Below are 49,358 nucleotides of genomic sequence, written 5' to 3'. Positions count from 1 at the left end.
CCTTCTTTTGCCAAGTCAAAGACATCTTTGGCGGTCACCTCTTGACCATCATCAATCATTTGTTTGAGCTTGGCATCACCAGCGTACTCCTCAGCATAACGGCGGGTCAAATTGACGGTACCAGTTGCGGAAGCAACGGTCTCCAAACAGCCTTTTTTTCCACAGGTGCAAGCAAATGGCGCCTCAAAATCAACAGTGATATGACCTAGCTCACCACCTGCTCCCTTGACACCGCGAATCAGATTGCCAGCAGCGATTACGCCTCCACCAACACCTGTTCCCAGGGTCATGAAGACCACGTCAGGATTATTCTCGCCAGCTCCAACCCACTGCTCACCGAGGGCTGCAACATTGGCATCGTTGTCGATAAAGAAAGGCAAACCAAGTTCAGCCTCAAACTGTTGCTTAACCAACTGCAAGGTCTTCCAGTTAAGGTTGTAAGCTCCAATAACCGTACCCGCTGTGCTATCAACCACACCTGGAGAGCCCATGCCGATACCTAGAAAATCCTCCTTGGCCAAACCATGCGTTTCAAAACGATGCTTGATACTTTCGATAATATCAGGCACAATATGACTGCCTTCATCTAAAATGTTTGTCTTGATAGACCATTTTTCCTGGATGTCACCTGCTGTGGTCAAAATCGCCAACTTGACAGATGTACCACCCAAATCAATACCAATAATTTTTTTTGACATAAGAATCTCCAATGCAAAGTGTTTTTTCTATTATACCATATTGAAAAGGTTTGCAAAGCAATTTTTTAGTATTTCGATTGTTTTACCTGAAATAGTACAGGAAAAATAGCAACTGCAGATGGATAACCAAGCGAATCATGCTGAGCGTGAACACTGTCGTAAACTTACTCGAGGTATCTCGGACACCATTGTAGAAAAAAATGCTAGAAATCACTGTAAAGGCTAGTGCAAAGCCAACCATTTGTAGAGGATGGTAAGATTGCGCATAATAAATCAAACTGAGAAGTACTACTGTCAAGCAAAGCAGACTCAAGATAAAGCCTAGCAAGTTCATGCGTTTGCTCTTAAAATAGCTATAAATGGTGGCCCCCAAAACTGTTAGAATATAAATACCTAGATAAACAATCATTAGATTTCGCAACATCATTCCTCCTATCTAGGCTTCTAATTCACTCAAATATTCGTAGCGCTCATACTTCTCAAGCAGCAGGTTATTCTGCATCTCAAAATCCTTTTGTAGGCTCGACAGGCTCGCAAAATCACTGCCACATTCCTGCATAGCTGACTCGATTTCGGCTATTTTTGCTTCAATGATGGCTATGTCTTCCTCGATTTTGGCCCATTCTTGTTTCTCTAGGTAACTCATACGCTGCTTATCTTTGTTGACTGACTGACGTTCTTCTGGTATTTTTTTATCTCTGGATTGAGTTTGCATTTCTGCCAAAAACTTCTTCTCATCTAGATAATCAGTATAATTTCCAAAGAAAATCCGAACTTCTTCATCCTCAAAAGCAATGATTTTTGTAGCTACCTTGTCCAAGAAATAGCGATCATGACTGACTGTAATAACTGGTCCAGCAAAGTTTTGAAGGAAATTTTCTAGCACCGTCAAGGTTGCAATGTCCAGATCATTGGTCGGCTCATCCAGCAGGAGAACATTGGGACGCTCCAAGAGAATCTTGAGCAAGTAAAGGCGTTTTTTCTCGCCACCAGACAATTTTTCAATCAGTGTGCCGTGCATATTACGAGGGAAAAGAAACTGCTCTAGGAGTTCTGCGATAGATACCATTCCTGATGTCGTTTGAGCCTCTTCTGCCACTTCCTGCAGAAAGTTGATAACTCGCTTACTCTCATCTAAACCCTTGATTTGTTGGGAAAAATAGCCGATTCGGATGGTTTCTCCAACGGAAATTTCTCCTGCATCAGGTAGCAAATCTCCTGCAATCAGATTGAGTAAGGTAGATTTTCCTTTACCATTATCCCCAACTATGCCAATCCGATCAGCATTCTGTATCAATAGATGAAAGTTGCTCAAAATAGGCTTATCAGGATAGGAAAAATTCACATTTTCAAACGAAATGACCTTTTTACCAATTCGGCTCGTTTCAAAATTCATTTCGAGTTGACTGTCTTCCACCTTATTCGAAAGGTCTTTTTTCAAATCGTGAAACCGGTGAATCCGCGCTTCTTGCTTGGTGGCTCTGGCCTGGGGCTGCCTGCGCATCCAAGAAAGCTCTTGCTTGAAAAGCTGCTCTTTCTTATGGCGAAGGGCCGCATCTCGCTCATCCTGCTCTGCTTTGAGGCGGATATAATCTTGGTAGTTACCTTGGTATTCGGTCAAAGAAGCCCTATCCAATTCAAAAATCCGTGTAGCTAAACTATCCAAAAAATAGCGGTCGTGAGTGATAAACAAAACCGTTCTCTTAGCATTTTTGAGGAACGTTTGCAGCCATTCGATGGTGTCGATGTCCAAATGGTTGGTTGGCTCATCCAATAGGAGCAAATCTGCATCTCCAAGAAGTGCTTGAGCCAGTTGAACACGGCGACGAAGACCACCTGACAAATCACCGACCTGTTGATGGAGGTTGGTCAATCCTAACTTGGATAGAACAGTCTTTACTTGACTTTCAACTTCCCAGGCGTGCAGGGCATCCATTTCAGCCACGACTTTTTCAAGCTTATCCTGACTAGCCTCATCATAGTTCCCCATTAAGTTTTCATAGGTCCGTATCAGCTGCATTTCGCGCAGGTCATCTGACAAGACGGTATCTAAAATGGTCTTTTTTTCATCAAAGGTAGGGTCCTGAGTCAGATAGGCAATCCGATAGTCGTTTTTCGCAGAAAAAGGCGACCGGTCACCATCAAAGCCCAGTTTTCCCGAAATCACATCCAAAAGAGTGGTTTTTCCTGTCCCGTTGACCCCTATAATGCCAATCCGATCCTGCTCATGAATGATGAAAGAAATATCTTGAAAAACCGTCTTATCACCGACAGATTTACTCAAATGTTCTACGATAAAATCGCTCATATCATTCCTTTCTCTCTCAAGAAGTCAAAGATAGCCTCTTTTTCATTGATCAAATCACCATCGACAATGGCTGTTTCGATTTCATTAAGAATATGACCAAGATTTGGACCAGGTTGGAGGCCCAATTCAGTCATGAGGATACCACCATTTACCACGATCTCGTGTTTAGCATGGATAAGGAGGGCTGCATCCAAAGCCTTGATTTGTTCATTTTCAACTGGTAACCCTTGAGCCTTACGCAGATTCTCCACCAGCAGCAAGTTCTCAAGGCCATACTGATAGACCAAGAATCTATCTGTTGAAGCCACTTCTCTTTTTCGATAGGCCGCAACCAGATTAGATACTGATTTTTGGAAATCATTTGAAGTCTTCCAGTTTTTGAGGAAGGTTTTCGGCTCATTAATATCCAAAGCAATCAAGAGCATGGCCCAAGCCTGTTCCGAAGATTGAAAACAAAAAGCAGGATCCAATCGGTCCAATAAAAGCTGCAAACAGCTTCCTTTGTCGCCCAATTCAGGGAGGTATTGGTAGGCCTTTGTATCAATTAGCTTCTCTAGTCCTTTACGCCAAAAATCAGCGGTCAGGAGCTTATCAAATTCAATAAAAATACGCTCAACAGAGATTTTTTTCAAAAGCGGAGCTGTTTCTTGCATGGCCTTGAAGGTTTTTTCTTCAATGTCAAAGTCTAGGCTTGCTGCAAAGCGAAATCCCCGCATAATCCGAAGCGCATCTTCGTTAAAGCGTTCTTGGGCTACACCGACCGCACGCAAAACCTTACCCTCCAAATCCTTGAGTCCTGCAAAAAGGTCAATAATCTGTGCTTCGTCACTGAGTGCAAAAGCATTGACTGTGAAATCACGGCGCTTGAGATCCTCCTCTAAAGACCGCACAAAAGAAACGTGACTAGGCCGGCGGTAATCAACATAGACATCTTCAGTCCGAAAGGTCGTAATTTCATATTCTTGATTGCCATGGAGCACCAGAACTGTACCATGTTCAATCCCTATATCAATCGTTCTGGTAAAGACCTTTTTAGTCTCCTCTGGATAGGCGCTGGTTGCAATGTCTACATCATGGATGGAGCGACCAAGGATGGCATCTCGGACAGAGCCACCTACAAAATAAGCCTCATAACCAGCGGCTTTTAATTTTTCTACAATCGGCAAAGCCTCCTGAAATTCAGAAGGCAACTGTTTTAATTTCATAGCAAATGTTCCAAACCATATACAAGTTTTTCGCGTTTGACCACTTCCTTAATGCCCAAGTTGACACCGGACATAAAAGAAACTCGGTCATAAGAATCATGGCGAATGGTCAAGCCCTCCCCTTGAGCACCAAAAATCACTTCTTGATGAGCAACGAGACCAGGTAAGCGGACACTATGGATACGGAAACCATCAAATTCGGCTCCTCGTGCACCAGCCATCAGCTCTTCCTCGTCCACTGCTCCTTGATGGAGGCTAGTCCGTACTTGAGAAATCAATTCGGCTGTCTTAACCGCTGTACCACTCGGTGCGTCTTTCTTTTTGTCGTGATGCAATTCGATAATTTCCAGATGCGGGAAATATTTAGCAGCCTGAGCAGCAAATTGCATGAGCAAAATCGCTCCGATAGCAAAATTCGGCGCAATCAAGCCACCTAATTTTTTTTCTGCCGACAGTTCTGTCAATTCCTCAATTTGCTCAGGTGTAAAACCAGTCGTTCCTACCACAGGCGCAAATCCATTTTCCAGTGCAAAGCGGGTATTTTCATAGGCAAATTTTGGAGTCGTAAAGTCCACCCAAACATCGGCATCGAAACCAATCAACTCTTCCTTGCTTTTAAAAACAGGGACACCGTCCACATATTCTTCTGCTGCAAAGGGATCCAAGACTGCAGTCAGGGTCAAATCTTTATCTTCTTTAACCATCTGAACGGCTGTTGAGCCCATTTTACCTTTAAACCCTGCAATAATAACCTTAATTGACATATTATTCCTCCCTAAACAAGTGGTATAAAGCCAAATGCGACTGCACCCTTTCCTAAGTGAGTTGCAATGACACCATCAAAATCTACAATACTGATTTTCTTGGCATTCCCTCTCTCTGTTAGCAATTTATAAAACTCTTGGGCTTTTTCTTCGGCTCGAGAATGAATGATATAGAGTGCATAATCACCATTAGCAGTCTTTTCTTCCAAAACTTCTACCAGACGGCGGATAGCCTTTTTCTCTGTCCGAACTTTTTCATACACCACTATCTTGCCATCTTGGTCAAAATATAAAATCGGTTTGATACTCAATAAATTTCCCAAAATAGCAGAGCCGTTGGACAAACGTCCTCCCTTGACCAAATGATTAAGGTCGTCCACCATGATAAAGGCGCTAGTGCCCTCAATTTGGACTGTCAACTTTTCAAGAATGGTTTCAAAGTCATCCCCTTGATGTTCCCAGTCAAAGACACTTTCAACCATTTTCCCCAGGGGAGCTGAAGTAATTTTAGTATCTGGAAAAGCAACTGCCATTTGAGAGAATTCATCTTTTAAAAATTGGATATTTTGCCAAAAACCAGAAATACCGGATGACAAGAAAAGGCCGATAACATGTGTATAATTCTCTTGGACTAGGCGCTCTAAAATGTCAGTCAGTTCAGCTAAACTTGGTTGGCTGGTTTTGGGTAATTCAGCTGAGTCGGCCATTTTTTCGTAAAATTCGTCTAAAGAAAGGTTTTTTCCTTCAACGTAAGACTGACCGTTGATGCTAATTGGAATATCCAGCACAAATAAATGTTCAATGCTTTTTAGGTTTTCAGACAGCACTGCTGTTGAATCTGTAATAACTGCTAGTTTCATCGTACCTCTCCAAGATTGATACCAGGGGCATCAAAAGCCACTTCTGTCACTTCATAAGTCAGACGATTGACCATATCAAAGAGGGGTTGAGCCAGAGCATGCTTATCCTCATTTGAAATATCTGATGGCTCGTTCACAATACCATCTGTTACTTTAACCTGCTGGGAAATCACACCAGATACCACGAACTTCTCTTGCACATTCATAAAGTGCATGACCAAGATGATGGTTGTTGATTGTTCCGCTTCATTTTTTTCCACCAAATGGAACTCAACATTATATTGTGTCTTTGGCGTACCATGTTCTTCTTCCATTTTGAAATTACGCATATCAAAATGGAAGCTATTGACATATTCTCTATCACGAATAACTTTCATGCTTATCTCCTAAGTACAATAATAATCACTATTATACCATATTTTAAAATAAAATCATGATTTCCATTTTTAGCTATAGCATTTTTTCAACAAAAGAATTCCTACAGGAGTTCATAAGAGTGATGCTCTACATCAAGATGAGTTGAGTCAGAGCGCTAATAAAAAAGGCCAAAAAATAGAAAAAATGCAGCGGAAAATTCCATTTCAAATAAATTGAGCGATGCAGGTCATCTATTGGAAGTCCAGAATGAATATGCTCCTCACTCTTTCCAAAACCGGTCAGCCAATGACAGATAAATAATAGTAAAAAGGGAACCAGAGCAATCACTTTTGGAAAGAGAGTCTGTGAACTAAATAAACATGAGAGAATAGCCAAAACAATCTGAGTACCACAAACCAGTTTATACCAGAAAACCGCCTTTTTGGACTTTCGAAAGGGGGCATAATAGCTCGAAAATCCCTCATCTTTCCTTGTTTGCAAAAGATGATTAAAATAGGCCCCTAAGGTGATACAGTAGGATAACATAAAACCTGCAATTACGGCTGTTAAGATGATGGTGAGACTATACAACATTTACTTCTCCTTTTTCCATTTTAGAAAACCTAACGAAAAAGTCGAGAGTATCTCGACTTTTACTAGCTTATTTTGCCTTGCGAAGGTAGCCGAAGATGACACCTGATACAAGAGCACCAATCAGTACAAAAACAATGTAAAGCAATGGATTGGTTGTAAGGGCAATAACGAAGATACCACCGTGCGGAGCCATCAGTTTGATGCCTGACAATCCAACCAGAGCACCTGCCAAGGCAGAACCAGTGATAAAGCTTGGAATGGCACGAGCTGGGTCAGCAGCGGCAAATGGAATGGCACCTTCTGTGATGAAGGACAGACCCATGATGATATTGGTCAAGCCAGCATCGCGTTCTTCTTGGGTGAATTTATTCTTGTAAAGGAGGGTTGCGATGAAGACTGCCAATGGTGGAACCATACCACCAGCCATAACAGCTGCCATTACGATAGAACCACCGCTGGTCATGGAAGCTGCCAGAGTACCTGTACCAAAGACATAGGCTGCCTTGTTGATTGGGCCACCCATATCCACTGCCATCATACCACCTACAAGGAGACCTAGAAGGACAGCAGAGCTTCCAGACAAGCTATTCAAGAAATCATTGAGGGCTGTGTTGATGGCTGACATTGGAATGTTGACGGCCAGCATCAAGAGACCTGTAATAATAACTCCGAAGAGTGGCAAAATCAGAATTGACTTGGCACCCTCCAAAGAACGTGGAACTTTGACATATTTTTTAAGAGCCAATACGATAAAACCAGCCAGGAAACCACCAACCAGGGCACCGAGGAAACCAGAAGGTACTCCAGCAAGACTTTCGGTCGCTTCACCACCTGCTGCATAAGAGATTTTACCATAGGCCAATCCGCTTGAAGCAATGGCGCCCGCTACGAAACCAGATACCAAACCTGGTTTTTCAGCAATGGAGTAGGCCACATAACCTGCAAAGACTGGAATCATGAAGCCAAAAGCAGCTTGACCAATCTTCATAAAGATAGATGAAATCTCATGGTAGGAACCAAGGTTCTCAAGGCTGTCTTGAGGAACACCCAAGATGTTATCAAAGAGGAAGGCTAGGGCAATCATGATACCGCCACCAATAACGAATGGAAGCATCTGAGAAACACCTGACATCAAGTGTTTGTAGAAGGCTTGGCCGACTGACAATTTTTCTTCTGCCTGCACGCTCGCTTCTCCTTCTTTTGCTACATAAGTATCCGCTTGTCCTGACAAGACAAGATTAATCAACTCTTCTGATTTCTTGATTCCATCAGCGACTGGACGGTTGACAAGGGGTTTGCCATTAAAACGAGCCATATCAACTGCCTTGTCCGCAGCGATGATTACACCTTTGGCATTGGCAATATCAGCTGCTGTCAATTTGTTTCCAATACCAGAAGCACCGTTGGTTTCCACCTTGATGGCTACACCCAGCTCAGCTGCTGTTTTCTTAAGGGATTCTTCTGCCATGTAGGTGTGGGCAATCCCTGTTGTACATGCGGTAACTGCGACGATAAAGTCTTGGTCTGCTGCTGGTGCAACTGGCTCAGCTGCTGCTTTATTGCTAGCTTCTTCTGCGTCGAAAGCTGCAATCACCTCTTCAGCAGAAGTCACCTTGCGCAATTTGTCCGCAAAACCATCTTTCAAGAGATACTTAGACAATTCAGCCAAGGCTGCCAGGTGAGTGTCGTTGGCCCCATCTGGAGCTGCAATCATAAAGAAGAGATCCGTTGGCTGACCATCCAGAGACTCATAGTCCACACCAGTTGCTGACTTAGCAAAGAGAACCGTTGCTTCTTTTACAGCAGCATTCTTGCTGTGGGGCATAGCAATCCCATCACCCAAACCAGTTGTGGTTTGTGCCTCACGGTTCATAATCCCTGTTTTGAAGGTTTCAAAGTCTGTTACCACACCCTTATCCACCAGGCTGCTAATCATTTCATCGATGGCTGCCTCCTTGGAAGTGGCCTTCAAATCCAAAATCATGACTTCTTTGTTGAGAAGGTCTTGAATTTTCATAGTTTTTCTACCTCTACTTTTTCATAAATTTCTTTGATAAATGCTGCGGTTGCCAGATCATCAGAGAAGGTTGTGGCAGTGCCACAAGCCACTCCCCATTTGAGGGCTTCAACTGGGTCAGCAGACGAGACGTATTCACCTGTAAAACCTGCAACCATGGAGTCTCCAGCTCCAACAGAGTTTTTAACATTTCCCTTGATAGGTTTGGCAAAATAAGCGGCCTCTGGCGTCACCAGAAGGGCTCCATCGCCTGCCATGGAAATGATGACATTTTGTGCACCCTTGGCCAAGATTTGGCGGGCATATTTTTCGATATCAGCCAGGCCATTTAATTCAACTCCAAAGATGTCAGCCAATTCATGGTTATTTGGTTTGACCAGAAGAGGTTGGTAGTCTAAAGAGTCCAGAAGAGTTTGGCCTTCAAAATCACAGACCACCTGGGCACCAGCCTGTCTGGCCAATGGAATCAGCTTGCGGTAGATTTGATTGCCAAGACTGCTTGGGGCAGAACCTGCAAAAACGACCGTATCTTGCTCTGTCAAATTGGACAAGATAACTTCTAGCTCCGTCAATTTTTCCTGAGAAATCCTTGGGCCAGGTCCATTGATTTCAGTCTCCAAACCTGCCTTGACTTTAACGTTAATTCGCGTATCTTCTGCCACCTGAACAAAGTTTGTGGTGATGCCTTCTTCCACCAAACTTTCCTCAATGAAACGACCTGTGAAACCTCCGATAAATCCTGTTGCAGTATTTTCGATGTCCAGTCGTTTTAAGATACGAGAAACGTTAATCCCCTTCCCGCCAGCGTACTTATCATCACTGTCCATCCGGTTGACAGAGCCAAGCTCCAGATTTTCCAGGCGGACGATGTAGTCGATGGAAGGATTGAGGGTAACAGTATAAATCATACTTCGATTACCTCCGTTTTCTCCTTTATTTTGTTGAAAAGGACACTTTCGGAATGATTGGTAATCAACGTCACCCTTTCAATCCGAGCTACCTTAGCAAAGGAAACCTGGCCAATCTTGGAAGCATCCAAGAGAACATAGGTTTTCTGCGCATTTTCTATAATGGTTTTTTTGATGGCAGCCTCCTCCATATCAGGTGTGGTCAGAAAATGCTCGTCCACACCATTCATACCGATGAAGGCCTTATCAAAATTCAGTTGGCTAATCTGCTCTACTGCCGCCCTGCCAATACTGGCATCTGTTGATTGCTTGACAAAGCCACCGATAATGATGGTCTTGAAATGCTTATCAACCAACTTGGCCGCATGGTGGATAGAATCTGTTACCACTGTCAGATTCTTGCGATCCAGCAACTCGACCAATAATTCAGTCGTTGTCCCTGCATCGATAAAAATCACATCGCCATCCTCAATCAAAGACAGAGCTTTTTGAGCAATCTCCATCTTTTCTTGAACGTTTTTGATAGATTTTTCCTGAATGGATTCTTCCGTCTGTAATTTGGAAACAACCTCTGCACCACCATGTACGCGCCGCAGGTGTCCTTCCAATTCCAGCTCATCCAAATCCCTTCTGACAGTTGATTCTGAGCTATCCAGCAGTTGCACCATTTCTTCCAGCTGAAGAAACTTTTTTTCCTTGATTTCATCTAAAATCAATTGTTTTCGTTCAGATTTTAAAATGGAACTCACCTCCTGTAACCGATTACAGTTTTTATTATACACGATATTTTAGTTTTGTCAATCAATTTCTATCAATTTTTATCAAAAACTATCATTTTCTTCCTTTTCATACCTAAAAACCGAATGATTTGAATGAAAAAAAGGAGCTTTTGCTCCTCACTTAGATTGTTGTTGCCGTCTGACGGATGAAATAATCTCTTTCATGATCTTCATCTCATCTGGTCGGCCGATGCCCATGCGGATATAGCCTTTCATGGGGCCGTCCGTATAATATTTAAAATTAAAATCCTGGGCTAGGCCCGCTTCAAAAATCTCCTTGGCATATGGTGCCGTGAAGGCGACAAAGTTAGCCTGGCTTGGCAAGACCATCATCTGCGGCTGCTGTTTCAAGAAGTCCAGAAAATCCTGACGGATTTCCTTGATGGCTGCGACAGATTTCTCCACCTTATCCCTATGTTTCAGGGCTTGGACACCAATTTTGGCCGTAATATTGGGCATGCTGTAAGGGGCCAAAACCTTGTCTATCTCCACTGCCAAGCGTTCACAGCTTAAGGCAAATCCCAGCCGTAATCCTGCCAATCCAAAGGCCTTGGACAGGGTTCTGAGCACAATCAGGTTATCGTATTGGTTGATTTTTCCAACCAAAGATTCCACATCCGCAAAATCAATATAGGCCTCATCCACTACCACTATTCCTTCAAATCCTGCCACAATTTTTTCCAACTCTCTGGCTTCATAGGCAATGGAAGCTGGATTGTTGGGGTTGGACAGGATGATGAGTTTGGCCTTCTTTTCTTGGGCAAAGTCCAGAACCTTATCAGCTGACAGACTTGGCTGCCCATCCTGCCAGTCCAAAGGATAGGAAAGGATGTTTGCCCCATGAACCTGGCTGAAAACCCTATACATGAAGAAATCAGGCTCCAGAGTCAAGATGGCATCCCCAGCCTGCAAAAATGTGGTCACGATGGTGTGTATCATCTGATCGGACCCAACCCCTTGCACGACATGACAGGGTTTGACACCAAAGTAATCTGCATAGGCTTCGATTAGTTCCCTGTATTGATTGTCCCCATAATAGAGCAAGTCCGACAAGGGAATCTCTTTTACAGCCTCTTCCAAAAGCCCTGACCAGTCAATAAGGCGGTTTTCATTGTCACCCAGATTGTGACTGGCCACCTTCTCAATCTTATAGGTCTCGAAATCTTCTAAATCCTTACGAAATTGAACCATTTTTCTTTCCTTTTAAAAGAAGAAGCACCTCTTAGCAGTGCTTCTGAACTTTCTTATTTACTACTTGTCTTGTGCCAAAAATCCTCGAACCAAATGGGCCAAGGCCTCAGGTGCATCATCCGTCAGGAGATGGCCGACAGATGGAATCATCTGAAATTGGGCCTTTGGTATAAGATTTGCTGCCGCTTTTGAGGTCTTGAGATTAAAGAAATCCTTCTGGCCGCAGACGACCAAGGCAGGCAACTGACTCTTGCTGACTACCTCTGTCAAATCCAAGCCCATCATGGACTCATAAAAGCCAATCAAGTTGGCCTTATCAAAGCCTTCTTTGGCAAAGGCAGATCCCGGCATGACTTTGAAAATGAAGCCTTGCAGCTGGTAAGGAAGATTTCCCTTTAGCTTATACTGCCCTGCACAAGCTACAATCCCCTTGAGATGGGCCGGTGGCTGATCCAAAAGGCTATAAATCAAACTGGCCCCCAAAGACAACCCAAGCAAGACAAAGTCTTCTTGTTCAGCTTCCAAAAGGCTTCGCACCTTGGCCACCAGATGCTGGTAATCTTCTGGCAGACGGCCATTTTCAAATAATTCAAGGGCCACAAGATCATGCTCTGGCAAGAATTCCATCACTCGCTTCCAGGCTTTTCCTGTTTGGCCGATGCCATGCAGACAGAGAATTTTCATTGCAATTCTTCCTTAATCTGGTCCAAGATGGCCTTTTCTTCATCGGTAAAGGCATAGTTCTCCAACAAATCAGGCCTGCGTTGGTAGGTTTTTTTCAAACTTTCATAGAGGCGCCACTTGCGGATATTCTCATGATGGCCACTCATCAAGACATCTGGCACGGTCATTCCTCGAAAATCGTAAGGCCGTGTGTACTGGGGATATTCCAAGAGGCCAGATGAAAAGCTGTCATCCTGATGACTGGCTTCTTTGCCAATCACTTCCGGAATCAGGCGGACAGTCGCATCCACCATGGTCATGGCAGCCAATTCCCCGCCCGTCAAGACAAAATCTCCCAGGGAAACTTCATCTGTCACCAGGGTCTTGATGCGCTCATCATAGCCCTCATAGTGGCCACAGATGAAGATTAACTCCTCTTCATGGGCCAGCTCTTCCGCGAAGGCCTGATCAAAGCGGCGGCCAGCTGGATCCAGCAAGATGACCCGAGGATTCTTGGCATCAATCTTCTCGATGGTGTCAAAGATGGGCTGAGCCCGCAGGAGCATGCCTTGACCGCCACCGTAGGGTTCATCATCCACATGCCGCGCTTTTTCAGCATTTTCCCGAAAATTATGGTAGCGAATGTCTAACAAGCCCTTTTCCTTGGCCTTGCCGACAATGGAATGCTCCAAGGGAGCGAACATTTCAGGAAAGAGGGTCAAAATATCAATCTTCATCATCCAAACCTTCCATAATGTCTACTTCTACTCGACCATTTGGAATATCCACCTTGAGAATGACAGGCGGAATGTAGGGCAGAAGCAAATCCCGCTTGCCCTTACGCGCAACCACCCAGACATCGTTAGCACCCGGTTGCAGGATTTCCTTGATTTGACCGATGAACTGATCTCCTTCATAAACATCCAAGCCAATGATTTCGTGGTAGTAAAACTCATCCTCTTCCAAAACTGCCAAATCTTCTTCGGCTATCTTGAGGGAACAGCCCTTGTATTTCTCGACATCATTGATATGGTAGAGCCCCTTGAACTTGACGATGTCAAAATTCTTCTGCTTGCGATGGCTGGCTATCTCAACTTCTGTGACAAACTGATTTTTATCATCAAAAATGGACAGCCTGCTGCCCTTTTTAAAGCGCTCCTCTGAAAAATCCGTCACACTCAAGACCCGCAATTCCCCTTGCAAACCCTGTGTATTCACGATTTTTCCTACATTAAAATAATTCATAGATACTCCAAACAAACATTTTCTCTATTCTAACACGAACAAGGCATTTTCTCAACAGGAGAGAAATTGAAAAACAGCCCCGAGGGACTGTTTTACATTACTTTTCATCAATTACCAGACGAACTTTTTTATCACTTGTTGGAACAGAATAGACAATCGTACGAATCGCAGAAATTGTGCGACCTTTTCTACCGATAACACGACCGATATCAGACTGATCCAGATCCAAATGGTATTCTAAAAATTCAGGTGTATCAACGATTTTAATCGTCAAGCTATCCGGTTGTGAAATCAACGGTTTCACAATTGCAATAATCAGATTTTCAATCATGTCCATGAGTGTTCTCGCTTACTTCTTATTTTGAGATTATTTTGAGAATTTTTGTTCGTGGAATTTTTGCATTACTCCAGCTTTTGAAAGAATGCTGCGTACAGTATCTGAAGGTTGTGCACCTTTTGCCAACCAATCAAGGACGCGGTCTTCTTTAACAGTGATTTGGTTCTCAGCAACCAATGGGTTGTAAGTACCAACTGTTTCGATGAAACGGCCATCACGTGGAGCACGTGAATCAGCTACGTTAATACGGTAGAAAGGTTTCTTTTTAGAACCCATACGAGTCAAACGGATTTTTACTGCCATTTTGAGTATATCTCTTTTCTAATGTTTAATATTTTTGTTTGAGTCTTTCAACTCATACTCAATGAAAATCAAAAGTAGCCTAGGAAACGAAGCCGACGATAGAACTGGAGTTCATCAAGGCAAGTTGACAAGGGATCATTTTGATTTACGAAGAGTATCACTTTAATCATTATAGCACAATATTTCAGACTGTCAAGAAAAAAACTTGACAGATAGAAAACTATTTTGGAAGTTTTAACAAATCCCCCACTTCAAGCAACATTTCAGCTACCTCTCCCCTATCAAAAAGCAAATTGTAGACTCCATCTTCGCTCAGAACACCCCGAGTCATTCCCATAAAGTGGCCCTTTTCTTCCAAAGACAGGTCCTCCATATAGGTCTGACTTTGGTAATAGGCCAAAAGCGCCTCAAAATCCGCCTGAGAAGCCTCCACTTCTCCTAACAACTTCCGCAAAGAGGCCATCAAATCCAGCTGACGATGGAGAATGTCCTCCATCTTTTTCACACGCTTCCTAGCTTCCATGTTTTTCTCCTAAAACTATTTCGCCAAAATGAAACTTCTGATAGGGCCTGATATGGCGGGTAAATCCAAAGTCTTCGAAGACTGGGTCTCGAAAGTGAGCCTTGAGAATAATTTTTTCCCTGGCCACGCGCTTGCATTCTGCCAGAAAGACCTCTGAGAAGGCTTGATAATTGGCCAAGGGTTTTAGCCCAGAGAGGTTTTCTGACTCGGTGATAACTTCCGAAAACATAGGGTCACAGTAGATGATATCCACAGACTGATCCGGCTGGCTTTTCAAAAAAGTCAAAGAGTCGGTGCAGCGGGTCTGAATCCTTCTCATGGCTTGGTTGACAGCTGAATTGCCCGCATCAAAGGTCTGCAAACCACGCGCAACGATGGTATGAATCAGTGGTTGACTTTCCAAAGCCGTCACCTTATGCCCCGCAAAGGAAAGGACAATACTGTCACTAGCCAGACCCATGGTGGTGTCCAGGACGGACCGCTTTTCAGGCCCTACCAGCTCAATCAAAGGGTCGCGAGGTGCCTTGATTCGCAAAATGGCCGTGTCAGGATGAAAGGCAAAGGATTGACCATTGGCATACTCCAAGACCAACCCCTCCTTGGTCACCAAAAGCACATCCCCATATTCCTCCTGCAACTTGGCCAAAGACCGCTTGTTACGAGCTACATAGTCCAGATGCAAGGCCTCGGCCAATTCAAGAGCCTCATTTTCCAGACTTTCTGTCACTCTGGAACTAGTTGTGATAATCACTATCCTCATACCTCCCCTCATAGTCTTGCTTGGCTAATTGGGTGTATCGTTGAATGAAGTCTCTTTTGGCATCGGTGTAGCTGTTTCTATCGTGTTCAAATTGTTTCCAGAGGCCTAGTTTCAGCTGCTCATACTCCTTAGCAATATCTGGATGATCCAGCAGGTAATCTCTGAAATAAAGCTCATCATGGTCACCGACCAGGCGCAGATGGAGATGGAAAACTCGGTCCGCAAAGCCATCTTCGGTGTAGCCCTTATTGAGGCTGCACTGATCAGCATCCTGAAACATGATTCGCCAGCCCTTTTCTTTCAGCATTTCTACAAGGACAGCCAAGTCTTCCTTGCTAGCTACTTCCAGCAGAATATCCACGATATTTTTGGCCCAAATGCTTGGAATGGCGGTGCTGCCCACATGAGAAATTCGCTTCACCAAGCCATCTGGCAACAGACTTAATAGAGATTGGCTTTCTTCTTGATACCAGTCGGCCCATTCTGCTCGATGTTCCACCAAAAAAATAGGAAAGAGCTGCCAGAGCTCCTCTAGAGTCATGTCTTCTAGTTTTTTCTTCATCAGTCTCGTATCCTCCTTTTTCTATTATAGCACTTTCAAGGTGTAAAAAAAGCCCGAGACTAGCTCGGGCTTGTGAATTATCTTATATCGCCTGTGTCATAAAGCTGCGGCTTTCTAGGACGCGAACCATGGCATCTGCTGTGTCGAGGGCTGTGAAGAGGGGCACGCCTTGCTCGATGGCTGAGCTTCGAATGGCAGATCCAACTTCGTCAAAGGTTCGCTTGGTGCCAACGGTGTTGACGATAGCCTGAACCTTCTTGGCCCTTACCAAGGCAGGGATGTCGTTGTCTGAATCTTGCCCCACCTTATCCACATGGATGCTGTCTAGGCCGTTTTCAGCAAAGTACTTAGCTGTCCCTTCTGTCGCTAGAACACCATAGCCGATATTGGCAAAGCGTTTGGCCAATGCAAGGGCTTCTTCCTTGGTATCGTCTGCGATGGTGAAGACCACATTTCCAAATTCTGGAAGGTGGAAGTAAGAAGCTTCAAAGGCCTTGTAGAGGGCTTTTTCCAGAGTCACATCTGAACCCATTACTTCACCTGTTGATTTCATTTCTGGGCCGAGCAGGCTGTCGACCTTGGCCAGTTTGGTAAAGGAGAAGACAGGGGCTTTGACATGGACCTGGGCACTTTCTGGATAGAGACCATCCTCATATCCCAGCTCCTTCAAGCTTTGTCCTAAAATCAGTTTTGTAGCCACTTGAGCCATCGGAATGTCCGTCACCTTAGACAGGAATGGTACGGTACGGCTGGCCCGAGGATTGACCTCAATGACATAGACGGTTTCATCCTTGATGACAAACTGGATGTTCATCATTCCGATACAGTTGAGACCAATGGCCAGACGCTTGGTATAGTCTGCAATGGTTGCAATGACTTCTTTTGAAAGGGTCTGAGGTGGGTAAACCGCCATGGAATCTCCTGAATGGACACCGGCCCGCTCGATATGTTCCATGATTCCTGGGATTAAGACATCTTTACCGTCTGAAATGGCATCGACTTCACACTCCCGACCTACAATGTAAGAATCCACCAGGACAGGATGTTCTGGACTGGCCTTGACAGCTGTCCGCATGTAGGAGCGCAGGTCTTCTTCATTTTCAACGATTTCCATGGCCCGGCCACCTAGGACATAGGAAGGACGAACCAGAACTGGGAAGCCAATCTTGCGGGCTGCTGCTACCGCTTCTTCTTCATTGGTGGCTGTTTGGCCCGGCGGCTGGGGAATTCCCAAGTCTTTCAAGGCCTTTTCAAAGAGGTCACGGTCCTCAGCCCTGTCCAAATCAGCAACTTGTGTACCCAGGATAGGGACACCTGCATCAGAAAGGCTTTCGGCCAGGTTGATGGCCGTTTGTCCACCAAACTGGACCACTACTCCTTGGGGCTGCTCCAAGTCGATGACGTTCATGACATCTTCAAAGGTCAGGGGTTCAAAGTAGAGCTTGTCAGAGACGGAGAAGTCGGTTGAGACGGTCTCAGGGTTGGAGTTCATGATAATGGCTTCATAGCCTGCCGCCTGGATGGCCTTGACAGAATGAACGGTCGCATAGTCAAATTCGACCCCTTGACCGATACGAATCGGGCCAGAGCCCAAGACGATCACAGATTCCTTGTCGGACTTGATGGATTCATTTTCCCATTCGTAAGTTGAGTAGAAATATGGGGTGGCAGATTCAAACTCGGCTGCACAGGTATCCACCATCTTGTAGACAGGGATAATCTTGTTTTCCAAACGGAGTTTGCGAACGGATGCTGTATCCAAATTCCAGAGTTCCGCAATTTTGCGGTCTGCAAATCCATTTCGTTTGGCTTCTTTGAGGAGATCCACATCTCCAACATGAGATTTCAATGCTTCTTCAATCTCAAAGATATGGAGCAGTTTATCCAGAAAAAAGACATCGATTTTGGTCAGTTCAGCTATTTCCTCGATGCTAAATCCACGGCGAATGGCTTCGGAAACATAGAAGAGACGGTCATCCTGAGCCTTGACGATTTTCTCAATGAGCTGGTCATCAGTCTTTTCAGCCAAGTCAGCCATTTCATTATGATAGACACCGATTTCCAATGACCGGCAGGCCTTGAGCAGGCTTTCTTCGATGTTGCGGCCAATGGCCATGACTTCACCAGTTGCCTTCATCTGGGTGCCCAGACGGCGCTCACCATGTTCAAATTTATCAAAGGGGAAACGTGGAATTTTAGCAACCACGTAGTCCAAGGCTGGCTCAAACATGGCATAGGTAGTTCCTGTAACTGGATTGATCATTTCATCCAGGGTCAAACCAACTGCGATTTTGGCCGCCAACTTGGCAATAGGATAGCCTGTCGCCTTGGATGCTAGGGCAGATGAACGAGAAACACGAGGATTGACCTCAATCACATAGTATTTAAAACTATGTGGATCAAGGGCCAACTGCACATTACAGCCCCCCTCAATCTTGAGGGCACGAATGATACTGAGGCTGGCATCCCGCAGCATTTGGTTTTCGATGTCTGATAGGGTTTGGGTCGGTGCAAATACAATGGAGTCCCCAGTATGAATCCCAACTGGGTCAAAGTTTTCCATGTTACAGACAACCAGAGCATTGTCGGCTGCGTCCCGCATCACCTCATACTCGATTTCCTTGAAACCTGCGATGGAGCGCTCAATCAAGCACTGGGTAACTGGAGACAGTTTGAGACCATTTTTGGCGATTTCCCGCAATTCTTCCTCGTTGGCACACATACCGCCACCAGTTCCACCCAGGGTAAAGGCTGGGCGGACAATGACGGGGTAGCCGATAGACTTGGCAAAGGTCACCGCTTCTTCTACGGTAGTGACAATTTCTGATTCAGGAATGGGCTGTTCCAAATCCTCCATCAATTTTTTAAACAAATCACGGTCTTCAGCCTGATCAATGGCAGATAACTTGGTTCCCAGAAGCTCCACGCCCAGTTCATCCAAAATCCCTGCCTTAGACAATTCCATGGCCATATTGAGACCCGTCTGCCCACCCAGGGTCGGCAAGAGGGCATCTGGTCGTTCCTTTCTCAGGATACGGCTGACAAATTCGATGGTAATGGGCTCGATGTAGACCTTATCAGCAATTTCCTTGTCTGTCATAATGGTCGCTGGGTTGGAATTGACCAGGACCACACTGTAGCCTTCTTCTTTCAAGGCCAGGCAGGCCTGGGTTCCAGCATAGTCAAATTCGGCAGCTTGACCGATGATGATAGGACCAGACCCAATCACCATAATCTTCTTAATATCAGTACGTTTCGGCATAATTTATGATACAAAGCCCGTTAAGAGGACACAGCGAAAATAGGAAACTCGACGCCAACGCTACAAGCGTCAAGGCGAAGTTTATCTTTTTCACACAGTCCTTAGGGCGTGTTCGAATAGGAAAACCAACGTTTTCTCGAACCTGTACCCTCTCCTTTCTATTCGTCGCATCTCAGTGCGACATTAAATAAGTCTCCGACGGTTGAAAGCTCAGCTCGATAATAGATGAGCTTTCAAGCTAGTGCAAGGGATAGACTGACCTCACTAGAGGCAGTCGTAGGGAAATGAGTTGCCTGCAACCATTGACCTGTCCCTTGCCTTTCTATTCGTCGCATCTCGGTGCGACATTTAATACAACTTACAGATCCCAGCACCATCAACGGCTGCTTTGTTCCAGCTTGAAGGCATCAATCATCTCCAAAAATTCATCAAAGAGATAAGAGGCATCATGTGGACCTGGGGCAGCATCTGGGTGGAATTGAACAGAAAAGGCTGGGAAGCGGCGGTGCCGAACTCCCTCCACAGACTTGTCATTGATTTCTTCATGGGTAATCATCAGATCTTCTGGGAAATTCTCTCTTGACACCGCAAAGCCATGGTTCTGGCTGGTAAAATCAACACGGCCAGTAGCGATTTCACGCACCGCATGGTTAAATCCACGGTGGCCGAATTTCATCTTATAGGTTCCAGCCCCATTTGCCTTGGCAAAGAGTTGATGGCCCATACAGATACCAAAAATCGGAATCTTCCCTTGAATCCCACGAATCATGTCCAAAACTTCCGGCACATCATCAGGATTTCCAGGACCATTGGACAACATGACCCCATCAGGATTGAGGGTTAAAATCTCCTCAGCCTTAGTATCATAAGGAACCACTGTGATATTGCAGTTGCGCTTGGACAGCTCCCGCAGGATAGAATGTTTAAGGCCGAAGTCCACAAGCACAATGTTCTTACCGATACCAGGGGCTGGGTAGGCGGTTTTCGTAGAGACTTGCTCAATATTATTGGTGGGCAGGACAGTTGCCTTAAGCTGAGCAATCAAGTGCTCAATCGAATCTCCCTTATTGGCTAGAGTCGCTCTCATAGTACCATGCTGGCGGATGATTTTGGTCAGGGCACGGGTATCAATCCCAGAAATTCCTGGAATCCGTTTGGCCTTTAAAAATTCATCCAAGGTCATCTGGTTACGCCAGTTGCTGGCTCTGCGGGCCGCTTCTGCTACCACAACGCCCTTACAGGTCGGAGAAATGGATTCGTAATCATCCCGATTGACACCATAGTTGCCAACAAGGGGATAGGTAAAGGTCAAAATCTGACCATTGTAAGACTGGTCGGTAATGGATTCTTGATAACCGGTCATCCCAGTATTAAAGACAATCTCACCCGTCACATCCATATCAGCGCCGAAGGCTTGTCCCTCAAAAATCGTGCCGTCTTCCAATATTAACAATCTTTTAGACATCATTCTTCTTTCTATTTCTTTAGGTTTCGAAATTCCTTAGGCCTTACCGTTGAGCACTGCTTCCAGAATGGCCATGCGGACGAAAACTCCGTTTGTCATTTGGCGGACAATCCGCGCCTTTGGTGCCTCTACCAGGCTATCATCAATTTCTACATCCCGATTGACAGGGGCAGGGTGCATGACAATGGCAGTATCTTTCAAACGTTTGTAGCGGGCTTCTGTCAGGCCAAACTGGCTATTGTATCCTTCTTTCGAAAAGCTTTCATTTCCATCGTGGCGCTCATGTTGAACACGGAGCAACATCAGGACATCTATTTCCTCAATGACATCATCAATGTCCACATGCTGACCATAGACATCAAATTCTTCTGAGTACCACTGGCTTGGGCCTGTGAAGAAAATTTCTGCCCCCAGTCTCTTGAGAACCTGCATATTGGACTTGGCCACACGGGAATGGGTAATATCGCCTGCAATCACAATCTTCAAGCCCTCAAATCCCCCAAATTCCTCATAGATGGTCATCAAATCCAAGAGGGACTGGCTTGGGTGCTGACCAGAACCATCACCACCATTGACAATAGAGGTTTGAATGGTCGGACTGTCAATCAGCTGCTTGTAGTAATCTACTTCTGAGTGACGGATAACACAGATATCCACTCCAAGGGCGCTCATGGTTAAAATCGTATCATAGAGGGTCTCACCCTTGTTGACAGAACTGGTCCTGGCATCAAAGTCAATCATGCCCATACCTAATCGCAATTCTGCCATTTCAAAGGATTTGTGGGTCCGAGTTGAGTCTTCAAAGAAGAGATTGGATGCGTAATATGTCCGATCGTGATCAATGTCGACCTCGCCCTTCTTAAATTGAATACCGCGCTTGATGAGTCCCAGCACTTCTTCATTGGAGAGAGTTTCCATTGTCACCAGATGTTTGAGTGATACTTTGCCATTTGTGATTGTCATGATGCTACCTTTTAACCTTTTTGAAAAAATGATGAAAAATGAGTTAGTTTGCTTCAACGAGGAGAACTGTATCTTGCCCATCCACTTCTGTCATGTGGACAATAATCTCCTCTGAGCGACTGGTTGGAATGTTCTTTCCGACGTAGTCTGCTCGAATAGGCAACTCCCTGTGACCTCGGTCCACCAGGACTGCCAAACTGACACGGGCAGGCCGCCCCAAACTCACCAAATTATCAATGGCTGCACGAATGGTACGGCCAGTATAAAGGACATCGTCTACTAAGATGACATCGCGATTGTTGATATCTGCTGTCATGATGGTTGTATCTTCATCGACTTTAATATCATCACGGAAATGTTTGGTATCCAGCTCTCCCAGAGGAACATCGATTCCCTCTAACTGTTTGAGCCGTTCCTGAATCCGTTTGGCGATAAAGACACCCCGTGTCTTGATTCCAGCTAAGACGATGTTATCCAGGTTCTTGTTGCGCTCAATAATCTCGTACGTAATTCGAGTAATGGCGCGTTTCATCGTCATATCGTCAACAATTTCTTTTGTTTTCATCAAAAGACCTCCAAAATTTTACCTACAAAATACCTAGTTCGCACCTGAGTTCGAGCTAGTTGATGCCTCCAGGCTCAAATCTGGCCAGATACATCGAAAAAACCTCCTTTTTCAAGGAGGTTTCAGAAAATCCAGGCACAACAAAAGCAGCTGACCTATCTCTACATGATACTCCTTGACTGCCTCACGGGACAATTCTTAAAGGATTTATTTTTTTACAGTATATCAAAAAATAAGATGGGTGACAAACAATTATCTTCAAAATCCAGATATTTTTTGATTTTGACTTTTAACGTTCGGCTTTGGCTGTAAATGGCGAAGAAACTGCTTTTATTTTAATGGTTTTAATGAAATAAAGCAGATAACCTGCCAAGAGGTAGGCCAAAAAGATCACCACAGCATGGGTTAGGACATAAGACCAGCCATACTTGTGAACATTGAGAAAGTAATAAGCAAAGGGGCTGTCCTTGGCATCTGGAATCGGCCACTTCAAAACTAGGCCATTCAGAAGAGCAAAGGCCATATACAGAAGAGGCAGAGCTGTCCAACGAAGGGGGTCCAGCAATTGGTACTGACGCTGGCGGTCCACCAAAAGGGTGTCAAAGAAGAAATAAAGCGGCGTAATGTAATGACAGAGCATATTTTCAACCCGCCAAAAATCCGTAGCTAAGGGAGCCAACATAAAATGATAGATGACAAAGGTAATCATGATGGACATGGTAACAGCTGCCTTGATGCGCAAAAATCTAGGCGATTGCAGGTCTTTTCCTCGTCTCATAGCCCCTACCATATAGAGGGCAAAAAGACTGACCAGGAGATTGGATTGAACCGTATAGTACATCATCATCCCTGGACCATGCTTGATTAGTTGAATACTGGTCCCCAAAACTGCCAGAGCAGCCAAAAGGCACCGCGAATAAAATAATAAAGTCTCTTTTTTCATCATTTCCTTCCTAGAAAAAGACTGGATTTGACCAGCCTTTAGATCTTCTTCACAAATTCAGATTTTAATTTCATGGCACCAAAACCATCAATTTTACAGTCGATATTATGGTCACCTTCGACAATGCGGATGCCCTTAACACGGGTCCCCTGTTTCAAATCTTTTGGAGCCCCCTTGACCTTGAGGTCCTTGATAAGAGTGACCGTATCCCCATCCGCCAAACGATTGCCATTGGCGTCGATAGCAACGATTCCCTCTTCTTCAACTTCCTTAGGGTCCCATTCATAGGCACATTCAGGGCAGATGAGCAAGACACCGTCTTCATAAACATATTCTGAGTTACATTTTGGGCAATTTGGTAAAGTTTCCACGATAATCTCCTTCTATTTTAAAACTTTTAACAGTATACCATCTTTCCTAGGTTTCAACAAGCTCCTCTTAGAGGTCTTGTCTTCTTAGTTTTTCCAGTGTTTCTTGAAAAATAGCTGGCGCTTCTGCTGTAAATGTAACCAGTTGGCCAGTGCTTGGATGAGTAAATCCAAGGGTCTGGGCATGCAGAAACTGACCATTTCCTTTGAGTGTTTTTTTAGGGCCATAGGCAGGATCTCCAGCCACAGGATGGCCAATATAGGCCATGTGGACCCGGATTTGGTGGGTCCGACCTGTTTCCAAGGTCAGCTCCACCAGACTATAATCTCCAAATCGCTCTAGGACATGAAAGCGCGTGACAGCCCCCTTGCCCTTAGCGGTTACCGCCTGCTTTTTGCGGTCTTTTTCTGAACGGCCAATCGGCGCCTCGATGACACCGCGGTCATTGGGCAGGTTTCCATGAACAATGGCCAGGTATTTCCGCAGAGACTTTTGCTCCTTGAGTTCCTCCGCCAGCTTAGTATGAGCCTGGTCGTTTTTGGCTATCATCAAAAGTCCAGAAGTATCCTTGTCAATACGGTGGACAATGCCTGGCCGCAAAACACCGTTGATACCAGACAAATCCTTGACATGGTAGAGTAGGGCATTGACCAGGGTTCCTGAGCTGTGGCCTGCCGATGGATGAACCACCATGCCTTGCGGTTTATTAACAACCGCTACATCCGCATCCTCATAGAGAATATCCAAGGGAATATTTTCAGCAGCATACTCCACTTCTTCTACTTGGGGCAGCTGATAGCTGATGATATCGCCAGCTTGGACGGTATACTTGGCCTTTTTTTGCTCTCCATTGACCAAAACCTGACCTTCTTTGATCTGTTCATTGGCTAGACTTCGTGACAAATCTGTCAAATCAGCCAGGGCCTTGTCCAAACGAAGGCCCCCTGTTTCAATTTTTAACTCCATTGTCCTCCTCTTTCATCAGCCATACAAACAGAACTATGACACCCACCGTTAGATAGGAATCCGCCACATTAAAGACCGGGAAATTGATAAAATCCAAGTGGAACATATCCACCACGTAACCCAATCGAACTCGGTCAATAAAATTTCCCAGACCGCCCGCAATGACTAGGCAAAGGCCCGATATCATCCAGATACTTCCCTGAAGATGTTTGATCAAGTACCAGATGGCTCCAGACATGACAATGACGGTCATGATGGCAAAAAAGGTTTGCTGATTCTGCAAGAGGGACCAGGCGGCCCCATAATTGCGCAGATAGGACAAACTCATCACATTGGGAATAAAATCCCTGACCGTATCCAGGACGATATTTTCCACTGTCCACCACTTGACCAGCTGATCAAGGGCAATCAGAAGGACAATGGCCACTGGAACACCATATTTTCTCATTCCTTAGTTCACCTTTTTCTTATCAAAATAAGCCTGCATCATATCAATGAAATCTTGGGCACACTGGCTTAAATCAGCATCTTCCCGCTTAACATAAACCATCCGGTTTCCCGTTTCTTCCTTGAGCGGTACCACCGTGATACCATGAACACTTTCGCTATCCAAGAAACCAGAGCCAGTTGCATAGGCATCTGTCCGCTCCAAAATCCCATTCAAGGTAGCCCGGTCTGTCACATCAAAAGTGACAGACGAGTCCGAGGTATCAAAGAAATTTTCAGAATAATAGAGGTATTCTTCCTTTTCCTGGGTAAAGCGAACCGTTGGCAGCCCCACCAAATCATCCAACTCAATCTCGTCCTTGCTGGCCAAAGGATGGCCCTTTCTGATATAGAGATGGGTCTGAAACTGAATCAACTCAAAGGCTTCCAAATGAAGCTTGTTCAATTTCTGCATGATCCCCTTGGTATTGCGGTGGTTGAGGTAAATAATCCCCAGCTCACTGTATCCTTGAGCTACTTCATCCAGGATTTGCACCGTCGTAGACTCAAAAATCCGAAAATTGGCATAGTCAGGATGAGCAGCGGAAAATTCCGTAATCAAGGGAGGCAGGAAGTCATAGTGCTGGCTAGAAATGGAAAACTCGACCTTTTCCTCTTCAGGCTGCAAATAGAGATTTTCAAAACTATCAAAGCCCTTGACCAAATTCTGGGCTTTTTCATAAAATTCCATCCCACGGCGCGTCAAAAAAGCACCGGAACTGGTCCGGTTAAAAATCTTAAAACCCAGTTCCTTTTCCAAGTCACGGACAGAAATGGATAAACTTGGCTGGGAAACAAACATCTTCTCAGCCGCTTCTCGAAAAGTACCGCTATTGGCAATGGCTACCACATAGCGCAGTTGTTGAATATTCATAAATTACTTCCTTTTTTTCTCCATAACATTATACCATAAAAGCAGAAATAGGGATGCCCAAAGCCCCTTGAAAAGCCTTGTCATCCCTATTCTTTGGAGACTTAATCTTCTGCCTTGGTCATCAAGCCTTGCTTGTCCAACCAGCCATTTAAGAATTGTTGGGCCAAACTGTTTGGATAGATAGCTTCCTTGGCCTGCATGGGAGCAAACCAGCCGGCCTGGTCGATTTCATGGTTGCATTGCAAAATGGATGCATCCTTGATACGACAAGCAAAATTGACCATGAGAACATTATTTTTCTCATAAAAGTGACTGGCATTGAAGTGGAGCTCCGCCACATCCAGATTGGTTTCTTCCTTGATTTCACGGACAAGAGCTTCTTCTATACTTTCTCCCCTGCCCACATAGCCCGCCACCAAAACATTCTTGGGCTTGCCATACTGTTGAATCAGAAGGATGTTTTTCTCCAGTTCATCATAGACAATGGCGGACATAGCCACATTGTACTGAGGAAAACGATAAACCTGACAATGCTGACAATAGGGCACCTGCCCTTCATTTTCCAATTCTTTCTCAATTAACTCTGTTCCACATTCAGCGCAATAGTACATGATTTCTCCCATCAGTCATTTTTACTATTTTATCATAAAAACTAAAAAAACTCTCTGATTTCTCAGAAAGCTCTTTTCTCTGCTCTTAACAGAACTATTTCGCGATTGGGTAAACAGATACTTGTTTCTTATCGCGACCTTTACGTTCGAAGCGTACAACGCCTTCTACTTTAGCGTAAAGAGTGTCATCTCCACCACGACCTACGTTAGCTCCTGGGTAGATTTTTGTACCACGTTGGCGGTAAAGGATAGAACCACCTGATACAGTTTGGCCGTCAGCAGCTTTCGCACCAAGGCGTTTCGCTTGTGAATCACGACCGTTTGATGTTGAACCTCCACCTTTTTTGTGGGCGAAGAGGTTTAATTGTGCAAGATTCAAGTTTAACATAATGTTATTCCTCCAAAAATTAAGTGATGACCGTTGTTAAGCCAGACGCTGATTAAGCGTTGATAGCTGAAATAACAACTTTTGTGTAAGGTTGACGGTGACCTTGTTTGCGGTGAGAACCTTTTTTAGGTTTGTACTTGTAAGTAACAACCTTCTTTTGTTTGCCTTGTTTTTCAACAGTACCAACAACAGTAGCTCCCTCAACAAGTGGAGTTCCGACAACAGTTTTGTCGCCACCAACAAGAACAACTTCGTTAAAAGTAACTTCTTGACCTGCTTCTGCGTTCAATTTTTCAACGTAGATAGCTTGACCAGCTTCAACTTTAACTTGTTTTCCGCCAGTTTTAATGATTGCGTATGTGCTCATTATGCACCTCCTATGATTTTGTGGGTTTCCCCATTTTTTGTGAAGACTCGCCTAGCATCGTGAGCCCAAAGCTACTTAAGACGATGGTCGTGCGGTTGCACAGGTGTGCATAGTCAACATTACTATTCTATCACCCTTGTGGCCTTATTTCAAGGAAAAACTATCAAAAAACCTCTACTTTTCCCTTTGTAAACGAATTTTCATGCCTGATAGCTCAATTTTCTTGGCCAAACGCTCGAAATCCTGAAAATCAGCCGAAATGTGATTGGTCAAGACCTGATAAACTTCCTGATTTTCAAAATAAATATAATCTGTCAGCTGATAGCCATTCTTTTCATAAAAAGCCAGACGCTTTAAGCGGATAGTATAATTATCTGCCGATTCATCCAGAGGCTCAATCACTAAGAAAATCGGCCTGCGACCTGCCCTCCTTGCAACTTCCTGCAAAATCTGCCGACCATAGCCTTTTGACTGCTGCTGGCTAGGAATGGCCAAAAAAAGCAGATAGTAGCTTGTTTGGGACCTGAGACCATAAGAGAAGCCCGCAAAATCTTGCCCGTCATAATAAGCCAAAAAATCAGCCTGACCCAAGAGGGCCATCCAGACCATCCAAGGCCAGGAAATACGCTCCTGAACGGGAAAACTGGATTCATAGAGGTTTTTGACGCGCCAAAAAAGGGCTGTGAATGGAAAAATTGTTTTCGTCTGTATTGGATTTTTCATTTGGTGATGTACGATTTTTAATGATGATAGACTAGTTGAATTTACTAAATCAAATATAGCGCCCTACTCGCTCTTGGTAATCTTGATAAGCTTTCCCAAACTGCTGCAAACACCATCTCTCCTCCGAGCGGATAATCCAGTGGGCTGAGATTTGGAATATCAGGAGAAGGAAGAAAAACAACCAGGACTTTATCAGAATGGATATGCCCAAAAAACAAATGAAATAGGAGACATACATAGGATTTCGGGAAAAGCGATAGACGCCTCGATCATTGAAACCCTTCTTATCTGGATAGGCAAAATACAAAACGGAGCAAGCACACAGAACAAGTCCCAAACTATACAGAATGAAACCGAGATAAAAGTGCCAAGAAAAGGCAAAGTTGCAACTAAAGAAACAGGAAACAACCAACAGCGCTAAGTTGCTCAACTGGTATATGATATAGGCAATCCGCTCCTTTCCCTCTAGAGGGGCAAAAGCTGCTGCCCGTTGAAGGCCTGTCTTACTCAGCAAACTTAGGAAACCAAAGCGAATGAGTAGAAAGGGAAGAAAGAAAAGAAAACCATTCATATTTACACCTTTCTCAGAGCAAATCTTCTATCAACTCATCTACCTCGTCAGACACTGCTTCTGGAGTGATTTCGGTCACTATGATTCCTGCAACTGCTCGTTCCACTAAGGCATCCACATCGAGACGAGCCTCGTATTGCTCCACATTTTTGATTTTGGGATTGGTTTTGGGACGATCAGGGGCAAAGATGGTACAGCAATCTTCGAAGGGCTGAATGGAAATCTCAAAGGTATCAATCTTTTCGGCGATTTCGATAATTTCCAGTTTGTCCATGGTCACTACGGGACGGATAACTGGTGTAGAAGTCACGGCATTGATGGCCTGCATGGACTCGAGGGTTTGACTGGCCACCTGACCCAGGCTTTCACCATTGATAATGACTAGGGCATTTCGCTTCTCCCGAATCCGATCGGTAATCCGCATCATAAAGCGGCGAGTTAGCGTCATGAGGTAGGCTTCTGGTGCCTTATTCTTAATTTCCTCTTGGATTTCCGTAAAAGGGACTTCAATAAAGGTGATATTGCCTCCAAATGCCGTCAGTTTTCGAGTCAAATCCTGGGCTTTTTTCAGGGCGCCGGGGCTGGTGTAAGGAGGACTAGCAAAATGCACCGCCTCAATCTCAACACCCCGCTTGAGGGCCAAGTAACCAGCAACTGGGGAGTCAATACCTCCAGACAGCATGAGAACGCCCTTACCAGAGGTACCGACTGGCAGACCCCCAGCCCCCATGATTTCTTCGTGGGAAATATAGGCCGCATCTGCACGGATCTCCACTCGCAGCGTAATATCCGGTGATTTCATCTGAGCCTGAACATTGGGAATGGCTGTAAAAACAGCATCACCCAAAACCTGATTCAAATCCCGACTATCCAACTCGAAACTGTGGTCACTTCTTCTGGCTGCAATTTTAAAGGTCATTCCATCTTGATAAATATTTTTCATGATGGTTTGAACTGCTTCTTTCAAGGCAGGTACAGACTTCTCAACCTTATAAGATGGCGCAAAATTCTGAACACCAAAAATTTTCTTCAGAGATTCTGCTACGGGCTGGTAATCTGCTCCATTCAAGTAAACATGGCCCCGATCGCGGTCAAAATAAACCGTCACTTCTGGATAGATGGCCAGAGCCTCTTGGATATTTTGGCGTAGCTTGTTGACAAACCGCATCTTATTTTTTCCTTTGGTGGACAATTCACCGTAGCGAATCATTAATTCTGAATACTTCATTTATCTCACTTTCTGTGTTTGGGCATAGATTTGTTTAAAAATAGTCAAAAATTGCTCCACCTGGCTCATATCATTTTCTTGGTCCAAGCTGATTCGGACAGCTGTCTGAGCAAGTTTCTGGGAAATCCCCATGGCCAAGAGGGTACCAGCTGGTTTGCCAGCCTTTGAGGAGCAAGCCGAGGTGGTTGAAATGTAAATCTGATGGTCTTCAAAGGCATGCACCGTCACTTCCCCGCGGACATTTCTAATGCCAAAGGTGAGGATATTGGGCAGGAAGCCTTCCATCTGAGAAAAAATAGTGACATCTGGATAGGTGGACAGTTCTTCCAGAATGATTTTTTTCATGGCCAGCAGCCGATGCTGACCCGCTTCAAACTGGTCCAGGACCAGGCGCAGAGCCTTGGCAGTAGCCGCAATCCCCGCAACATTCTCAGTCGTTGACCGCTTGTCTGACTCCTGACCGCCACCTGTCAAAAGTGGAGAAATTTTCTTTCCTTCCTTGGCAAAGATAAAACCAACCCCACGGACTGAATGGAATTTATGGCCAGAAAAGGTCGCAAAATCCACCCGTTCCGTCAAAAAATCTACCAAAGGCATTTTCCCAATGGCCTGGACAGCATCCACATGAAAGCTGACTGTCGGATGTTTTTCCAATAAGTCTGAGATGTCTTTGATGGGCTGGATAGAGCCAATTTCATTATTGGCAGCCATGATGGAAACCAGGATCGTATCTGGTCGAATCAAGTCTGCCAGTTTCTCTACATCCACAAAACCATCCCTTGTAACGGGGGCCAGGTCCACTTCAAATCCCTGACTTCTGAGCCAAAGGGCTGATTCCTTGACTGCTGGGTGCTCAATGCTGGATACGATGATGTGTTTTCCCAAATGAGCCCGCTCAAAGGCCACACCCTTGATCACCCAGTTATCCCCTTCTGTTCCGCCAGAGGTAAAAAAGATTTCAGATGATTTTTTCCCTAACAATTCTGCAATCTGCTTGCGGGAAGCCTCAAGAATACGGCTGGCCTGACTGCCCAGACTGTGGAGACTGGAAGGATTGCCCCAAATCTTGCTGGCAACCTCCGTATAGGTTTTTAAAACATCTGGATAGACCTGAGTGGTCGCGGCATTGTCAAAATAAATCATACTTACTTCCTTTTCTACAATAGACCTATTTTATCATGTTTGGGCTGCTTCTGCCAAACTTTAAGAGTCTTTTAACCTTCTTCGATTATCCTTGTCTTAGGGAGGAAAAAATTATGACCAGCAGAAAAAAGAAATTTCAAACTTCACCAGCCAAAAAAGGGCTTTCGACCCTGCAAAAGACCTTAACCTTTATCGGTTCCATACTGGGGATTATCACGGCCAGCCTAACCATTTACAGTTTTAGCTCCAAAGCCCAGACCAGCTCGGATGAGACCAGTACATCTACAACTGTTTACATCCTATCATCAACAGAAGAAAGTGGTCAGACCACGACTCAAGCAAGCCAAGAAGCCAGCACAACAAGTACTGAAACAAGCTCCACCAGCAGCCAAGAGACCGCAAGCTCATCATCCAGCCAAGAAAGTGCCACCACCACCGAGCCAGCTTCTGAGACGGTCAGTGGCGCCAGCCAAACTTCTGACTGAAATCATCTGAAAATAGGGAAAGAGAGAATGATTCAAATTCTCTCTTTTATTATTGACTCTGCACTTGGCAATCAGTCTAGCCCTTAGATTTTAGGATATAATCAATCTTATAAGATTTTTTTTAATTCATCCAAATCTTCTTGACTGGTTGACCAGGAAGTTGCCAGTCGAATCACGGTTCGATTTTCATCATATTTCTCCCAGAAACTATAGGCCAAACCTGCCTGTGACAGTTTTTCTAACTGAGCATTTTCAAGAATAATGAACTGCTGATTGGTTGGCGACTGGAGGTAAAAGGGATAGCCCTTCTCCTCTATGATTTTCTGAAGTTGACGGGCCATCTCAATGCCATGACGGCCAAGTTCCATATAGAGCCCATCCGTGAAGAGACGATCAAATTGAACGCCCACCAGGCGGCCCTTAGCCAGAAGCGCCCCATGTTGTTTCACAATCGGAACAAAATGTTTGGGCTGGTTCTTCTTGGTAAAGACCACAGCTTCTCCAATCAAGGCACCGATCTTGGTCCCGCCGATGTAAAAAACATCTGTCAGTTCTGCGATGTTTGCCAAATCAACATCTGTATCAGCTGCTAAGCCATAACCCAAACGAGCTCCATCTAAGAAGAGGGAAATCTCAAACTGCCTGCAGATTTGAGCCAACTGTTCCAATTCACTCTTACTATAAAGCGTGCCATATTCTGTTGGGTGAGAGATGTAGACCATGCCAGGAAAAACCATGTGCTCATGATTGCCATCTGCATAAAAATCCTCAATGTACTGCCGCACAAGTGCTGGTTCGAGCTTACCTTCCTTATGTGGTAAGGCTAAAACCTTGTGGCCTGAAAATTCAATGGCACCCGCTTCGTGGCTGGCAATATGGCCTGTCTCAGCAGCAATCACACCTTGATAGGATTGCAAAAGGGCATCGATGACCACCTGGTTGGTCTGAGTGCCCCCAGACAAAAAGGTCACTTGAGCATGGGGACACTTGGTTGCCTGACGAATTTTTTCGATAGCTCTGACTGTGTACTTATCTGTTCCATAGCCAGACAAGCCCTCCAGATTGGTTTGAACAAGGGTCTCCAAAAGGGCAGGATGCGCCCCCTTATTATAATCATTTTCAAAATGTAACATGTGGTCTCCTCACTACATTCCCAGATAGTCACAAAAGGCAGGGAGAACAAAGGTACTCCCTGCCTATTTTAATGAACGAATCCGTCCTGAGGGAATCGAACCCCCATCTCAAGAACCGGAATCTTACGTGATATCCATTACACTAAGGACGGATAATTAGTAGAGAGAACTCCTCTCTACTAATCAAGGTGAAAGGCTGGCATCATACCCAGCCCTCCGTTTTTTACAATTCGATATCGCCGAACAAATCAGCCATTGAGAAACCAGTTTGAGTTTCTGGCAATTCAAAGTCACGTTTTTCTTCACGTTTTTGACGGCGAGGACGTGGAGCACGTTTTTCTGCCTTTTCTTCGCCTTCAGCTGGAGCTGGACGCTCTTCCAAGGCTTTGATAGAAAGGGATACACGCTCGTCTGCTGCGTTCACTTCAAGAACTTTAACAGTTACATCTTGACCAACTGTCAAAGCATCTTTTGGATTTTCAACACGTTTGTGTGAAATTTGTGAAATGTGAACCAAACCATCGATACCAGGCAATACTTCAACAAAGGCACCGAAATCAGTCAAGCGTTTTACTTTACCTTCAATGACATCACCTTGAGCCAATTTCTGCTCAACGCCATCCCATGGGCCAGGCTGAGTTGCTTTAAGAGAAAGGGATACACGGCCTTCTTCTTCATCGATAGCCAATACTTTCACTTCAACTTCTTCACCAACAGTGACAACTGATTTAGGTGAAACGTTGCGCTCATGTGACAATTCGGTCAAGTGAACCAAACCATCTACGCCACCGAGGTCGATGAAGGCACCAAAGCTAGTGATACGAGCAACTTTACCAGTCACTACTTCACCAACAGCCAATTTACCAAATACTTCGGCACGAGCTGCTGCAGCTGCTTCTTCAACCACTTCGCGACGTGACAAGATGAAGCGGTTCTCAGCCGGATCAACTTCCTTGATTTTAGCTTCAAATTCTTGACCTACGAAACGCTCAGTGTTGCGAGTGAAACGGCTGTCAATCATTGAAGCTGGGATAAATCCACGAAGACCTTCAAACTCAACAGAAAGACCACCCTTAACAGCACGGGTTACTTTTACAGTTACCACTTCGCCTTCACGGCCAACCAACTTGTCCCAAGCCTTGCGTGCTTCCAAACGTTTTTTAGATACAAGATAGGTAACAGTGTCAGTATCTTTACCAACAACTTGACGAAGTACCAGCAATTCAAGTGTTTCGCCAACTTTAACAAGTTCGTTGATATCTGCATTGCGGTCGTTTGTCAACTCACGAAGAGTCAAGACACCCTCAACACCAGTTCCTGCAATCGCTACGTTTGCTTGACCTGCATCAACGGTCAATACTTCCGCAGTTACCACATCACCAGGTGTAACCTCATTTACACTGTTCAACAAATCTTCAAATTCGTTCATTAAAAAAACCTCCGACAATCAAGTCTTTCGACTCAACATAAAATATATTTTATTTAAGGCACACGCAAGGACAACAATATTTAGCTTCTTTGACGAATTAGAGGGAGACTCTAATACCTTGACTGGGGTAGCTGGATTCGAACCAACGCATGAGGGAGTCAAAGTCCCTTGCCTTACCGCTTGGCTATACCCCAAGGTGTGTAACAGAAAAACAAAAATGCAAAGTTGAACACGGACTAAAATCCTAGTGAAAATGATAAACTGCCTTGTGTGTCAAGCACACTACGTCAGTTTCCTATTTTCATACGGATTTTTCAGCGTCCTTTGTATCCTGTTATATGGAAAGAGAGGGATTCGAACCCCCGAACCCGAAGGAGCGGATTTACAGTCCGCCGCGTTTAGCCTCTTCGCTATCTTTCCATAACACTAACAGTCACTATTTTATCACAAAACACTGACTAAAACAAGTGTTTAATGGCTTAAATTGTAATTTTCAATAATATTTCCGACAGCTTTTTCTAAACTCTTATAAAAACTTTCGGCATTTCCATTTTTTAGGACCGCAAACTGATTTTCAGAAAGCTCTGCAACTTCGCCAATGACTTTCTTGCCAATAGAGAGACGGTAGCCCTCATATTTTTGACCATTGGCCTCAACAATCGCGTCTTCAATCTGAATTTCAATCTTTTTATCTTTTTTACTCATAATTTACCTCACTTTTTCCATTTTACCGAAAAAGAAAAAAGCTTGCAAGTGCAAGCCTCTTCAACTTAATCAACAGGGACAATCCAGCCATCTGGTGCTTGGACATCGCCGAACTGGATGCCTGTTAACTCATCATAGAGTTTTTGGGTGACGGGACCGACCTCGGTTTCGCTATAAAAGACATGAAAATCTTCTCCGTTTTGGACACCTCCAATTGGCGAGATAACTGCTGCTGTACCGCAGGCACCAGCTTCTGTAAATTTAGCCAAGTCTTTGACATAAACATCGCCTTCGATGGCCTTTAGGCCGAGACGGTTTTCAGCCAGATAGAGCAGAGAATATTTGGTAATAGATGGCAAAATGGATGGGCTGATGGGAGTGATAAATTCATTGTCAGCTGTGATTCCAAAGAAATTGGCTGAACCGACTTCTTCAATCTTGGTGTGGGTAGCTGGGTCAAGGTAGATGACATCAGAAAACCCTGCTGCTTTGGCTTTCATTCCTGGCAAAAGGCTGGCTGCGTAGTTTCCACCAACCTTGGCTGCGCCTGTACCATTTGGTGCTGCTCGGTCATATTCATCCTGAATCAGGAAATTGGTTGGCACCAAGCCGCCTTTGAAGTAGTTACCAACAGGCATGGCAAATACAGTAAAGATATACTCGTCAGCTGGCTTGACCCCAATAATGTCGCCAACCCCAATCAAAAGCGGTCGCAGATAGAGGGTGCCTCCGCTTCCATAAGGTGGCACATAGTCCTGGTTGGCCTTGGTGACCTGCTTGCAGGCTTCAACAAACATCTCTGTCGGCACCTGTGGCATGAGCAGGCGGTCCGCTGTTCGCTGCAGTCGTTTGGCATTTTCATCCGGTCGGAAAAGCTGGATAGAGCCTGACTTAGTCCGATAGGCTTTCAGACCCTCGAAGGCCTGTTGACCATAGTGAAGGGCCGGTGAGCTCTCAGAGAGGTGAAGCTGGGCATCTTCTGTCAGGCGACCTTCTTCCCATTGGCCATTTTTATAGTAAGCGATATAGCGATAGGGTAATTTCATGTAGGAAAAACCAAGGTTTTCCCAATCAAGTTCTACTGGCATAGGTTCTCTCCTTTAGATTTGTGACTATTGTACCCCTTTTTGACAAAAAAATCAATTAAAAATTCAGAATATTTAATAAATAAAACGAAAAACCTGAATCAACAGGTCTTTCTAAAAATCATAATGCTTATTTCACCCTTGCCGCAAAGACTCCTTGGTCTGAAATACTGTCAGAAATGAAGCTTCCATTGCTGGTGCGTTCGGATAAGCTGAGGTTGGTTAGGTTGACTTCGTCTACCTGGCCAGTTTGGCTTTGAACTTGGAGGATTTGTTGTTTTTCTTCCACTTCGGTGGCAAAAAGGTCCAGTTCAGCTCCCCCATTTTCTGCAAAGACCGGTCCAGCTAAGAAGACACGATGGGGTTTAGCCTTGAGCTCACGAAGAACTTGCAAGCCGCGTCCAGCCCGTTTTGCCTGAGGCAGGTCATTAACAGACATCCGCTTGAGGCTGCCTCTTTGGGTCAAAATAAAGATGGACTTGGTATTGGCAATAAAGGCGCTGACGACCACATCATCACCCTTGAGATTGATGGCTTTGACACCTGCCGCCTTGGCCCCGATGACTGGTACTTCTTCGATATTGAAACGAAGGGCGTAGCCGTTATGGGTGACCAGAAGGACATCATCAAGGAGAATCGGTGCAACAGTTACGAAGACATCCGTCTCATCCTTGAGTCTACCATACTTGAGAGACTTGGATTTGTAGGTCCGCCATGGAGCAAATTCCTTACGCTCGAAACGCTTGATTTGACCCAATTTGGTCACTGCAAAATAGGTCTGGCCAGCAAAATCATCCACGATTTCTGCATAAAGGACCTGCTCGTCATTGCCAAAAGTTGTGATGGTTTGGGACAGGTGCTCTCCAATATCCTTCCAACGGATGTCAGTCAGCTCATGCACCGGCCGATAGATGACATTTCCAAGATTAGTGAAAATGAGCAGGTGCTGGGTTGTCTTGGCTTTTTCAAGGAAAATCAGCTCGTCCTCGTCCCTCTTGCCCAATTCATCCAGGGCAGAGGAATTAAAGGACCGCGGGCTGGTCCGCTTGATGTAGCCACCTTTTGTCAGGCTGACAAAGGTTTCTTCTTCTGCGATGAGGCTGGCGGTATCAATTTCGATAGTCACTGCTTCATCTTGCAATTCGCTGAGACGAGATGAGGCAAACTGTTTCTTGACATCACGTAATTCCCGCTTCATGACATTGTACATGGTTCGTTCATCGCCGATAATGGCTGACAAGGTTGCAATGAGGTCGCGCAGGCTGGCTTCTTCATTCTCCAGAGTCACAATATCGGTGTTGGTCAGGCGATAGAGCTGCAAGGTCACGATGGCTTCTGCTTGTTCTTCAGAAAATTCATAGCTGATCTTGAGGTTTTCCTTGGCATCCGCCTTATTATCAGAAGCCCGAATCAAGGCGATGATTTCATCCAAAATGGAAATAACACGGATTAGCCCTTCCACGATGTGGAGGCGTTTTTCAGCCTTTTCCTTGTCAAAACGAGAACGGGCCAGGATGATATCCTTGCGGTGGGCAATATAGCTGGTCAGCATTGGAATAATACCGACTTGACGAGGGGTATAGTTGTCAATGGCCACCATGTTGAAATTGTAGTTAATTTGTAAATCCGTGTACTTGAAGAGATAATTCAAGATGGTTTGCTCATCTGCGTCCTTCTTCAGCTCGATGGCAATGCGCAGACCATCGCGGTCTGATTCATCCCGCACTTCTGCAATGCCAGGCACCTTATTATTGACACGGACATCATCAATTCTCTTGACCAGGACAGCCTTATTGACCTCGTAGGGAATCTCGGTGACAATAATCTGTTTCTTGCCACCTTTCAGATTCTCAATCTCTGTCCGAGAACGGACCACCACGCGCCCCTTGCCTGTTTCATAGGCCTTGCGAATCTCATCGCGACCTTGGATAATGGCTCCCGTCGGGAAATCAGGACCCGGCAAAAATTCCATGAGTTTGTCCAACTTGGCTGATGGATGGTCAATCATATAGACGACAGCATCGATAACCTCAGCTAGATTGTGGGGCGGAATATCCGTCGCATAACCTGCCGAAATCCCTGTCGCCCCATTGACCAAGAGGTTTGGAAAGGCGGCAGGCAGAACGGTTGGTTCTTTTTCCGTATCGTCAAAGTTCCAAGCGAAGGGCACGGTTTTCTTGTCAATATCCTGCAAGAGGAAGCCGGCAATCTCAGAGAGTCGGGCCTCCGTGTACCGCATGGCCGCTGCTGGATCACCGTCCATGGAACCGTTGTTCCCGTGCATTTCAATCAGGGTCTCCCGGTTTTTCCAGTCCTGGGACATCCGAACCATGGCATCATAGATAGAGGAATCTCCGTGGGGGTGGAAATTACCCATGACATTCCCGACTGATTTGGCCGATTTACGGAAGCCCTTCTCAAAGGTATTTCCGTCCCTATTCATGGAATAAAGGATGCGGCGCTGAACGGGCTTGAGTCCATCCCGAATGTCCGGCAGGGCCCGCTCCTGAATAATGTATTTGGAGTAGCGACCAAAACGCTCTCCCATGATGTCCTCGAGGGACATGTTTTGAATGTTTGACATAATAAGATACAAAGGGACGATTCAGTCCCACGTTCAGTTAGACTGACTAGCTGAACATTCCTTTCTTTGTTTCTTGACGGAAAATTATTCTTTCTTTTTGAAAAATAGCGGAGCTAATCTTCCAGCTTTGTATGACTTACTTGCCAGCTTCTAAAGTCATCAACATCTGATTTGATTAATTTCAAACAGGCATTAAGGACAAAAGCATCGTCAAGTAGACCTGCTCCGAGGATGAAATCTGGTAAGGCATCAATAGGGCTGAAAAAATAAATCAAAGCACCCTATAATCGCGAGGATTGTCCCTTTGGGTAACTTGGTGTAATCTCTACGAATATAGCTTCGCACCATGGAAATTAAGCCTGGAATAGCAGCGAACTTATCTCCACCAAAAGGCATGCGAGATAGTTTCCGTTCCGTGCCATGTAAAAATTGTTCTAATTTCCCTTGCTCAGATAACAGGTTTTCTGCATGTTGTCGTGTTTTGGAAGATTTCCAAACCTTCAATGCTTGGTCAAATTTCTCTTCCAATTCCTGTTTGTTTTTAAATGGCTTGCACTTTTTAGCCCGTTCGGACAACCGTTTTTGAAAACAATCTGTTAATTTTACTATTAGTGGCATAAAACACCTCACATCATTTGTTTATGCTAGATTTTCAACAAATTGATAGACCTTTCGAGACCAGTTTACCATTCCGTCCTGACAATAGTCTAAAAAATAAACCTTTGAAGATATATCTGGTGGGATAATTGTCTCAAAATGTGATTTTTCACTAAAAGGAATAATACAGGTAAATAACTTTTCCAAATGCAAACTATCCTTGACCTTTGCAGGATGGTATCCATCAAAAACATAGCCATCTGCATTGATTATGTCATCGTACTTAAAATGAAAACTTACCCCTGGAATAAAAGATTTCCCCAACTCTTCCTCTGTTGGTTCTCTCCCTAGTAATCTTTCCATTGCAAGTCTATAGCCAGAAGTTGTATTTGACCAACCTAACATGACATAATCAAAATAATCTTCTGGATCACCAGCTGCATTTCGATTATCCTGCAAAAGTTCTTGATGAGTTTTATTGAGAGCACGAACAGCAGACATTAATTGGCCACTCTTAAAAATCTCTTGTGCAGCTTGAACAGTACAAGTATGACTTAAAAAATCTGAATAAACATAGTTACCATTAACATCATAGGTTGACGCTACAATCTTTTTCGAAGGAGTAAATGGAAATGCCGTAAGTGAGAGTAAGGAGCGAGACAAAATTTCAAGTTGATCACGCATTACTTTGTCTTCACAATCTATTTGCGTATCTCTACCGTGAAGCTTCTCATAAGCTAAGAAAGCCACAATTTTCTCTAATTCCCAATCTTGAATATTAGGATAGTCAGACAAAGTAAGATAATAGGTACCGTCCCATTGAAGACTATAAGATTCATTCCAAATTTTTAATTTCATAACGTATTCTTACAATCATATTTAAAATTCTAAAACACCGTACTCTCTTCAAGCGTAAACTTGACATTGTCCTCAATCCACTTGCGGCGGGGTTCGACCTTGTCGCCCATAAGGACATTGACGCGGCGCTCGGCTCGGGCCAAGTCTTCAATGGTAACGCGGATAAGGGTGCGGGTTTCAGGATTCATGGTGGTTTCCCAGAGCTGGTCAGCATTCATTTCGCCCAGACCCTTGTAGCGCTGGAGAATGGCTCCCTTGCCAAATTCCTTACGCAGGTCTTCCAATTCGCCATCTGACCAGGCATAGGCAATCTTTTCAGATTTCCCCTTGCCCTTGGACATCTTATAAAGAGGCGGGAGGGCAATATAAACATGGCCTGCTTCGACCAGAGGCCGCATATAGCGGTAAAAGAAGGTCAAAATCAAGGTTTGGATATGGGCACCATCCGTATCCGCATCGGTCATGATGATGATTTTGTCATAATTGGAATCTTCCACATTGAAATCAGCCCCTACTCCTGCACCGATGGTGTAAATCATGGTGTTGATTTCTTCATTTTTCATGATGTCTGCCATCTTGGCCTTGGCGGTGTTAAGGACCTTTCCTCGTAAGGGGAGGATGGCCTGGAACTTGCGGTCACGGCCCTGCTTGGCAGAACCACCGGCAGAGTCTCCCTCGACCAGATAAAGTTCATTCTTGGCTGGATTCTTGGACTGGGCAGGGGTCAGCTTTCCTGACAAGAGGCCCTTGTCCTTCTTGTTTTTCTTACCGTTTCGAGATTCGTCGCGGGCTTTTCGGGCTGCCTCTCGGGCATCCCTGGCCTTGATGGCCTTGCGAATGAGATTGGAAGCCACTTCCCCATTTTCCAAGAGGAAATAGGTCAATTTCTCAGAAACAATGCTGTCCACGATTGGTCGAGCCAAAGGGGAGCCCAACTTGTCCTTGGTTTGCCCTTCAAATTGCAGGTGGGCTTCCGGTACCAGAAGGGAAATAATGGCGGACAGGCCTTCACGGTAATCCGAACCTTCCAGATTCTTATCCTTTTCCTTGAGAAGGCCAGCCTTTCTGGCATAATCGTTCATAGCCTTGGTGATAGCGGACTTGAGACCTGTTTCATGGGTACCGCCATCCTTGGTGCGGACATTGTTGACAAAGGAAAGGATATTGTCTGAAAAGCCGTCATTGTACTGGAGGGCCACCTCCACCTGGAATCCTTGGTCTTCACCCGCAAAAAAGATGACTGGGGTCAGAGTTTCCTTGTCTTCGTTCAGATACTCCACAAAATCCTGAACCCCATTTTCATAGTGAAATTCTTCTTGCTGGACCTCATCCGAACGTTTGTCTGTCAGGGACATGGTCACGTTTTTCAGGAGAAAGGCTGATTCTTTCAGGCGCTCTGAGATGGTATTGAATTTGAAATCGGTTGTGGAGAAAATCGTCTCATCAGGCATAAAAGTGACTTTTGTACCGGATTTTGATTTTGGCGCTGTACCAATTTTTTCCAGCCCTGTTGCTGGCTTACCGCCATTTTCAAAGCGCTGCTTGTAAACTGTGCCGTCACGGGTAATCTCTACTTCCAGCCAGCTGGACAGGGCGTTTACGACTGAAGAACCTACCCCGTGGAGACCACCAGAGGTCTTATAGCCCCCCTGGCCAAATTTACCGCCAGCGTGGAGGATGGTGAAGATAACCTCAACGGTCGGGATTCCCATGGCATGCTTGCCGACTGGCATACCCCGGCCATGGTCCGCAACTGTCAGGCTGCCGTCCTTGTTGATGGTCACATCGATGCGGTCACCGAAGCCAGATAGGGCCTCATCGACGGCATTGTCAACGATTTCCCAGACCAGGTGATGCAATCCCGTCCCATCAGTCGATCCGATATACATACCAGGGCGTTTGCGAACAGCATCTAAGCCTTCCAAGACCTGGATGGCATCATCATTATAATTATTTACGTTTATTTCTTTTTTGGACATTCTATCCTCCAAATTTTTCATCCTTACTATCTTACCAAAAAATCGCAATAAAGGCTATAGCTAAAGGTTTAATCCGATTATTTTGATAGATTAAAGTAATTTGTTGATTAAAATCTGCTTATCGGCTGTATCACTTCGTCATAATTTTTTCTCAAAACCGAATGTGCTTTGCTTTTCTCTATGATATAATAAGAGAATGATGTTGAATATTTTATTTTTTGTAATAGCCTATTTGCTGGGTTCGATTCCTTCTGGTCTCTGGATTGGTCAGATTTTTTTCAAAAAAAACTTAAGAGATTTTGGGTCTGGAAATACCGGAACTACTAATACTTTTCGGGTTTTAGGTCCCACTGCTGGTATGATCGTCTTTGCCATTGATTTCCTCAAGGGAAGTCTGGCTGTTTGGCTCCCCCTTCTTTTCCATGCAAGCGGCTGGTCGCCGATTGTTTTTGGCTTGGCAGCTGTTTTGGGTCATACCTTCCCTGTCTTTGCAGGTTTTAAGGGTGGCAAGGCTGTGGCAACATCTGCTGGTATGCTCATGGGCTTCTCCCCTGCATTTTGCCTTTTCTTGCTGGTCATCTTTTTCACCACACTCTACCTGACTTCCATGGTTTCCCTGTCTAGTGTAGTGGCGGCCGCCTGTGCCATTCTTGCAGTCCTGATTTTTCCAGCCCTTGGCTTTATCCTGCCAACCTATGACCTTCTCTTTACCATCATCATTTTATTCCTGGGTGCCTTTGTTATCATCCGCCATCGGGAAAATATCGATCGCATCCGCCAAAAAACTGAAAATCTAGTGCCTTTTGGCCTTAACTTGACCAAACAAATTATGAAAAAATAAGGAACTCGTCCGAGTTCCTTTTTTCTTTGACTAATCAGCCTGATAGATAAGTTTGCCTTGGCAAATGGTGTACTTGACTTGGCCTTTGAGCTGATCTCCGATGAAGGGAGAGTTGCTCGCCTTGGAGGCAAAATTGGCTGAGACTTCTCGGTCTGCATGGGGGTCAAAGATCACCAAATCAGCTGGTCCATTTTCAACCAGATAGCCCGCATCCAATCCGTAGAGCTTGGCTGGATTGATGGTCATTTTTTCCAATAGTTGGGCAAGGCTGAGGTGACCAGGTTCAACCAGGTAGGTCAGACCAAGAGAAAGCGAGGTTTCCAGACCTGTCATACCAGACGGCGCCTGGGTGACATCTGCCACATTTTTTTCATCTGCATGGTGGGGAGCATGGTCCGTTGCGATGACCGAAATAACACCTGATTTGAGGCCTTCGATGACGGCCAGTCGATCTGATTCCAAACGCAGGGGTGGGTTCATCTTGGCATTAGCTCCCTTGGTCAAGAGCAAATCCTCAGTTCGCGAAAAGTGTTGAGGGGCTGCTTCAGCTGTGACATTGGCTCCTAGAGACTGGGCGAATTCTACAACTTTGACAGATTCGGCCTTGGACAAATGCTGGATGTGGACCTTGGCCCCTGTTTCATAGGCAATCATGACATCACGCGCCACCATGCTGTATTCAGCAACTCCAGTCGCGCCACAAATGTGAAAATGCTTCTCGGCCACCTGCTCATTGAGACCCAAAACACCATTGAGATTTGGGTCTTCCTCATGAAGGCTGAGCAGAACATCATGTTTCTTAGCCAGTTTCATGGCCTTTCGAAGGACACCGGCATTAGTCAAAGGAATCCCATCATCCGAAAAGGCTACTGCACCATTAGCCAACAAGGCTCCAAAATCTGTGATATTTTCCCCATCAAATTCCTTGGTAATGGTTGCGACAGTATGGACACGGATATCCTCCTTGGCAGCCGAATCCAGAACTTCCTTGAGGGTTTCCACAGTAGAAATGGTTGGTGAGGTATTGGCCATCATAACTACCGAAGTCACGCCACCTGCTGCCGCTGCAAGCGAACCCGTGTGAATGTCTTCCTTGTGGGTCTGACCTGGCTCCCGAAAGTGAACATGGACATCCACCAGACCAGGTGCCACAACCAGACCAGTCGCATCGATGACTTGAGCATCAGCAGCATCCAAATCTTGCCCGATTTTCAGAATCTTTCCATTCTCTACTAAAACATCCGCAACTTGATCAAACTGTGATTGTGGTTCGACAACACGACCATTTTTGATGATGAGCATAGACTTCTCCTTTTTTGTATTGACTATTGGTGCTTATGTTGAATAAACTCTGTTAAGTTCATCGTGTGGCCATATTTTATTGAAGCAGCTTTGTCCTTTTCCAGAATTGTCTTCGTCAAATCAAGATTGTTGATAGCTGCTAAGGCCACAGCATAGTGAATAATATCAGCAATTTCAGTCACCAACTCCTTGTCCAAGTCATCCTTGTCTTGGGATTTACGGCCAGAACGCTGATTGAGAACTTCAGCTACTTCCCCGACTTCTTCAACCAATTTCATAAAGAGACTGGTTTCAACACCATTGGAATGAATGGCATAGTGCTGTGCCAAATATTCCTGCAAATCTTCAATCGTAACCTGCATGTCAACCTCCTAGTCATAAAACCGAACACTGGAATCCATCAACTGATCCCCCTCATAGCAAAACTTTGCTGAAAAGAAGGGTTTGTTGTCCAGCAGCCACTTCATGAAGGTATAGTCGCCTTGCCAAGTTGGCTTCTGAGGAATTTCTGCATAAGGGACCCACTCCAGAGTTCCTTCCTGGCAATCGATGAGTTCCCCTTCAAAGTCAGTGACCTTGAAAACATAGGTGTACCAGTCGTTATCGGGGGTAAATTCTGGGAAGGTGATAATACCTTTCAGATCCAGCTTCTTCACCGTCAATCCCGTCTCTTCTTTGACCTCTCGGATGGCACAATCTTCAGGTGTCTCCCCTGGTTCCAACTTGCCTCCAACGCCAATCCACTTACCAGCATGAACATCGTCGACCTTCTTGTTGCGGTGGAGCATGAGCCATTCCTTGCCGTTGTCAACATAACAAATCGTTGCTAATTTTACCATGGCCACCTCACTTCAGCCAATCAATCGGCGCTTCTTGATTCTTTGTCAAAAAGGCATTGGTTTTTGAAAAAGGTCTGCTCCCAAAAAAGCCACGGTAAGATGACAAGGGGCTGGGATGGGCTGACTCAATGACCAAGTGCTGTCCATTGGTTATCAGAGCTTTTTTCTTTCTTGCATAACCACCCCAGAGAATGAAGACCACTGGCCTGTCCAGGTCATTGACCAAGCGGATGATGGCATCGGTAAAAGGCTCCCAAATTAAGCCAGCGTGTCCATTAGCATTGCCGGCAGGCACTGTCAGACAAGCATTTAACAAGAGCACCCCTTGCTCAGCCCAGGCCGTCAAATCATGGTGGGCTCTGTGACCGATATCATCTTCCAATTCCTTGAGAATATTTTGCAGGGAGGGGGGAGCTGGCAGGTCATCAGGAACTGAAAAGGACAAGCCCTGTGCCTGTTTTGGACCATGATAGGGATCCTGTCCCAGAATGACCACGCGGACATCCTCTAAGCTGGTTTTTTGCAAGGCCGCAAAAACCTTATCCTGAGGCGGATAAACGGTTCCCTGCTGGTAGACCTGAGCCAGAAAAGCCTTTACTTTTCCATAATAGTGCTCCGGCAAATACTCTTTGATGGCATCATGCCAGGCTGAGTGTTGCATAGCTTCTCCTTTGTCAAAACTCCGTTTCTTTGACCATCAGGGCCAAACTTCTACTTATAACTATACCAAAAAAAGCCTCCAATAGCCACTCTTACCCAGACGTGAATAGTCTTATATATGGAAAAGGGAGAACAAACTTGTCCTCCCTACTTCATCCCATTTAATAGCTCAATCAGCTGTTCTTTCTGAATCTGGCCCGCAAAGGTCTGCTTGAGCGTTCCATCACTATTGATAAAAATGTGAGTCGGAACAGCGGAGAGGGCAAATTTGGTTGCAGCCTGGTCCTTGGTATCAAAGAGGACTGGATAGGTGATTCCTAGCTCCTTTGCCTTGGACAAAATCACTTTCTGACTTTCATCGGCTGGATTGGCATTGGCAAATTTCGCATCATTGGGCGAGGTAATGGATAGGAAAACAAAGTCATCCTTGTCCTTGTATTCTTGGTAGACCTCTTCTAGCTCTGGAATTTCTCGGATACAAGGACCGCACCAGGTGGCCCAAAAATTGATATAAACCTTTTTTCCTTGATAATCAGCCAGATTGACATCATTGCCATCAGCATCTTTTACAGTAAAATCAAGGGCAGATGATTGACTGACTGTTGAACTGGAAGAGTCAGAAGAACTTTCTGAAGAGGGTGTTGTGGTATCGGACACCATAGAGCAGGCTGTCAAGAGGAGCCCCGATAAGAAAAGTACAAAAAATTTTTTCATAAGGATCACCTTTCTACTGAATAAAGCGGACAAAGTTTTGGAAAAAACCTGTCAAAATACTCAGACCGATAATGAGCAGCAGATAGCCAGAGACCTTTTTGGTCCAGCCAAGGTACTGCCGTTTGTTTTTGAGAAATTCCAAGATCTTTTGGGAGAAAAAGGCAACCAAAAGAAAGGGAAGGATAAAGCCTAGGCAATAAACCAAGATAAGAAAGAAACTGGTCCAGCCTGTATGGCTGCTGGCATAAATGAAAACAGAGGCCAGGATGGGGCCAATACAGGGCGTCCAGGAAAAACTAAAGGTAAAGCCCATGAGGAAAGCCACTAGGGGCGTCACTTTTTTTCCGACTTGATACGCCTTACTTTTAGCAGAAAATTCCTGTTCTAAAACATTGATTCGGAGCCGGCCCAGTTGAACTAAGCCCATAAAAATGATTAAGAGTCCACTGATAATTTGCAGGAGCTGACTGTTGGCCTGGAAAAAGCGACTCAAGAGACTTGATGTAAAAGCCAGCAAGAGAAAAGTCATGGTGATGCCGACCACAAAAAATAAGGTGTTAATCAAAACCGTCTGACTTTCTTCTTTTTCCCCTGCACCTCCTGCTAAAATTCCCACATAAACCGGTAAAATGGGCAAAACACAGGGTGAGAGAAAGGACAAAATTCCTTCCGCAAAGAGCGCAAACACCGTCACCCAATTCATAGCTACTCCTTTCTTTTTTGGTTGCATTATTATATATGCTAATATTTTAACATAGGATGCCAAAGAAATCAACTTTTAGCCAGAATTGTTCCCATTTTACTACTGATAAAAACGAAAAAAGCCGATTCTCAATCAATCGGCCAAATGAATATTTTTTCGAGAATAGAAAGTGACCAGGCCAGCTCCAACTGCTATCAACAAGACCAGAAAGGCTTCTGCCTGATAGACATCCTTGACCGTCTGCAAGTCTAGGAGATGTTGAAGGAGCCGAATGCTGATGGGAGCAAAGGCTGAACCAATGTTAAAAGCAGCCAATAAGAGGGCCGTCCTCTTTTCACCGCTACCATCTGAAGCTTGGTTGGCCTTGTTGAGCAGAAAAGGGATAAAGGTCCTAAAGCAGAGTCCGATGGTAAAATTGAGAAGAAAGACCAACCAAACCTGCTGACTATTGGCCAAGAAGAACAAGGATGCGCTAAGTCCAGAAAAGGCCAAGGGCAGTAACCAATCCTTGAAGAGCTGCATATTGCGCCCAAAAAGGAGGCCTGCAAGCATGGCACCAAGTCCCATCAGAGCCAGAGCATTGCCAGTATCTGTGGCAGTTCCCACTCCCGTCTCCACCAAAAACTCGGTCAATTTGATGGAAACACTCATGTAGACCGTAATCAAGATGACCAAGAGGACCATAAAACCAATAAAACCCTTGTCGATGGAAGTCTTCTCTTCCTTCCCTTCTACTTCTTCTACCGGTTGAATATCTGGAACAAAGAGGCTAAAACAGAGAAAGATAGGAATGATGATGAGATAGGTCCAAAGTGTGTGTTTCCAACCACCAGTCACCAAATAGGCCACCAAAAATGAGGTCAATATCCCACCAGCCCCTTCAAAGGCGGACTGAAAGCCTATCATGCTAGAAAATTCCTTGCCCTGATAAAGCTGGGATGAAAAACTAAAGAGCAAGGGATTAAAAAGTCCTACTCCAATCCCAAAGGTCACACGACTGACAAAAAGTAGGAGAAAGGAGCTGGTAAAAATAGGAAGCAGGCCAGAGAGCAAGATTGCAATCAAGCCAATCTGGACAGTATGCTTATAGCCTACCATTCTGGCGATGCGGGGACTAAAGCCGACTGTCAGCATGGTAAAAAGAGCAGGCAGGGTCCCCAAAAGTTCCACAAGAGTCGGATTCACGGACGAAAATTGACTGGAAATCTCTGGCAGGGAGGGCAAAAGAACACCTGACGAGATGACCAACAAAGACACCAATAAAAGGGACAGTTTTTGGATATGACGCATCATATTCTCCTTTCTCACCTTAATATCACCTTGTATTTTACCACTTTATGTGGACAAAAACAGCTCTTTGCGTTACACTTGGAATACGGTTTCACTTTTTAAAAGAAAGAGTCACATTTTATGAAATACAGTGAAATAAAGGAGCCCTGCCATGCTAGATGAAATAAAAGCCCTCTGCCAGTCAAAACAATCTTCCAAATCTGCCATTGCCCATTTTTTAATGGAGCATCTGGAAAGCATCGAGCAGCTGTCTTTGGAAGAAATTGCCCAAAAAAGTTTTACATCCAAAGCTAGCCTGGTCCGCTTTGCCCAAGCTCTTGGTTTCAAGGGCTGGACAGACTTTTTACCTGCCCTCATTGCGGAGCGCTACTACGCCCAAACTCATTACTCTGGCCTAGACCATAGTCTGCCCTTTTCGGATGAGGATGATTTGGCAACCCTTGTCCAAAAAATTGCGACCATTGAAAAGGAAAGCATTCAAGAAACGGCTGACAAACTAGATCCAGCAGATTTGGAACGGGCAGCTGGCTGGCTACAAGAGGCTGAGCGGGTGGTTATTTTTGGCCTGACTCCCAACGAGTACCTTGCCCACCTCTTTAAGCGGAAAATGTTAAGCATTGGCAAGTCTGTTCAAGTGGCCCAGGCTGGTGAATTTGGCCTGACTGCTGCATCTCTGGATGAAGATGATTTGGCCATCATCATTTCCTATTCCGGCAGCTCCAGCAGCATAGAGTCCCTGCGTTACATCCCCCTTTTGAAAAAACGAAAGGTCAGAATACTAGGCTTGACCAGTGAAAACGGCCATCTCCTTCGGGAAGCATCTGATACTACCTTGACTATCTGCACCCGAGAAGATAACTACAAAAAAATAGGAAACTTCTCCACCGAAGAATCCATCAACTTCTTACTCAACAGCCTCTATGCTGCTTATTTCAAAAAAGATTATTTTGCCAATTATGTCCGAAAAATCAACCTGGCAGCCAGCTTGGAAGAAAATCGATAAACTAAAAAGCGCCGACCCCAAGGTGTACTGCCCCCAAAAAGTTAGACAAAAAATAATTAGTGAAAGGATTTGGTTCTGTACTGAACAGGACTAAGTCCTTTTAGTTTTGCTTTAATGCGCTTGTTGTTGTAGTAAAAAATATAATCCGTGATG

General features: G+C 44.9%; 55 protein-coding genes, 3 tRNA genes and 1 other annotated feature. Of the genes, 3 read left to right on the top strand and 55 right to left on the bottom strand.

All coding sequences use genetic code 11. The features are described from left to right. The 35 genes from ACEYCN_RS08700 to ACEYCN_RS08530 all read right to left on the bottom strand — a co-directional run. Positions 1–698, bottom strand: a 698-nt coding sequence (locus tag ACEYCN_RS08700) for an ROK family protein (RefSeq protein WP_373713890.1), incomplete at its 3' end; no start/stop codon positions are given. Positions 699–780: 82 nt separating this feature from the next. Further along, a complete protein-coding gene (locus ACEYCN_RS08695; RefSeq protein ID WP_373713889.1) occupies positions 781–1,122 on the bottom strand; it encodes a hypothetical protein in 342 nt (113 codons plus the stop codon). 12 nt (positions 1,123–1,134) lie between these two features. After that, positions 1,135–3,006: an ABC-F family ATP-binding cassette domain-containing protein gene (locus ACEYCN_RS08690; RefSeq protein WP_373713888.1), complete on the bottom strand. Its 1,872-nt coding sequence runs from the start codon at positions 3,004–3,006 to the stop codon at positions 1,135–1,137. Continuing rightward, positions 3,003–4,211, bottom strand: coding sequence for a CCA tRNA nucleotidyltransferase (locus ACEYCN_RS08685; RefSeq protein WP_373713887.1), 1,209 nt, complete (start codon positions 4,209–4,211; stop codon positions 3,003–3,005). The genes ACEYCN_RS08690 and ACEYCN_RS08685 overlap by 4 nt, the downstream gene beginning before the upstream one ends. Continuing rightward, positions 4,208–4,975 carry a 4-hydroxy-tetrahydrodipicolinate reductase gene (gene dapB / locus ACEYCN_RS08680; RefSeq protein WP_373713886.1) on the bottom strand — a complete coding sequence of 256 codons (768 nt, stop codon included), beginning with the start codon at positions 4,973–4,975 and terminating at the stop codon, positions 4,208–4,210. The genes ACEYCN_RS08685 and dapB overlap by 4 nt, the downstream gene beginning before the upstream one ends. An 11-nt stretch (positions 4,976–4,986) precedes the next feature. Then, positions 4,987–5,835, bottom strand: coding sequence for a DegV family protein (locus ACEYCN_RS08675; RefSeq protein ID WP_373713885.1), 849 nt, complete (start codon positions 5,833–5,835; stop codon positions 4,987–4,989). Then, the gene (locus ACEYCN_RS08670; RefSeq protein WP_373713884.1) at positions 5,832–6,212 is read right to left on the bottom strand and encodes a DUF1149 family protein; all 381 of its coding nucleotides are present in this window, start codon (positions 6,210–6,212) and stop codon (positions 5,832–5,834) included. Before ACEYCN_RS08670 ends, ACEYCN_RS08675 begins: the two co-directional genes overlap by 4 nt. Positions 6,213–6,853: 641 nt before the next feature. Continuing rightward, positions 6,854–8,803, bottom strand: a complete 1,950-nt coding sequence (locus ACEYCN_RS08665; RefSeq protein ID WP_373713883.1) for a fructose-specific PTS transporter subunit EIIC — start codon at positions 8,801–8,803, stop codon at positions 6,854–6,856. Further along, positions 8,800–9,711 (bottom strand): 1-phosphofructokinase, encoded by a 912-nt coding sequence (gene pfkB / locus ACEYCN_RS08660; protein ID WP_373713882.1) that lies wholly within the window; start codon positions 9,709–9,711, stop codon positions 8,800–8,802. The genes ACEYCN_RS08665 and pfkB overlap by 4 nt, the downstream gene beginning before the upstream one ends. After that, the gene (locus ACEYCN_RS08655) at positions 9,708–10,460 is read right to left on the bottom strand and encodes a DeoR/GlpR family DNA-binding transcription regulator (protein WP_373713881.1); all 753 of its coding nucleotides are present in this window, start codon (positions 10,458–10,460) and stop codon (positions 9,708–9,710) included. Before ACEYCN_RS08655 ends, pfkB begins: the two co-directional genes overlap by 4 nt. A 147-nt stretch (positions 10,461–10,607) precedes the next feature. Beyond that, positions 10,608–11,681 carry a histidinol-phosphate transaminase gene (locus ACEYCN_RS08650; protein WP_373713880.1) on the bottom strand — a complete coding sequence of 358 codons (1,074 nt, stop codon included), beginning with the start codon at positions 11,679–11,681 and terminating at the stop codon, positions 10,608–10,610. A 60-nt stretch (positions 11,682–11,741) separates the two neighbouring features. Further along, positions 11,742–12,365, bottom strand: coding sequence for an alpha/beta fold hydrolase (locus ACEYCN_RS08645; RefSeq protein WP_373713879.1), 624 nt, complete (start codon positions 12,363–12,365; stop codon positions 11,742–11,744). Then, positions 12,362–13,084 (bottom strand): tRNA (guanosine(37)-N1)-methyltransferase TrmD, encoded by a 723-nt coding sequence (trmD, locus tag ACEYCN_RS08640; protein WP_373713878.1) that lies wholly within the window; start codon positions 13,082–13,084, stop codon positions 12,362–12,364. Before trmD ends, ACEYCN_RS08645 begins: the two co-directional genes overlap by 4 nt. Further along, positions 13,071–13,589 (bottom strand): ribosome maturation factor RimM, encoded by a 519-nt coding sequence (gene rimM / locus ACEYCN_RS08635; RefSeq protein ID WP_373713877.1) that lies wholly within the window; start codon positions 13,587–13,589, stop codon positions 13,071–13,073. Before rimM ends, trmD begins: the two co-directional genes overlap by 14 nt. A 97-nt stretch (positions 13,590–13,686) precedes the next feature. Then, entirely contained in the window at positions 13,687–13,926 is a 240-nt protein-coding gene (locus tag ACEYCN_RS08630) for a KH domain-containing protein (protein ID WP_018167302.1), read from the bottom strand. Between the two features lie 30 nt (positions 13,927–13,956). Further along, on the bottom strand, positions 13,957–14,229 hold the full coding sequence (rpsP, locus tag ACEYCN_RS08625; protein WP_373713876.1) for a 30S ribosomal protein S16: 273 nt from the start codon (positions 14,227–14,229) through the stop codon (positions 13,957–13,959). A 220-nt stretch (positions 14,230–14,449) separates the two neighbouring features. Next, the gene (locus tag ACEYCN_RS08620; RefSeq protein WP_373713875.1) at positions 14,450–14,752 is read right to left on the bottom strand and encodes a DUF4298 domain-containing protein; all 303 of its coding nucleotides are present in this window, start codon (positions 14,750–14,752) and stop codon (positions 14,450–14,452) included. Further along, positions 14,742–15,503 (bottom strand): class I SAM-dependent methyltransferase, encoded by a 762-nt coding sequence (locus ACEYCN_RS08615; protein ID WP_373713891.1) that lies wholly within the window; start codon positions 15,501–15,503, stop codon positions 14,742–14,744. The genes ACEYCN_RS08620 and ACEYCN_RS08615 overlap by 11 nt, the downstream gene beginning before the upstream one ends. Further along, the gene (locus ACEYCN_RS08610; protein ID WP_373713874.1) at positions 15,487–16,074 is read right to left on the bottom strand and encodes a GrpB family protein; all 588 of its coding nucleotides are present in this window, start codon (positions 16,072–16,074) and stop codon (positions 15,487–15,489) included. The genes ACEYCN_RS08615 and ACEYCN_RS08610 overlap by 17 nt, the downstream gene beginning before the upstream one ends. Before the next feature lie 82 nt (positions 16,075–16,156). After that, positions 16,157–19,336, bottom strand: coding sequence for a carbamoyl-phosphate synthase large subunit (gene carB / locus ACEYCN_RS08605; RefSeq protein WP_373713873.1), 3,180 nt, complete (start codon positions 19,334–19,336; stop codon positions 16,157–16,159). Between the two features lie 376 nt (positions 19,337–19,712). Continuing rightward, positions 19,713–20,801, bottom strand: a complete 1,089-nt coding sequence (locus tag ACEYCN_RS08600) for a carbamoyl phosphate synthase small subunit (RefSeq protein WP_373713872.1) — start codon at positions 20,799–20,801, stop codon at positions 19,713–19,715. Positions 20,802–20,837: 36 nt separating this feature from the next. After that, positions 20,838–21,764 carry an aspartate carbamoyltransferase catalytic subunit gene (locus ACEYCN_RS08595; RefSeq protein ID WP_373713871.1) on the bottom strand — a complete coding sequence of 309 codons (927 nt, stop codon included), beginning with the start codon at positions 21,762–21,764 and terminating at the stop codon, positions 20,838–20,840. 43 nt (positions 21,765–21,807) lie between these two features. Then, positions 21,808–22,329, bottom strand: a complete 522-nt coding sequence (gene pyrR / locus ACEYCN_RS08590) for a bifunctional pyr operon transcriptional regulator/uracil phosphoribosyltransferase PyrR (protein ID WP_373713870.1) — start codon at positions 22,327–22,329, stop codon at positions 21,808–21,810. Between the two features lie 289 nt (positions 22,330–22,618). Continuing rightward, entirely contained in the window at positions 22,619–23,272 is a 654-nt protein-coding gene (locus tag ACEYCN_RS08585; protein ID WP_373713869.1) for a Pr6Pr family membrane protein, read from the bottom strand. 38 nt (positions 23,273–23,310) lie between these two features. After that, positions 23,311–23,643: a zinc ribbon domain-containing protein YjdM gene (locus tag ACEYCN_RS08580; protein ID WP_373713868.1), complete on the bottom strand. Its 333-nt coding sequence runs from the start codon at positions 23,641–23,643 to the stop codon at positions 23,311–23,313. Between the two features lie 67 nt (positions 23,644–23,710). Further along, the gene (locus ACEYCN_RS08575) at positions 23,711–24,607 is read right to left on the bottom strand and encodes an RluA family pseudouridine synthase (RefSeq protein WP_373713867.1); all 897 of its coding nucleotides are present in this window, start codon (positions 24,605–24,607) and stop codon (positions 23,711–23,713) included. Continuing rightward, a complete protein-coding gene (gene lspA / locus ACEYCN_RS08570; RefSeq protein WP_373713866.1) occupies positions 24,591–25,055 on the bottom strand; it encodes a signal peptidase II in 465 nt (154 codons plus the stop codon). Before lspA ends, ACEYCN_RS08575 begins: the two co-directional genes overlap by 17 nt. A 3-nt stretch (positions 25,056–25,058) precedes the next feature. Then, positions 25,059–25,967 (bottom strand): LysR family transcriptional regulator, encoded by a 909-nt coding sequence (locus ACEYCN_RS08565; protein ID WP_373713865.1) that lies wholly within the window; start codon positions 25,965–25,967, stop codon positions 25,059–25,061. 101 nt (positions 25,968–26,068) lie between these two features. Then, positions 26,069–26,578, bottom strand: coding sequence for an NAD(+) diphosphatase (locus tag ACEYCN_RS08560; RefSeq protein ID WP_373713864.1), 510 nt, complete (start codon positions 26,576–26,578; stop codon positions 26,069–26,071). A 94-nt stretch (positions 26,579–26,672) separates the two neighbouring features. Beyond that, entirely contained in the window at positions 26,673–26,966 is a 294-nt protein-coding gene (rpmA, locus tag ACEYCN_RS08555; protein ID WP_018167286.1) for a 50S ribosomal protein L27, read from the bottom strand. A gap of 52 nt (positions 26,967–27,018) precedes the next feature. After that, positions 27,019–27,333 (bottom strand): 50S ribosomal protein L21, encoded by a 315-nt coding sequence (rplU, locus tag ACEYCN_RS08550; RefSeq protein ID WP_018167285.1) that lies wholly within the window; start codon positions 27,331–27,333, stop codon positions 27,019–27,021. Positions 27,334–27,366: 33 nt separating this feature from the next. Then, positions 27,367–27,440 (bottom strand) — a sequence feature (ribosomal protein L21 leader region). Between the two features lie 67 nt (positions 27,441–27,507). Further along, positions 27,508–28,056 carry a GNAT family N-acetyltransferase gene (locus tag ACEYCN_RS08545; protein WP_373713863.1) on the bottom strand — a complete coding sequence of 183 codons (549 nt, stop codon included), beginning with the start codon at positions 28,054–28,056 and terminating at the stop codon, positions 27,508–27,510. A 49-nt stretch (positions 28,057–28,105) separates the two neighbouring features. Beyond that, positions 28,106–28,627: an isoprenylcysteine carboxylmethyltransferase family protein gene (locus ACEYCN_RS08540; protein WP_373713862.1), complete on the bottom strand. Its 522-nt coding sequence runs from the start codon at positions 28,625–28,627 to the stop codon at positions 28,106–28,108. Between the two features lie 13 nt (positions 28,628–28,640). Then, entirely contained in the window at positions 28,641–29,855 is a 1,215-nt protein-coding gene (gene thiI, locus ACEYCN_RS08535; protein ID WP_373713861.1) for a tRNA uracil 4-sulfurtransferase ThiI, read from the bottom strand. Continuing rightward, entirely contained in the window at positions 29,856–30,998 is a 1,143-nt protein-coding gene (locus tag ACEYCN_RS08530) for a cysteine desulfurase family protein (RefSeq protein ID WP_373713860.1), read from the bottom strand. Positions 30,999–31,033: 35 nt separating this feature from the next. Between ACEYCN_RS08530 and ACEYCN_RS08525 the strand changes: the two genes are divergently transcribed. Then, positions 31,034–31,483: a DUF6556 family protein gene (locus ACEYCN_RS08525; RefSeq protein ID WP_373713859.1), complete on the top strand. Its 450-nt coding sequence runs from the start codon at positions 31,034–31,036 to the stop codon at positions 31,481–31,483. A gap of 107 nt (positions 31,484–31,590) precedes the next feature. Here the strand turns inward: ACEYCN_RS08525 and ACEYCN_RS08520 are convergent, their stop codons facing one another. From ACEYCN_RS08520 to parE, 12 genes are all read right to left on the bottom strand, one after another. Next, entirely contained in the window at positions 31,591–32,616 is a 1,026-nt protein-coding gene (locus ACEYCN_RS08520) for a low specificity L-threonine aldolase (RefSeq protein ID WP_373713858.1), read from the bottom strand. A gap of 80 nt (positions 32,617–32,696) precedes the next feature. Continuing rightward, positions 32,697–32,768 (bottom strand) — tRNA-Arg (locus ACEYCN_RS08515). A gap of 71 nt (positions 32,769–32,839) precedes the next feature. Then, positions 32,840–34,045 carry a 30S ribosomal protein S1 gene (gene rpsA / locus ACEYCN_RS08510; protein WP_373713857.1) on the bottom strand — a complete coding sequence of 402 codons (1,206 nt, stop codon included), beginning with the start codon at positions 34,043–34,045 and terminating at the stop codon, positions 32,840–32,842. Between the two features lie 122 nt (positions 34,046–34,167). Next, positions 34,168–34,239: transfer RNA gene (locus ACEYCN_RS08505), tRNA-Gln, on the bottom strand. Between the two features lie 145 nt (positions 34,240–34,384). Next, positions 34,385–34,465 (bottom strand) — tRNA-Tyr (locus ACEYCN_RS08500). A gap of 51 nt (positions 34,466–34,516) precedes the next feature. Beyond that, positions 34,517–34,750 (bottom strand): DUF2969 domain-containing protein, encoded by a 234-nt coding sequence (locus ACEYCN_RS08495; RefSeq protein ID WP_373713856.1) that lies wholly within the window; start codon positions 34,748–34,750, stop codon positions 34,517–34,519. A gap of 65 nt (positions 34,751–34,815) precedes the next feature. Further along, complete coding sequence (locus tag ACEYCN_RS08490) at positions 34,816–35,838, bottom strand: branched-chain amino acid aminotransferase (protein ID WP_373713855.1); 1,023 nt, start codon at positions 35,836–35,838, stop codon at positions 34,816–34,818. 127 nt (positions 35,839–35,965) lie between these two features. Continuing rightward, positions 35,966–38,419: a DNA topoisomerase IV subunit A gene (parC, locus tag ACEYCN_RS08485; protein WP_373713854.1), complete on the bottom strand. Its 2,454-nt coding sequence runs from the start codon at positions 38,417–38,419 to the stop codon at positions 35,966–35,968. A gap of 113 nt (positions 38,420–38,532) precedes the next feature. After that, positions 38,533–38,694 carry a YkvA family protein gene (locus tag ACEYCN_RS08480; RefSeq protein WP_373713853.1) on the bottom strand — a complete coding sequence of 54 codons (162 nt, stop codon included), beginning with the start codon at positions 38,692–38,694 and terminating at the stop codon, positions 38,533–38,535. After that, positions 38,669–39,037, bottom strand: a complete 369-nt coding sequence (locus ACEYCN_RS08475) for a DUF1232 domain-containing protein (protein ID WP_373713852.1) — start codon at positions 39,035–39,037, stop codon at positions 38,669–38,671. Before ACEYCN_RS08475 ends, ACEYCN_RS08480 begins: the two co-directional genes overlap by 26 nt. 21 nt (positions 39,038–39,058) lie before the next feature. After that, a complete protein-coding gene (locus ACEYCN_RS08470; RefSeq protein ID WP_373713851.1) occupies positions 39,059–39,874 on the bottom strand; it encodes a phosphate ABC transporter ATPase in 816 nt (271 codons plus the stop codon). A gap of 29 nt (positions 39,875–39,903) precedes the next feature. Next, positions 39,904–41,853 (bottom strand): DNA topoisomerase IV subunit B, encoded by a 1,950-nt coding sequence (gene parE, locus ACEYCN_RS08465; RefSeq protein ID WP_373713850.1) that lies wholly within the window; start codon positions 41,851–41,853, stop codon positions 39,904–39,906. Between the two features lie 196 nt (positions 41,854–42,049). On the opposite strand from parE, the gene plsY reads away from it, so the two are divergent. Continuing rightward, positions 42,050–42,694, top strand: a complete 645-nt coding sequence (gene plsY / locus ACEYCN_RS08460) for a glycerol-3-phosphate 1-O-acyltransferase PlsY (RefSeq protein WP_373713849.1) — start codon at positions 42,050–42,052, stop codon at positions 42,692–42,694. Between the two features lie 30 nt (positions 42,695–42,724). Here plsY and ACEYCN_RS08455 read toward each other — a convergent pair whose 3' ends face one another. The 7 genes from ACEYCN_RS08455 to ACEYCN_RS08425 all read right to left on the bottom strand — a co-directional run bounded on the left by ACEYCN_RS08455 (position 42,725) and on the right by ACEYCN_RS08425 (position 48,202). Continuing rightward, positions 42,725–43,996: a dihydroorotase gene (locus ACEYCN_RS08455; protein WP_373713848.1), complete on the bottom strand. Its 1,272-nt coding sequence runs from the start codon at positions 43,994–43,996 to the stop codon at positions 42,725–42,727. Between the two features lie 23 nt (positions 43,997–44,019). Next, positions 44,020–44,358, bottom strand: coding sequence for a MazG nucleotide pyrophosphohydrolase domain-containing protein (locus ACEYCN_RS08450; protein ID WP_373713847.1), 339 nt, complete (start codon positions 44,356–44,358; stop codon positions 44,020–44,022). Between the two features lie 9 nt (positions 44,359–44,367). After that, positions 44,368–44,835 carry an NUDIX domain-containing protein gene (locus ACEYCN_RS08445; RefSeq protein ID WP_373713846.1) on the bottom strand — a complete coding sequence of 156 codons (468 nt, stop codon included), beginning with the start codon at positions 44,833–44,835 and terminating at the stop codon, positions 44,368–44,370. Between the two features lie 7 nt (positions 44,836–44,842). Next, positions 44,843–45,496 (bottom strand): uracil-DNA glycosylase, encoded by a 654-nt coding sequence (locus tag ACEYCN_RS08440; RefSeq protein WP_373713845.1) that lies wholly within the window; start codon positions 45,494–45,496, stop codon positions 44,843–44,845. A gap of 146 nt (positions 45,497–45,642) precedes the next feature. Next, entirely contained in the window at positions 45,643–46,209 is a 567-nt protein-coding gene (locus ACEYCN_RS08435) for a TlpA family protein disulfide reductase (RefSeq protein WP_373713844.1), read from the bottom strand. 13 nt (positions 46,210–46,222) lie between these two features. Then, positions 46,223–46,912: a cytochrome c biogenesis CcdA family protein gene (locus ACEYCN_RS08430; protein ID WP_373713843.1), complete on the bottom strand. Its 690-nt coding sequence runs from the start codon at positions 46,910–46,912 to the stop codon at positions 46,223–46,225. 132 nt (positions 46,913–47,044) lie between these two features. Further along, positions 47,045–48,202, bottom strand: a complete 1,158-nt coding sequence (locus tag ACEYCN_RS08425) for an MFS transporter (protein ID WP_373713842.1) — start codon at positions 48,200–48,202, stop codon at positions 47,045–47,047. A 151-nt stretch (positions 48,203–48,353) separates the two neighbouring features. Between ACEYCN_RS08425 and ACEYCN_RS08420 the strand changes: the two genes are divergently transcribed. Continuing rightward, positions 48,354–49,205, top strand: coding sequence for a MurR/RpiR family transcriptional regulator (locus tag ACEYCN_RS08420; protein WP_373713841.1), 852 nt, complete (start codon positions 48,354–48,356; stop codon positions 49,203–49,205). Positions 49,206–49,261: 56 nt separating this feature from the next. Here ACEYCN_RS08420 and ACEYCN_RS08415 read toward each other — a convergent pair. After that, a partial coding sequence (locus ACEYCN_RS08415; RefSeq protein WP_154235386.1) for an IS3 family transposase occupies positions 49,262–49,358 on the bottom strand: 97 nt, incomplete at its 5' end.

The organism is Streptococcus sp. (assembly GCF_041802885.1).
In the GTDB taxonomy this organism is placed as follows: Bacteria; Bacillota; Bacilli; order Lactobacillales; family Streptococcaceae; genus Streptococcus.
The sequence above is the reverse complement of the archived record's forward strand: the minus strand, read 5'-3'. Positions and strand labels throughout refer to the sequence as shown.

Coding starts and splice junctions, on each gene's coding strand:
- ACEYCN_RS08695 (WP_373713889.1), bottom strand. CDS start 1,122: ATGTTGCGAAATCTAATGATTGTTTATCTAGGTATTTATATTCTAACA.
- ACEYCN_RS08690 (WP_373713888.1), bottom strand. CDS start 3,006: ATGAGCGATTTTATCGTAGAACATTTGAGTAAATCTGTCGGTGATAAG.
- ACEYCN_RS08685 (WP_373713887.1), bottom strand. CDS start 4,211: ATGAAATTAAAACAGTTGCCTTCTGAATTTCAGGAGGCTTTGCCGATT.
- dapB (WP_373713886.1), bottom strand. CDS start 4,975: ATGTCAATTAAGGTTATTATTGCAGGGTTTAAAGGTAAAATGGGCTCA.
- ACEYCN_RS08675 (WP_373713885.1), bottom strand. CDS start 5,835: ATGAAACTAGCAGTTATTACAGATTCAACAGCAGTGCTGTCTGAAAAC.
- ACEYCN_RS08670 (WP_373713884.1), bottom strand. CDS start 6,212: ATGAAAGTTATTCGTGATAGAGAATATGTCAATAGCTTCCATTTTGAT.
- ACEYCN_RS08665 (WP_373713883.1), bottom strand. CDS start 8,803: ATGAAAATTCAAGACCTTCTCAACAAAGAAGTCATGATTTTGGATTTG.
- pfkB (WP_373713882.1), bottom strand. CDS start 9,711: ATGATTTATACTGTTACCCTCAATCCTTCCATCGACTACATCGTCCGC.
- ACEYCN_RS08650 (WP_373713880.1), bottom strand. CDS start 11,681: ATGGTTCAATTTCGTAAGGATTTAGAAGATTTCGAGACCTATAAGATT.
- ACEYCN_RS08645 (WP_373713879.1), bottom strand. CDS start 12,365: ATGAAAATTCTCTGTCTGCATGGCATCGGCCAAACAGGAAAAGCCTGG.
- trmD (WP_373713878.1), bottom strand. CDS start 13,084: ATGATGAAGATTGATATTTTGACCCTCTTTCCTGAAATGTTCGCTCCC.
- rimM (WP_373713877.1), bottom strand. CDS start 13,589: ATGAATTATTTTAATGTAGGAAAAATCGTGAATACACAGGGTTTGCAA.
- ACEYCN_RS08630 (WP_018167302.1), bottom strand. CDS start 13,926: ATGGACATGATTGAAAATCTGATTATTGCAATTGTGAAACCGTTGATT.
- rpsP (WP_373713876.1), bottom strand. CDS start 14,229: ATGGCAGTAAAAATCCGTTTGACTCGTATGGGTTCTAAAAAGAAACCT.
- ACEYCN_RS08620 (WP_373713875.1), bottom strand. CDS start 14,752: ATGGAAGCTAGGAAGCGTGTGAAAAAGATGGAGGACATTCTCCATCGT.
- ACEYCN_RS08610 (WP_373713874.1), bottom strand. CDS start 16,074: ATGAAGAAAAAACTAGAAGACATGACTCTAGAGGAGCTCTGGCAGCTC.
- carB (WP_373713873.1), bottom strand. CDS start 19,336: ATGCCGAAACGTACTGATATTAAGAAGATTATGGTGATTGGGTCTGGT.
- ACEYCN_RS08600 (WP_373713872.1), bottom strand. CDS start 20,801: ATGTCTAAAAGATTGTTAATATTGGAAGACGGCACGATTTTTGAGGGA.
- ACEYCN_RS08595 (WP_373713871.1), bottom strand. CDS start 21,764: ATGACAATCACAAATGGCAAAGTATCACTCAAACATCTGGTGACAATG.
- pyrR (WP_373713870.1), bottom strand. CDS start 22,329: ATGAAAACAAAAGAAATTGTTGACGATATGACGATGAAACGCGCCATT.
- ACEYCN_RS08585 (WP_373713869.1), bottom strand. CDS start 23,272: ATGAAAAAAGAGACTTTATTATTTTATTCGCGGTGCCTTTTGGCTGCT.
- ACEYCN_RS08575 (WP_373713867.1), bottom strand. CDS start 24,607: ATGGAGTTAAAAATTGAAACAGGGGGCCTTCGTTTGGACAAGGCCCTG.
- lspA (WP_373713866.1), bottom strand. CDS start 25,055: ATGAGAAAATATGGTGTTCCAGTGGCCATTGTCCTTCTGATTGCCCTT.
- ACEYCN_RS08565 (WP_373713865.1), bottom strand. CDS start 25,967: ATGAATATTCAACAACTGCGCTATGTGGTAGCCATTGCCAATAGCGGT.
- ACEYCN_RS08560 (WP_373713864.1), bottom strand. CDS start 26,578: ATGTACTATTGCGCTGAATGTGGAACAGAGTTAATTGAGAAAGAATTG.
- rpmA (WP_018167286.1), bottom strand. CDS start 26,966: ATGTTAAACTTGAATCTTGCACAATTAAACCTCTTCGCCCACAAAAAA.
- rplU (WP_018167285.1), bottom strand. CDS start 27,333: ATGAGCACATACGCAATCATTAAAACTGGCGGAAAACAAGTTAAAGTT.
- ACEYCN_RS08545 (WP_373713863.1), bottom strand. CDS start 28,056: ATGAAAAATCCAATACAGACGAAAACAATTTTTCCATTCACAGCCCTT.
- ACEYCN_RS08540 (WP_373713862.1), bottom strand. CDS start 28,627: ATGAATGGTTTTCTTTTCTTTCTTCCCTTTCTACTCATTCGCTTTGGT.
- thiI (WP_373713861.1), bottom strand. CDS start 29,855: ATGAAGTATTCAGAATTAATGATTCGCTACGGTGAATTGTCCACCAAA.
- ACEYCN_RS08530 (WP_373713860.1), bottom strand. CDS start 30,998: ATGATTTATTTTGACAATGCCGCGACCACTCAGGTCTATCCAGATGTT.
- ACEYCN_RS08525 (WP_373713859.1), top strand. CDS start 31,034: ATGTTTGGGCTGCTTCTGCCAAACTTTAAGAGTCTTTTAACCTTCTTC.
- ACEYCN_RS08520 (WP_373713858.1), bottom strand. CDS start 32,616: ATGTTACATTTTGAAAATGATTATAATAAGGGGGCGCATCCTGCCCTT.
- rpsA (WP_373713857.1), bottom strand. CDS start 34,045: ATGAACGAATTTGAAGATTTGTTGAACAGTGTAAATGAGGTTACACCT.
- ACEYCN_RS08495 (WP_373713856.1), bottom strand. CDS start 34,750: ATGAGTAAAAAAGATAAAAAGATTGAAATTCAGATTGAAGACGCGATT.
- ACEYCN_RS08490 (WP_373713855.1), bottom strand. CDS start 35,838: ATGCCAGTAGAACTTGATTGGGAAAACCTTGGTTTTTCCTACATGAAA.
- parC (WP_373713854.1), bottom strand. CDS start 38,419: ATGTCAAACATTCAAAACATGTCCCTCGAGGACATCATGGGAGAGCGT.
- ACEYCN_RS08475 (WP_373713852.1), bottom strand. CDS start 39,037: ATGCCACTAATAGTAAAATTAACAGATTGTTTTCAAAAACGGTTGTCC.
- ACEYCN_RS08470 (WP_373713851.1), bottom strand. CDS start 39,874: ATGAAATTAAAAATTTGGAATGAATCTTATAGTCTTCAATGGGACGGT.
- parE (WP_373713850.1), bottom strand. CDS start 41,853: ATGTCCAAAAAAGAAATAAACGTAAATAATTATAATGATGATGCCATC.
- plsY (WP_373713849.1), top strand. CDS start 42,050: ATGATGTTGAATATTTTATTTTTTGTAATAGCCTATTTGCTGGGTTCG.
- ACEYCN_RS08455 (WP_373713848.1), bottom strand. CDS start 43,996: ATGCTCATCATCAAAAATGGTCGTGTTGTCGAACCACAATCACAGTTT.
- ACEYCN_RS08450 (WP_373713847.1), bottom strand. CDS start 44,358: ATGCAGGTTACGATTGAAGATTTGCAGGAATATTTGGCACAGCACTAT.
- ACEYCN_RS08445 (WP_373713846.1), bottom strand. CDS start 44,835: ATGGTAAAATTAGCAACGATTTGTTATGTTGACAACGGCAAGGAATGG.
- ACEYCN_RS08440 (WP_373713845.1), bottom strand. CDS start 45,496: ATGCAACACTCAGCCTGGCATGATGCCATCAAAGAGTATTTGCCGGAG.
- ACEYCN_RS08435 (WP_373713844.1), bottom strand. CDS start 46,209: ATGAAAAAATTTTTTGTACTTTTCTTATCGGGGCTCCTCTTGACAGCC.
- ACEYCN_RS08430 (WP_373713843.1), bottom strand. CDS start 46,912: ATGAATTGGGTGACGGTGTTTGCGCTCTTTGCGGAAGGAATTTTGTCC.
- ACEYCN_RS08425 (WP_373713842.1), bottom strand. CDS start 48,202: ATGCGTCATATCCAAAAACTGTCCCTTTTATTGGTGTCTTTGTTGGTC.
- ACEYCN_RS08420 (WP_373713841.1), top strand. CDS start 48,354: ATGCTAGATGAAATAAAAGCCCTCTGCCAGTCAAAACAATCTTCCAAA.